The organism is Microvirga zambiensis WSM3693 (assembly GCF_016735695.1).
GTDB classification, from domain to species: domain Bacteria; phylum Pseudomonadota; class Alphaproteobacteria; order Rhizobiales; family Beijerinckiaceae; genus Microvirga; species Microvirga zambiensis.
In genome coordinates, this window is the sequence record NZ_JAERQD010000034.1 from 1 (window position 1) to 56200 (window position 56200).

Annotated in this window: 56 protein-coding genes and 1 other RNA gene (1 of these 57 cut by a window edge); 35 read left to right on the forward strand and 22 right to left on the reverse strand. The window is 63.5% G+C overall.

The window, feature by feature from the left end; genetic code table 11:
- Positions 1-8 precede the first annotated feature (8 nt).
- Positions 9-500, reverse strand: a complete 492-nt coding sequence (locus JKL46_RS22050) for a hypothetical protein (RefSeq protein WP_201837394.1) — start codon at positions 498-500, stop codon at positions 9-11.
- A 462-nt stretch (positions 501-962) separates the two neighbouring features.
- On the opposite strand from JKL46_RS22050, the gene JKL46_RS22055 reads away from it, so the two are divergent.
- Together JKL46_RS22055 and JKL46_RS22060 are read left to right on the forward strand one after the other, a co-directional pair.
- Positions 963-2483 carry an adenylate/guanylate cyclase domain-containing protein gene (locus tag JKL46_RS22055; RefSeq protein ID WP_201837396.1) on the forward strand — a complete coding sequence of 507 codons (1521 nt, stop codon included), beginning with the start codon at positions 963-965 and terminating at the stop codon, positions 2481-2483.
- A 132-nt stretch (positions 2484-2615) separates the two neighbouring features.
- A complete protein-coding gene (locus JKL46_RS22060; protein WP_425493290.1) occupies positions 2616-4097 on the forward strand; it encodes an alpha/beta hydrolase in 1482 nt (493 codons plus the stop codon).
- Between the two features lie 10 nt (positions 4098-4107).
- Here JKL46_RS22060 and JKL46_RS22065 read toward each other — a convergent pair whose 3' ends face one another.
- The gene (locus JKL46_RS22065) at positions 4108-4314 is read right to left on the reverse strand and encodes a helix-turn-helix domain-containing protein (protein ID WP_201837542.1); all 207 of its coding nucleotides are present in this window, start codon (positions 4312-4314) and stop codon (positions 4108-4110) included.
- Between the two features lie 350 nt (positions 4315-4664).
- Between JKL46_RS22065 and JKL46_RS22070 the strand changes: the two genes are divergently transcribed.
- Complete coding sequence (locus JKL46_RS22070) at positions 4665-5693, forward strand: AraC family transcriptional regulator (protein ID WP_201837398.1); 1029 nt, start codon at positions 4665-4667, stop codon at positions 5691-5693.
- A gap of 171 nt (positions 5694-5864) precedes the next feature.
- Here the strand turns inward: JKL46_RS22070 and JKL46_RS22075 are convergent, their stop codons facing one another.
- The 4 genes from JKL46_RS22075 to JKL46_RS22090 all read right to left on the reverse strand — a co-directional run bounded on the left by JKL46_RS22075 (position 5865) and on the right by JKL46_RS22090 (position 13060).
- Complete coding sequence (locus JKL46_RS22075) at positions 5865-7604, reverse strand: hypothetical protein (protein ID WP_246529455.1); 1740 nt, start codon at positions 7602-7604, stop codon at positions 5865-5867.
- Positions 7605-7722: 118 nt separating this feature from the next.
- Complete coding sequence (locus JKL46_RS22080; RefSeq protein ID WP_201837402.1) at positions 7723-8883, reverse strand: efflux RND transporter periplasmic adaptor subunit; 1161 nt, start codon at positions 8881-8883, stop codon at positions 7723-7725.
- Complete coding sequence (locus JKL46_RS22085; protein ID WP_210381431.1) at positions 8880-11966, reverse strand: efflux RND transporter permease subunit; 3087 nt, start codon at positions 11964-11966, stop codon at positions 8880-8882. Before JKL46_RS22085 ends, JKL46_RS22080 begins: the two co-directional genes overlap by 4 nt.
- The gene (locus tag JKL46_RS22090; RefSeq protein WP_246529456.1) at positions 11963-13060 is read right to left on the reverse strand and encodes an efflux RND transporter periplasmic adaptor subunit; all 1098 of its coding nucleotides are present in this window, start codon (positions 13058-13060) and stop codon (positions 11963-11965) included. The genes JKL46_RS22085 and JKL46_RS22090 overlap by 4 nt, the downstream gene beginning before the upstream one ends.
- A 471-nt stretch (positions 13061-13531) precedes the next feature.
- Between JKL46_RS22090 and JKL46_RS22095 the strand changes: the two genes are divergently transcribed.
- The 15 genes from JKL46_RS22095 to JKL46_RS22165 all read left to right on the forward strand — a co-directional run bounded on the left by JKL46_RS22095 (position 13532) and on the right by JKL46_RS22165 (position 28631).
- Positions 13532-15049, forward strand: a complete 1518-nt coding sequence (locus JKL46_RS22095) for an AbgT family transporter (RefSeq protein ID WP_425493291.1) — start codon at positions 13532-13534, stop codon at positions 15047-15049.
- Positions 15050-15113: 64 nt separating this feature from the next.
- Complete coding sequence (locus JKL46_RS22100) at positions 15114-16316, forward strand: M20/M25/M40 family metallo-hydrolase (protein WP_201837408.1); 1203 nt, start codon at positions 15114-15116, stop codon at positions 16314-16316.
- A gap of 110 nt (positions 16317-16426) precedes the next feature.
- Positions 16427-18256 (forward strand): SLC13 family permease, encoded by a 1830-nt coding sequence (locus tag JKL46_RS22105; protein ID WP_201837410.1) that lies wholly within the window; start codon positions 16427-16429, stop codon positions 18254-18256.
- Between the two features lie 21 nt (positions 18257-18277).
- Positions 18278-18814: a Na+/H+ antiporter subunit E gene (locus JKL46_RS22110; protein ID WP_201837412.1), complete on the forward strand. Its 537-nt coding sequence runs from the start codon at positions 18278-18280 to the stop codon at positions 18812-18814.
- On the forward strand, positions 18807-19067 hold the full coding sequence (locus JKL46_RS22115; RefSeq protein ID WP_201837414.1) for an MrpF/PhaF family protein: 261 nt from the start codon (positions 18807-18809) through the stop codon (positions 19065-19067). The genes JKL46_RS22110 and JKL46_RS22115 overlap by 8 nt, the downstream gene beginning before the upstream one ends.
- Before the next feature lie 3 nt (positions 19068-19070).
- A complete protein-coding gene (locus JKL46_RS22120; protein WP_201837416.1) occupies positions 19071-19319 on the forward strand; it encodes a hydrogenase subunit MbhD domain-containing protein in 249 nt (82 codons plus the stop codon).
- Positions 19316-19660: a monovalent cation/H(+) antiporter subunit G gene (gene mnhG / locus JKL46_RS22125; RefSeq protein ID WP_201837418.1), complete on the forward strand. Its 345-nt coding sequence runs from the start codon at positions 19316-19318 to the stop codon at positions 19658-19660. The genes JKL46_RS22120 and mnhG overlap by 4 nt, the downstream gene beginning before the upstream one ends.
- On the forward strand, positions 19657-20349 hold the full coding sequence (gene mbhE / locus JKL46_RS22130) for a hydrogen gas-evolving membrane-bound hydrogenase subunit E (protein ID WP_201837420.1): 693 nt from the start codon (positions 19657-19659) through the stop codon (positions 20347-20349). Before mnhG ends, mbhE begins: the two co-directional genes overlap by 4 nt.
- 12 nt (positions 20350-20361) lie before the next feature.
- Positions 20362-20733, forward strand: coding sequence for a sodium:proton antiporter (locus JKL46_RS22135; RefSeq protein WP_201837422.1), 372 nt, complete (start codon positions 20362-20364; stop codon positions 20731-20733).
- Positions 20727-23825, forward strand: a complete 3099-nt coding sequence (locus tag JKL46_RS22140) for a proton-conducting transporter transmembrane domain-containing protein (protein WP_201837424.1) — start codon at positions 20727-20729, stop codon at positions 23823-23825. The genes JKL46_RS22135 and JKL46_RS22140 overlap by 7 nt, the downstream gene beginning before the upstream one ends.
- A 228-nt stretch (positions 23826-24053) precedes the next feature.
- Entirely contained in the window at positions 24054-25874 is a 1821-nt protein-coding gene (locus JKL46_RS22145) for an SLC13 family permease (protein ID WP_201837426.1), read from the forward strand.
- A gap of 211 nt (positions 25875-26085) precedes the next feature.
- Positions 26086-26472 carry a CYTH domain-containing protein gene (locus tag JKL46_RS22150; RefSeq protein ID WP_246529457.1) on the forward strand — a complete coding sequence of 129 codons (387 nt, stop codon included), beginning with the start codon at positions 26086-26088 and terminating at the stop codon, positions 26470-26472.
- Positions 26473-26737: 265 nt separating this feature from the next.
- A complete protein-coding gene (locus JKL46_RS22155) occupies positions 26738-27715 on the forward strand; it encodes a dienelactone hydrolase family protein (RefSeq protein WP_201837428.1) in 978 nt (325 codons plus the stop codon).
- A 368-nt stretch (positions 27716-28083) separates the two neighbouring features.
- Positions 28084-28293 carry a cold-shock protein gene (locus JKL46_RS22160; RefSeq protein ID WP_201837430.1) on the forward strand — a complete coding sequence of 70 codons (210 nt, stop codon included), beginning with the start codon at positions 28084-28086 and terminating at the stop codon, positions 28291-28293.
- A gap of 110 nt (positions 28294-28403) precedes the next feature.
- Positions 28404-28631 carry a hypothetical protein gene (locus tag JKL46_RS22165; protein WP_201837432.1) on the forward strand — a complete coding sequence of 76 codons (228 nt, stop codon included), beginning with the start codon at positions 28404-28406 and terminating at the stop codon, positions 28629-28631.
- Positions 28632-28633: 2 nt separating this feature from the next.
- Here the strand turns inward: JKL46_RS22165 and JKL46_RS22170 are convergent, their stop codons facing one another.
- On the reverse strand, positions 28634-28876 hold the full coding sequence (locus JKL46_RS22170) for a hypothetical protein (RefSeq protein WP_201837434.1): 243 nt from the start codon (positions 28874-28876) through the stop codon (positions 28634-28636).
- 98 nt (positions 28877-28974) lie between these two features.
- Between JKL46_RS22170 and JKL46_RS22175 the strand changes: the two genes are divergently transcribed.
- The 8 genes from JKL46_RS22175 (at position 28975) to JKL46_RS22210 (ending at position 32551) form a co-directional block, all read left to right on the forward strand.
- Positions 28975-29121, forward strand: a complete 147-nt coding sequence (locus tag JKL46_RS22175) for a cold shock domain-containing protein (RefSeq protein ID WP_201837436.1) — start codon at positions 28975-28977, stop codon at positions 29119-29121.
- Positions 29122-29226: 105 nt separating this feature from the next.
- Complete coding sequence (locus tag JKL46_RS22180; RefSeq protein WP_201837438.1) at positions 29227-29427, forward strand: hypothetical protein; 201 nt, start codon at positions 29227-29229, stop codon at positions 29425-29427.
- Between the two features lie 46 nt (positions 29428-29473).
- Positions 29474-29842 carry a DUF6481 family protein gene (locus JKL46_RS22185; protein ID WP_343074093.1) on the forward strand — a complete coding sequence of 123 codons (369 nt, stop codon included), beginning with the start codon at positions 29474-29476 and terminating at the stop codon, positions 29840-29842.
- Positions 29843-29900: 58 nt separating this feature from the next.
- A complete protein-coding gene (rpsU, locus tag JKL46_RS22190) occupies positions 29901-30203 on the forward strand; it encodes a 30S ribosomal protein S21 (protein ID WP_201837442.1) in 303 nt (100 codons plus the stop codon).
- 786 nt (positions 30204-30989) lie between these two features.
- Positions 30990-31268 (forward strand): translation initiation factor IF-1, encoded by a 279-nt coding sequence (gene infA / locus JKL46_RS22195; RefSeq protein WP_201837444.1) that lies wholly within the window; start codon positions 30990-30992, stop codon positions 31266-31268.
- A 46-nt stretch (positions 31269-31314) separates the two neighbouring features.
- Positions 31315-31578: a hypothetical protein gene (locus JKL46_RS22200; protein WP_201837447.1), complete on the forward strand. Its 264-nt coding sequence runs from the start codon at positions 31315-31317 to the stop codon at positions 31576-31578.
- A gap of 13 nt (positions 31579-31591) precedes the next feature.
- A complete protein-coding gene (locus JKL46_RS22205) occupies positions 31592-31822 on the forward strand; it encodes a hypothetical protein (RefSeq protein ID WP_201837449.1) in 231 nt (76 codons plus the stop codon).
- A 9-nt stretch (positions 31823-31831) separates the two neighbouring features.
- On the forward strand, positions 31832-32551 hold the full coding sequence (locus JKL46_RS22210) for a lysophospholipid acyltransferase family protein (protein ID WP_201837451.1): 720 nt from the start codon (positions 31832-31834) through the stop codon (positions 32549-32551).
- A 63-nt stretch (positions 32552-32614) separates the two neighbouring features.
- Here the strand turns inward: JKL46_RS22210 and JKL46_RS22215 are convergent, their stop codons facing one another.
- From JKL46_RS22215 to JKL46_RS22225, 3 genes are all read right to left on the reverse strand, one after another.
- Positions 32615-33361: a hypothetical protein gene (locus JKL46_RS22215; protein ID WP_201837453.1), complete on the reverse strand. Its 747-nt coding sequence runs from the start codon at positions 33359-33361 to the stop codon at positions 32615-32617.
- Between the two features lie 90 nt (positions 33362-33451).
- Positions 33452-33836, reverse strand: a transfer-messenger RNA (tmRNA) gene (ssrA, locus tag JKL46_RS22220).
- A gap of 990 nt (positions 33837-34826) precedes the next feature.
- Positions 34827-35783, reverse strand: a complete 957-nt coding sequence (locus JKL46_RS22225) for an ABC transporter transmembrane domain-containing protein (RefSeq protein ID WP_201837455.1) — start codon at positions 35781-35783, stop codon at positions 34827-34829.
- A 119-nt stretch (positions 35784-35902) separates the two neighbouring features.
- On the opposite strand from JKL46_RS22225, the gene JKL46_RS22230 reads away from it, so the two are divergent.
- Positions 35903-36109, forward strand: coding sequence for a hypothetical protein (locus JKL46_RS22230; protein WP_201837457.1), 207 nt, complete (start codon positions 35903-35905; stop codon positions 36107-36109).
- Positions 36110-36237: 128 nt separating this feature from the next.
- Here JKL46_RS22230 and JKL46_RS22235 read toward each other — a convergent pair whose 3' ends face one another.
- The 5 genes from JKL46_RS22235 to JKL46_RS22255 are packed head-to-tail and all read right to left on the reverse strand — an operon-like array spanning position 36238 to position 41293.
- Positions 36238-37692, reverse strand: coding sequence for a metal-dependent hydrolase family protein (locus tag JKL46_RS22235; protein WP_201837459.1), 1455 nt, complete (start codon positions 37690-37692; stop codon positions 36238-36240).
- A gap of 12 nt (positions 37693-37704) precedes the next feature.
- A complete protein-coding gene (locus tag JKL46_RS22240; protein ID WP_246529458.1) occupies positions 37705-39324 on the reverse strand; it encodes an MFS transporter in 1620 nt (539 codons plus the stop codon).
- 31 nt (positions 39325-39355) lie between these two features.
- A complete protein-coding gene (glsA, locus tag JKL46_RS22245; protein WP_201837462.1) occupies positions 39356-40357 on the reverse strand; it encodes a glutaminase A in 1002 nt (333 codons plus the stop codon).
- Between the two features lie 51 nt (positions 40358-40408).
- Complete coding sequence (locus JKL46_RS22250) at positions 40409-40690, reverse strand: YXWGXW repeat-containing protein (protein WP_201837464.1); 282 nt, start codon at positions 40688-40690, stop codon at positions 40409-40411.
- A 33-nt stretch (positions 40691-40723) separates the two neighbouring features.
- Positions 40724-41293 carry a DUF1269 domain-containing protein gene (locus tag JKL46_RS22255; protein ID WP_201837466.1) on the reverse strand — a complete coding sequence of 190 codons (570 nt, stop codon included), beginning with the start codon at positions 41291-41293 and terminating at the stop codon, positions 40724-40726.
- 225 nt (positions 41294-41518) lie between these two features.
- On the opposite strand from JKL46_RS22255, the gene JKL46_RS22260 reads away from it, so the two are divergent.
- A complete protein-coding gene (locus tag JKL46_RS22260; protein ID WP_246529459.1) occupies positions 41519-43429 on the forward strand; it encodes a metallophosphoesterase family protein in 1911 nt (636 codons plus the stop codon).
- Here the strand turns inward: JKL46_RS22260 and JKL46_RS22265 are convergent.
- Positions 43329-44366 (reverse strand): AI-2E family transporter, encoded by a 1038-nt coding sequence (locus JKL46_RS22265; RefSeq protein ID WP_343074096.1) that lies wholly within the window; start codon positions 44364-44366, stop codon positions 43329-43331. The genes JKL46_RS22260 and JKL46_RS22265 overlap by 101 nt on opposite strands.
- 260 nt (positions 44367-44626) lie before the next feature.
- Positions 44627-45199 (reverse strand): HdeD family acid-resistance protein, encoded by a 573-nt coding sequence (locus JKL46_RS22270; RefSeq protein ID WP_201837470.1) that lies wholly within the window; start codon positions 45197-45199, stop codon positions 44627-44629.
- Positions 45200-45555: 356 nt separating this feature from the next.
- On the opposite strand from JKL46_RS22270, the gene JKL46_RS22275 reads away from it, so the two are divergent.
- Positions 45556-45831, forward strand: coding sequence for a glycine zipper domain-containing protein (locus JKL46_RS22275; protein ID WP_201837472.1), 276 nt, complete (start codon positions 45556-45558; stop codon positions 45829-45831).
- 96 nt (positions 45832-45927) lie between these two features.
- Positions 45928-46842, forward strand: coding sequence for a hypothetical protein (locus JKL46_RS22280; RefSeq protein WP_201837474.1), 915 nt, complete (start codon positions 45928-45930; stop codon positions 46840-46842).
- A 56-nt stretch (positions 46843-46898) separates the two neighbouring features.
- Here the strand turns inward: JKL46_RS22280 and JKL46_RS22285 are convergent, their stop codons facing one another.
- The 4 genes from JKL46_RS22285 to JKL46_RS22300 form a co-directional block, all read right to left on the reverse strand.
- On the reverse strand, positions 46899-47402 hold the full coding sequence (locus JKL46_RS22285) for a single-stranded DNA-binding protein (protein WP_201837476.1): 504 nt from the start codon (positions 47400-47402) through the stop codon (positions 46899-46901).
- Positions 47403-47638: 236 nt separating this feature from the next.
- Positions 47639-47914: a hypothetical protein gene (locus JKL46_RS22290; RefSeq protein ID WP_201837478.1), complete on the reverse strand. Its 276-nt coding sequence runs from the start codon at positions 47912-47914 to the stop codon at positions 47639-47641.
- A gap of 28 nt (positions 47915-47942) precedes the next feature.
- The gene (locus JKL46_RS22295) at positions 47943-48356 is read right to left on the reverse strand and encodes a hypothetical protein (protein ID WP_201837480.1); all 414 of its coding nucleotides are present in this window, start codon (positions 48354-48356) and stop codon (positions 47943-47945) included.
- Positions 48357-48361: 5 nt separating this feature from the next.
- Complete coding sequence (locus JKL46_RS22300; RefSeq protein WP_201837482.1) at positions 48362-48967, reverse strand: hypothetical protein; 606 nt, start codon at positions 48965-48967, stop codon at positions 48362-48364.
- Positions 48968-49259: 292 nt separating this feature from the next.
- On the opposite strand from JKL46_RS22300, the gene JKL46_RS22305 reads away from it, so the two are divergent.
- From JKL46_RS22305 to JKL46_RS22315, 3 genes are read left to right on the forward strand one after another with little or no spacing between them, the layout of a single operon-like run.
- A complete protein-coding gene (locus JKL46_RS22305; RefSeq protein WP_201837484.1) occupies positions 49260-49556 on the forward strand; it encodes a hypothetical protein in 297 nt (98 codons plus the stop codon).
- Between the two features lie 2 nt (positions 49557-49558).
- Positions 49559-51388, forward strand: a complete 1830-nt coding sequence (locus JKL46_RS22310; protein ID WP_343074095.1) for an AAA family ATPase — start codon at positions 49559-49561, stop codon at positions 51386-51388.
- Positions 51385-52386, forward strand: a complete 1002-nt coding sequence (locus JKL46_RS22315) for a metallophosphoesterase family protein (protein ID WP_201837488.1) — start codon at positions 51385-51387, stop codon at positions 52384-52386. Before JKL46_RS22310 ends, JKL46_RS22315 begins: the two co-directional genes overlap by 4 nt.
- On the opposite strand, the gene JKL46_RS22320 is transcribed toward JKL46_RS22315, so the two are convergent.
- Positions 52383-53033: a hypothetical protein gene (locus tag JKL46_RS22320; RefSeq protein ID WP_201837490.1), complete on the reverse strand. Its 651-nt coding sequence runs from the start codon at positions 53031-53033 to the stop codon at positions 52383-52385. The genes JKL46_RS22315 and JKL46_RS22320 overlap by 4 nt on opposite strands.
- A gap of 359 nt (positions 53034-53392) precedes the next feature.
- On the opposite strand from JKL46_RS22320, the gene JKL46_RS22325 reads away from it, so the two are divergent.
- A complete protein-coding gene (locus JKL46_RS22325) occupies positions 53393-54058 on the forward strand; it encodes a trna delta -isopentenylpyrophosphate transferase (RefSeq protein WP_201837502.1) in 666 nt (221 codons plus the stop codon).
- A gap of 92 nt (positions 54059-54150) precedes the next feature.
- Positions 54151-56200, forward strand: the 5' portion of a protein-coding gene (recD2, locus tag JKL46_RS22330; RefSeq protein ID WP_201837504.1) for an SF1B family DNA helicase RecD2. The gene runs 140 nt beyond the window's last position; the window shows 2050 of its 2190 coding nt (coding positions 1-2050); its start codon is at positions 54151-54153; its stop codon lies off the right edge, out of view.

The window sequence follows — 56200 nt, forward strand, 5'->3', positions numbered from 1 at the left end:
TCACAGGTTCAAATCCTGTCCCCGCAACCAACACAAAACACAAAAGCCCTCCGACGGTGAAAACCACGGAGGGCTTTTGGCGTTCTGGTGCCTGATACAGCGACTGCACGGAGAGGCTTCAACTCTCCAGCGCCCGCTGAGCAAAGAGCGAGGATGCCCGCCAAGTCGCCGTGCAGAACTGCATCGAGACCACCCTCATCCTTCGGCGTCAGCTCGATCTTCTCAATCAGCGTGCGGATGAACTCCATCGCCTCATCCCTGTGCTCTATCTCTTCCAGAAGCGTCTCAAGCTCTTCCACCTTACGGCGGTAAACCGCGGCAAGGTTCGGATGCACCGAAATCTTCGGGGCGATCGAACCTGACGTTTGCTGAGCTGCGAGGCTCGCCTTCTCGGCTTCGAGCTCGGTCAGATGCGCCTTCATCGACGGCTGGTACAGGCCGTCCTCGATTGCGCGCATGATGCGGTCGATCGTGCGCTGAACACCGAGCTTCGCCTCCACCTCCGCGGCCCTGCCACTCGCCTCCTTGGTCAGACGCTTGACCTCATCGACTTTCGAGAAGGGCGTTCATGGAACGGTCTGCTTTCAGCGGCTGAAAGCAGCCGGCCGCCCATACCGATCAGGATCATGCCCATAGTGGCTTCGATGCCTGTCTTTGCTTTGGCGAAGATGCGCTTGGCAGCGCCGTGAGAGAACAGGAGCGCCAAGCCGCAATACCAAGCTGTCGACATGAGGGCCGCGACCACAAGAACTGCGATTTAGAACCACGAGGGCGCGTGGGCGGGCACCATGACCGTGAAGAAACTACCGTAGAAGGCAACCGACTTAGGGTTGGTCATGCAGACCAGATAGGGGAGACATCCGAGCCGGCCGCTCCGGCTTGCGACCCGGACCCTCGGCTGCTTGCGTGCGCGACCGCGGCGAGGGTATAACTGGCCTTGTTGCCGCGGAGCACGGAACCAGATGGCCGCACCGCCGGTTGGACGCGTGACCTTTCCCGTGAACGAAAGTCTCCTGCGGCGGCGCCTGACCGAACTCGAGGACGTAGGGAGCTGGGCGCCTAGTGCTCTTCCAGGGCTTGAGCGCTTTATCCGCACGGCCGACGACTATGATCTCTTTCGCGTCAACCCCATTCAGTACGCGAGCGCCAACGGGCTCAGCGAAGCGGACGGCATCGAGCTGTTCGTGCACGCTGCCAAGGTGGGCCTGTTCGAGATGGACTGGCTCCTCATCTGCGCGTATTGCCCACAGGTCGCCGGCAGCTTTCGCGAGCTCGACCAAGTCCATCCCCGCTTCCAGTGCGAGTTCTGCAACGCGCTCAACGACGTGGCGCTCGATGACTACATCCACGTCGCCTTTACGGTCTCAAGCGGCATCCGCGACATCGCATTCCGCCACCCCGAGATGTTGTCCGTCGAGGACTTCTATCTCCGCTATCACTTCGCCAGGGGCTTCAGGCCTCCGCACGGCAACACGCGCGAGCAGATCGTGGCAGCGCTCTCCCGCGGATTTGCCGACATCGAGGCCCAGCATCAACAAAAGTTCGACTTCGAGGTGACACCCGGCCGCTTCGAGGTGCTGGACCTGAACCATAAGCTCCTTCTGGTTCTCTTCGCGGGCGGGGAGCCAATCGAGCCGCAACGGACGCTGGTCCAGCTCGAGTCAGGCCGCTTCGTGGTCCCGGAGAGGCCTACGGAGCCGAGGGACATGGTGCTCGGCGACGGGCGCTTCTCGTTCCGGCAGACGGCCGATATCGGACCAGGCAAGCACACCATCACAATCGAGAACCACACAGGCGATCCTGGCCGCTTCTGGTTCCTGCAATATCCCTTAGGGTTCGAGCCGCACCGTGTCGAGTACGAGCCGTTCCTCTCCGGCAAGCGATTGCTGCTCACCTCATGCTTCGGCGAGCTTTATAAGACGCAGCTCGTGGACGAGGCAGAGAGCCTGACGGTCTCCGACATGACCTACTTGTTCACCGATCTGAAGGACTCGACGCCGCTGTATGAAAGCGTTGGTGACGTGAACGCATATTTCCTCGTTCGCCAGCACTTCGACATCCTGAACCGGATCATCCGGAGCAGGAGCGGCACGATCGTCAAGACGATCGGTGACGCCGTCATGGCCGGCTTCGGGCATCCGCAGGACGCCGTACGCGCCGCGATCGAGATGATCGAGGAGCTGTCGCGGTTCAACCAGACCGCCTCGCGGCCCCTGGGGCTCAAGGTCGGCGTGCATAGAGGGCGGGCCATCGCCGTCAGGCTCAACGACCGGATCGACTATTTCGGCCAGGACGTGAACATTGCCGCCCGCGTGCAAGGTCTCGCCGACGTCAACGAGGTCTGCATCACCGAAACGGTGATGGAGTCGCCGGGTGTCCGTGAAATCACCGGGAGCCGCGTGGTGTCACGGGAATACGAGAACCTGAAGGGCATCGGCCAGAAGATGGAGATCCACCGGCTGGCAATCGCCCCCACGCAGTGATCAGGCTTGCGGGACCCCGCCAAGGAGGACGCCTGCATACGAGATGTGGACGGGATCCCCCAGGCACCGTTAACGTCGCGGATCGCGACAACACATGACCATGGTTCGGGCCGATACACCGTGGGAGGAATCTTGAAAGCGACCGTCGGCACCTGGCTGAAACGGCTTGCGGCCGGCATGGCCCTCCTGGTGGCGCTGGCGTTGGGTCTCGTCGTGGCCGGACTGGCATTCCGGGCCTGGGATGCCCTGCGGGCTCCGCCGCTCGAGGCCTGGCACACCGTCGTTCCCGACGAGCCTGAAGCCGAGGCCATCGACGCCATGGATTGGGTGGCCTACCTGCGGAGGGAGGGGCAACTCATCGCCGACGTGAGGCGAGAGGTCTTCCGCGCGCCGGAGGACGGCGCGGCGCTCCCGGTCGACCGGTATGTCACCGGCAGCCCTGTCGACCCAGCGACATTCGCGACCGACTGGAACCGCTCCTACGTCATGGAGCCCGAGGGCTCGCCGGTCGGAGCCGCCGTATTCCTGCACGGCCTCACCGATGCCCCCTACAGCCTCCGTCACCTCGCCGCCGTCTACCGCGACCGCGGCTTCGTCGCCATCGGCATCCGCCTGCCCGGCCACGGCACCGTTCCGGCCGGCTTGACCAAGGTGGAATGGGAGGACTGGATGGCCGCTACCCGGCTGGCCGTGCGGGAGGCCGTCCGGCGTGCCGGATCCGGCAAGCGCCTGCATGTCGTCGGGTTCTCGAACGGCGGTGCCCTGGCAGTGAAGTACGCCCTCGACGCCGTCGCGGATGGCAGTCTGCCAAAGCCTGACCGCCTCATCCTGCTCTCGCCGATGATCGGGCTTACGGCCTTCGCCCGCTACGCCGGCCTTGCCGGGCTGCCTGCCTTCTTCCCGGCCTTCGCGCGGGCGGCCTGGCTCGACGTGCTGCCGGAATTCAACCCGTTCAAGTACAATTCCTTCCCGGTGAACGCGGCGCGGCAGGCCTACCAGGTGACGCAGGAGGTCCAGGATCGGATCAACCAGGCTGCCGCCGACGGCAGCATAGCCGCCCTTCCGCCGATCCATACGTTCCAGTCGGTGGCCGACTTCACCGTCAGCACCCGGGCAATCGTCACGGGCCTGTATGCGCGGCTTCCCGCCAACGGCAGCGAGCTGACGCTGTTCGACCTCAACCGCGCCATCGGCCTCGGCCCCCTGCTCGACCGCTCCATGGACACGATCGTCGGGCGGCTGCTGCCGCCGGCCCCGCGGGCCTTCAGGACGACGCTCGTCACGAATGCCGACCCGTCCACGCTGGAGGCCGTCGAACGGGCCGTCGAGAGCGGCGCAACCGAGGAGGCGGTGACGCCCACGGGGCTGTCGTTCCCGCCCACGGCCTTCTCGCTCTCCCATGTCGCCCTGCCATTCCCGGTCACGGATCCGCTCTATGGCTCGCAGCCGGGCCCGGGGGAACGCTTCGGCATCAATCTCGGCGCGCTGACGCCCCGCGGCGAGCGCGGCGTCCTGATCGTCTCGCTCGATGCGCTGGTGCGCATCTCGTCGAACCCATTCTACCCCTACATCGAGCGCAGGGTGATCGAGGGCATCGACCGGCCTCTGCGATAGGCCCCGGGGTTCAGCCGTCCGAAAGGGACCGCACCATCTCCGGCAGGGAGCAGCTCCGGCCTCGCTGGGGCGGGCGATGGCTACTGCGCCGGTCCGACGGGGTCTGCCCTGACCAACGCCTGAAGGCACGGGTGAAGGCGCTGTGCTCGGTGTAGTTCAGGGCGTGGGCGATCTCGGTGAGCGACAGGTCGGTCGCGGCGAGCAGCTTGCAGGCAATCTCGCAGGCGTCAGGGTGGCATCAGTGCCGATTCAGGACAATTCCTCCCCCTCCCCAGGGTTAGACCTGATGGACCCGTGGGTTGCGACGGGTATGCTCAAGGTCACGGAGGCCGGGGTTGTCGCCCCTAACGAGCACATTCCATGCCGGAGCCGGTGAGCGAGCACCGGATTCGATCACCCAAAGGGTGCAGTCCGCACCCTGAAGGAGCCGATACGCCGGCAACAAGGATCGCTGACCGCTCCCGAGGACGCCGTCGTCGCCGGGGCACTGACCGGAGCGATGCGCGGATCAGGGGCACCAGGAGTGGCAGTCATCGAGTAGCCGAGCGCACTTCGGGGAGATGGCCGATGCTGACAGGTCGTTTGACTCCAAGGGGCAATGCCATTCACGCGCAAGCCGGATCCATGGCGCCCGAGCCCGGCGAAGGCCGGGACATCAAGGTCCGGCAGGCGTCGACATATTTCGACGGGGCCGATGCCGCGCTCGATCGCGAGGCGCAAGCGAAGGAACTCAATTACCAATCATGGGACCTGGGCATCCTGCAGCTGGAACGGATTTCGCTGTTCCGCAGACCGGGAAGGACGCACCACCGCGGCAACCTGCGGGCCGATGATTGGCCCCGGGGAAGGGACATCGGGTCCGCCGCGTCGGCCTACTTGCAGCAGGGATCACCACCCGACCTGAATTTCCGCATCCTGATCGCGACCCTCGACGAGGGGGCATCCGAGCAGCTCCTGACCGCCTTCCTTCCGTGCACCCTGCTCAGGAAATCGGTGCTGTCGCAAAGCGCGGAACACATGGTGGCCCTGGATTCGTGGCAGGGTGCCATCATAGCAGGCCATCTCCTCTCGTTGGCCCGTGAGCTGCCTTCGATCCCGAAGGAGCACTGGCCGATGCTGGGGGCAGCGGCCTCCGCCCTGGTGCAGGCCTGCCTCGTTCCCACGCGCGGCAATCCCGCACGGACCGGCGCGCCGAAAGACACCGCCGTTCGCGAGCGGCTCCGGTGCGTCGTGAGACAGAACATGAAATCTCCGGATTTCGGACCGGAGGCGCTCAGGCGGCTTGTCGGGATGTCACGTTCCAAGCTCTATCGCATTTTCGGAGGGACCGGCGGCGTCGCGCGATGCATCCAGGACGAACGCCTCGACGTAGCCAGGCAACGCCTCGCCGACATCGGGGACACGACCCCGATCAGGACTTTGGCAAGCGAGGTCGGATTCATCGAACACTCGTCCTTCAGCAGGGCCTTCAAGCTTCGATACGGAACCAGTCCCACCGAATTCAGAGAGACGGTTCTGGCCCAACCTCGTTTCGACGCGCGTGACGATCGACATGACGCCGACAGCATGCCTGGATCGTGCAACCGATCTGCATGACATGGACCGGGTTCCGATCGAGCCGATTCGCGATGGTGTCGGCCAGGGCAGGGATCATGACCGCCGACGGAAGAGGCCGTTCCCGAAGCGCAGACAGGGATCCTGGCCCATCAAGGAGCCATGCGCCCCTGCGCCGCCGGGCAATGCCGCGAAAATCCTGCCGACATCCTGTCATCGTGATCTGACAATGCCGGAGAATCCGGCGACGGCCAGGAGGCTCAGGACCCATCCCACGATGGACTGGAAATAGTAATAACTCAGAGCCGATCCTCCGGAGGGCTTGGACGGATCGGGCCGCCAGTATGTCTTCTGATCCATCTCGAGCACCGGCAGGAGGACATCCAGCGAGTACATCCACGGATTGATCTCCGGATAGCTCGATGCCTCCCACTGCTGGCGGAAGCATGAGAACTGGGTTTGTCCGCTTTCGGCGCGTCCGTCCACGGCCGTCTGGGTCGCGGACAGGAAGCGCTGTTCCGATCGGTCCACTCCGCACATCGTCCATTCAGGCGATCGCAAGACGACAGCGCTGTTCGGCTTGAAGGCTCCCTGCCGTTCCGCATAGCCGAAGACCGCCACGCCAAGGGCCCAGAAGAAGGCGAGCCAGACCAAGGCGAGCAGAGGTTGGCGGCCATAGGCGACGGTGATGGCGAGTAGACCGTCCTTGACGGCTAGCATTGCACGCCACAGGGCGTGCCGTGCGCGCCGGCGACGGGCTCGCCGCTGAAGCCGCTCCTTCTCGATGAGCACCGTCGTGGCGTCCTCATCATGGCCCATCTCCCGGAAGACCGATGCAAGTTGCTCATAGGGTTGCGGCCAGAATTCCTCTCCGCGTCCATCCGGCACCTGTCGTGACAGCCACTCGAGGCGTCCCTCTGCATCGACCGGACCATCGATGAAGGCGCCATAGCGACAGCGGTTCAAGAGAAGTTCACCCTTTTTCGGCCAGCATGGTGCTTCGTCATGCAGAGTACCTACCGAGGCTCCTGTCATGGCCAGTGTCCCATCGATCCTTGCCTCTTTGCGCAGAAAGAACGCGCCTTCCACCAAGACGCGGCTTAGTTGCAGAGCATCGCGGCCGGAGTTGGTGATGACCGTGGAGGTGCAGTCCAGGTCACCCGCGATCCGCGCACCTGTGAGCCGGACTTCGCCCGTGACATTGCCCGAGCGCAGCAGGAAACCGCCCTGCACTTGGATTGCGTCGGCAGCAATGGCGACTTCGTCGGGACGGAAGATGGTCGATCCGGCACAATCGAAACTGGCTTCGAGCCGCGCACCGCGCAGGTTGACGCCGCCACGGAAATCCGCGTCCCGACAGAAGACATTGCGCACTTCCAAACCCTCGGCATTGAGCGCAAATCCGCCGGGCGACTGGATCACCGCACCGTCGCAAACGAGATTGCCACCGAGCCGTGAATCGGTGAGGCGAACCTCGCCGTTGGCATGTGAGCCGCGCAGATAAAGCCCGCCCCGGACCTCGAGCCGCTCGGCCTGGAAGCCCGGCAGTGACGACCCGTCCAGGAACAGACGATCGATGATCGCCGACCTGAAGACCGGAACGGCATCGAAGCGGCAATCCTTCAGACGGATATCACGAGACACCCGGCAGCCTTCGAGGTCGAGAACACCCTGGATCCAGGCCCCGCTGATCCTGACGCCCTTTTCGTGCGGGCGATAGCCCTCCTCGCCACCCAGCAGGAGAAAGCGTAGGAAGGAGGCGCGGACGGCGCGCGCGGGATCATCCGCGCCCGGTCGCACGCCGTCACCCAGACGATCAAGCCCACCGCTCGGAAGGCGGGATAGAACCACCTCCTCAGCCGGCAGCAAAGGACGGAAGCCGTCAAGAGTGGCGCCCACGGTCGACCATGGCTGTCCATCCATGCTTCTTGGAACGATCTGATCGCCATTCATGGGATGGCCTGGAGGAATACTTCGTCAACTCTGACAACGAACGCCATCACCACATTCACACCATCGGTCCGAAGCATGGCCGGGTGCTGCCCATGTCTCCACGGCTGACCACGCCGCCTCATTCGATATGCGACATTGCGCCAGCCCTCTGGTCACGGGCAGTCGCGGGCTGCGCCCTGAGGGATTTCACCCGCTGGCCCGGGTGAAGGGCCAGGACGCCGCCGGTCACGACGACGTCGTCCGGGTCGAGCCCCTGCGAGACGATCACCCGGTCGGAATCAAAGCGCAGAATGTCGACATTTCGCAGGGAGACGGTCGACGTCGCAGGATCGACGATCCACATGGCCGACGATGGCCCGGACCATGTGAGGGCGCTCGCCGGAACCGCGACGACAGCCGGCGAGCGCAGTTCGATCGTCCCGATGACGGTCGATCCCAGCCGCATGGCCTCCGGAGGATCTTGCAGGCTGACCCGGACCTGGAAGGTGCGGGTCACGGGGTCGGCCTGCGCCGCGATCTCGCGCACGCGCCCGACGGCGACGACGGAACGATCGTCGGCGAGGGCCACGCGGATCACCGGATCCGTCGCCTGCTGATCGAGAAAACGCGCAGGGACGTTGAATAAGGCATCGCGCCCATCGTCGCGGGCTAGTTGCACGACGGTCTGGCCTGCCTGCACGACTTCGCCGGGCTCGGCGCTTCGGGCCGTCACCACACCGGCGGTGTCGGATCGAAGCTCCGTGAAGGCAAGGCGATCGCGTGCCAGCCCGACTCTCGCTTCGGCATCCTCGAGGCCGGCTTCGGCGGTGTTCTTTGCCTGCAAGGCCTGGTCGAAACGCGGCCGGGTCGTAAAACCCTGTGTCATGAGCTCGTCCTGGCGGTCGAAGGCATTGCGTGCTGTGCTCACCTCACCTCTCGCAGCCGCCAACGCGGCCTTCGCGGCGCTCAGGGCGTTCTGTTCGGTCTGCGGGTCCAGGCGGGCGACAAGCTGGCCCGCCGCGATCCTGTCGCCGACGTTCACGGGACGCTCGACAACGCGGCCGCCGATGCGGAACGCAAGTGCGACGTTGTTCTCCGCCTGGATCTCGCCCGATAGCTGGATATCGTTCACCAGCTTGCTCGCCTCCACCGAGATGACTTCGACCGGCCGGCCGACACCCGGCAATGGCGTTTCACTTCGACCGCATGCGGCCAGTCCTGAAAGCAATGCGGCAATCATAGCCGGCCCCAGCTGGACCGATGCGGCCAATCGTGAAGCGAGGACGGTGATAACGGTCATGATCGGGACGCTCCCGCAGCCGTCGAACTGGCCGCCAAAGCGCCGGCGGCGGACGAACGCCTGTCGAACAACGTGACATAAAGCGTGGGCAGCAGGATCAGGGTGAGGACCGTGGCGACCAAGAGCCCCCCCATGATCGCATAGGCCATCGGCCCCCAGAAAACCGTCGGTGCGATCGGGATCATGCCGAGGACGGTGGAGATGGCCGTCAGCATGATCGGGCGGAACCGCGTCGTGCTGGCATCGAGCGCAGCCTCCGCGACGCCCTTTCCGGCAGCTCTCTCCGCCTCGATCTGCCCGATGAGGATGACGGCATTCTTCGTGATGATGCCGATCAGGGCGAGAACGCCAAGCAGCGCCACGAAGCCAAGGGGCTTGCCCGAGATCAACAGTGCCCCGACGACGCCGATAAGGCCGAGCGGGGCGATGCAAAGGACCAGGGCGAGCAGCTTGAAGCTGCGCAACTGTGCCATGAGGACAGTCAGCATGATCAGGAGCATCAACGGGACCACCGCGATCACAGATGCCTGCGACTTCGCGCTCTCCTCGACCGTTCCGCCGACATCGATCCGGTATGAGGGCGGCAGGGTCCGCCTCAGTTCATCGATGTTCGGCATCAGGGCGGAGACGGCCGTTTCAGGAAGGATACCGGGCGCGACATCGGCGGCGACCGTGAGGGTCGGCACCCGGTCCCGACGCCAGACCAGGGGAGTATCGAGCCCATAGCTGAACGTGACGAACTGCGACAGCGGCACGGATCGGCCACCCGGCAAGGCGACTTGCATGGTCCTTAACGTCTCGATCGAAGCCCGCTCGTCCTCCCTCGCGCGCGCAACGACGTTGACGAGATAGATGCTGTCACGCACCTGGGTGACGACGGTTCCTGACACGACCGTGTTGAGAATGGTCGCGAGCGCCGCCGAGCTGAGGCCAAGGCGCCTCGCCTCATCCTGGTCGACCCGCAATTGAAGCTTGCGCGCGGGCTCGATCCAATCGAAATTGACCTGCTTGGCCTGCGGATTCGAAGCAACGACCTGGGCAAGCTTCATGGCAATGGTGCGGACCTCGCCGATGTCAGGGCCTGTCACGCGGTATTGCAGCGGCCAGCCGACAGGCGGTCCGAGCTCCAGGGGGTACACCCGCGCGACCAGATTCGGGAACTCGTTGGCCAACATCGCTTCCAGCTTCGCCTGAAGTCTTTCCCGGGCCGGCACGTCCTTTGCGACGATCACGGCCTGGCTGAAGAAATCGTTCGGGAGCTGGACATTCAGGGGAAGGTAGAAGCGGATCGCGCCGCGGCCGACGTAGGTGCTCCATCGCTCGACATCGGCATCGTCCTTCAAGGCGGCGTCGAAGCGACGGACGAGATCCTCGCTCGCGAAGATCGAGGCGTTCTGGGGCATCGTCAGGTCGACAAGAAGCTCAGGACGGTCCGAGGCCGGGAAGAACTGACGCGGCACGAGTGGAAGAGCCAAAAGCGAGGCGGCGAACAGGCCGACGCTGACGGCAATGGTGAGCCAGCGAGCGGCAATCGCGCCGGACAGGAGCCGTCGGAACAGCATGACCGCGCGGCCGGGCGACGGATCGGTCGAGGCGGTCTTCGGCCTGGACAGCATCGCGACGCCGAGCACCGGCGCGAACACCACCGCCACGAGCCAGGAGATGACCAGCGCAATGCTGACCACGGCAAAGAGGGAAAACGTATACTCGCCCGCCGAGCTCGCGGCGAAGCCGATCGGGACGAATCCGGCGATCGTCACCAGTGTGCCGGCCAGCATCGCCATGGCATACCGCTCGAAGGCATAGGTCGCGGCCTTCTCCTTCTCGTCGCCCGCCGCGAGGCGGGTCACCATGGCGTCGGTGGTCGTCATGGCATCGTCGACGAGCAGGGCCAGCGCGATGATCAACGCCCCCAGTGAGATGCGCTGCATGTCGATGTCGACGACATCCATGATGGCCAGCACGGCGGCGAGCGTCAGCGGAATGGACAGGGCGACGACCAGTCCGGGCCGGACCCCGAGGCTGACGAAGCTCGCGACGAGGATGATGGCAACCGACTGCCAAAGCGACGTCATGAAATCGGCGATCGCGTGATCGACGGTCACGGCCTGGTCTGCAACGAGATGCGGTTCGATGCCGTGCGGCAGGTTGGCGACAATCCCCGTCATCGCCTTCCTGACATTGTCGCCGAGCGCCAGGATATCGCCGCCGTCCCGCATGGCGATGCCGAGCCCGATCGCCTCCTGCCCATTGACGCGAAACATCGGCTGCGGCGGGTCGGCAGGACCGCGCTGAACGGTTGCGATATCGGCCAACCGAACCATCCGGTCCCCCACCGGGAAGTTCACGTCGAGAAGATCGGCTTCGGTCTCAAAGGCCCCGGACACGCGCAGGGCCATGGTCTCGTCCCGTGTTTGGAGCACACCCGCCGGACGCACGATGTTCTGGCTCTGCAAGGCCGTCAGCAGAGCCGTTCGATCGATGCCCAGATTGGCCAGTTCCCTCACCGAGAATTCGACGAAGATCCGTTCGTCCTGGGCGCCGATGATTTCGATCTTGGACACGTCGGGGACGAGCAGGAGCCTGGACCGGATGTCCTCGACGTAATCCCTTAACTCCCGACGGGTGAAGCCATCGGAGGTGAAGCCATAGATGATGCCGAACGTGTCGCCGAACCGATCGTTGAAGAATGGTCCAAGCGTGCCGGTCGGCAACGTGTGGCGGATATCGGTCACCAGGTTGCGAACTTGAAACCAGGTGTCCTGCACATCCGATCCCGGGACCGATTGCTTCAGGTTGACGAAGATCGTGGTCAACCCCGGCGTGGTCGAGCTTCGGAGGAAGTCGAGGCCCGGTGTTTCCTCGAGCTGGCGCTCGAGCCGTTCCGTGACCTGCGTCAGGGTATCTTCCATCGTCGCGCCCGGCCAGGCCGCGGAGACGACCATCGTCTTGATGACGAACGAGGGATCCTCGTTTCGGCCAAGGCGATAGAACGCCAGAAGGCCGGCGGCGACAGCCACGATCATGAGATAGATCACGACGGAGCGGTTCCTCAGGGCCAATCCCGACAGGTTGAAGGTCATTGCGATACCGTCCCGGGCAGCTTCACGGATTGACCCTCGCGCAGGAGATTGGCGCCTGCAGTCACGACGATGTCGCCTGCGGAGAGCCCCTTCGCGACGAGAGTGGTTGCGGGGCCGGCACCGATCACGTCGAGATTGCGCCAGGCGACTTTAGTCGTGCTTGGATCGACTACCCACACACCGCTGTCCGGCCCCCGCCGCACCAGTGCGGTGGAGGGGATCGTCAGCGCCGTTTGCCCGCGCCCCCGGAGAATGCCGGTGACAGCCGTGCCAAGCCTGAGCGATTGGGGCGGATCGGTGAGGCCGACGCGGACGGCGAAGGTTCGAGTCACAGGATCGGCCTGCGGGGCGATCTCCCGAATCCGTCCGTGAACCTTGACGTTCGGGTCGCTCGCCAGGCTGACGACGACCTCGACGTCCGGCGCTGCCGCCCGCGCCAGGTCGGCTGGTATCTCGAAAACGGCATCGCGACCATCCCGTCGTGCGAGCTGCACGATCATCCGGCCGGCGGAAACCACCTCGCCGGGCTCCGCACCGACTGCCGTGACCGTGCCAGGCGCATCGGCTCTCAGGGTGGTGAACCCGACGGTATCCTCGGCTGTGCTGACACGGGCCTGAGCCCCGTCCACCTGTGCCTGTGCCGCCGTGCGCGCCTGTTCGGCGGCCTCGAAATCGGATTGTGTCGTGATGCCGCGTTCGACGAGATGCCGCTGCCGTTGATACTGGTTGTCCGCTTGTCTCAACACGCCCTGGGCCGCCGTCAGCGCCGCCTGAGCGGAGCGGAGCTCGTTGAGCTCGTTCTCCGGGTCGAGACGGGCGACCTCCTCCCCTTCGCCCACCGTCACCCCGACGCGGGCAGGCCTTTCGATCAGCCGGCCGCCCAACCTGAACGACAGGGAAGCCCGATCCTGGGGTTCGACATGGCCCGCGAAATTGACATCTGCTGACTTGGCAGGAGGCTCGACCACCATGACACGGGCAGGCCGCACCGGAGCCGGCGCCTCGACCTCCGCCTGGCAAGCGGCGCACCAGAGCGCGAGGGCAACCGGAACGGCGACTTGCAAGGGAGGACGAGCGCCGGAATCCCGCAACATATCCCACATCCTGCTTGGGTCGCTCTGGACCTTGGGTCACTCCTGCAAGTCACGGGCGGACCCGATTCCGACGGCACTGGGCCGCAATCAGCGGGATGTCCGACCGATGTCCGCAATCCACTCCCAGGACCTGTCACGCTTACGCACTAGGTTAAGGGTATCAGAAACTCCCGATGGTGCAGATTAACTCATCATCCCAATCCTATGCGCTGCATCCCATTTTTGGATCACGGCCCTCTCCTGATGCGGTCCGTCCCAAAAAATTGGGACGGCTCGCCTAGGTCTGGGACGCTGCGCCGATGCATTTCCGGCCGCGCAAGCTAAGCTCACGTGGATCGCGGCCGGCACTCGTTGCGTCCATGCGGCTTTGGCAAGGCGATCCCTGGCGCGACGATCATTTCGCTTGAGGCTAGAGCGATGGCAAGCATTCACACGGCGCCCAAGTCTCTGGACCCTCAGCCTAAGACCTTCATGCAGCGGTTTCTCGACGGAGTTGAACGGGTAGGGAACATGGTTCCTCACCCGGTGGTCATTTTCCTGATCCTGATCGCCATCGTCATCGTGCTCTCGGCCGTGCTCAGCCTGTTCGGGGCGGCGGTCTCCTTCGAGCGCATCAACCCGGACACGCACAAGGTCGAGACCGCGACCACGGAGATCCGCAGCCTGCTGAACACGGACGGCATCCGCTTCATCTACGCGTCGCTGATCCCGAATTTCATGAGCTTCACCGCGGTCGGGCTGATGATCGTCGCGATGATCGGCGCCGGGGTGGCGGAAGAGTCCGGTCTGGTCACTGCGCTGATCCGCAAGCTCGTCATCGTCTCGCCGGCCTGGGCGCTGACCTATATTCTGTCCTTCGTCGGCATCATTTCCAGCATCGCGGCCGATGCCGGCTATCTGGTGCTGATCCCGCTCGCCGGCATCGCCTATCTCGCCGTCGGGCGGCATCCGCTCGCCGGCCTCGCGCTCGGCTTCGCTGCCGTGGCCGCGGCATTCACCGTCAACATGCTGATCAAGCCGCTCGACGCCGTCCTCGTCGAATTCACCAACGATGCGGCCCATCTCGTCGATCCCAACCGTTCCATCGGCCTTACCTCGAATATCTGGTTTTCCTTCGCCTCGGTGCTGTTCCTTACCGTTGTCATCGCTTTCATCACCGACCGCGTGATCGCGCCCCGTCTGGGCACATACGATCCGAAGCTCGCAGCCGACGGAACAACGACGGACCAGAGTGCGGTCCTTTCAGAGCAGGAATCGCGGGGCCTGCGTTTCGCCGGGATCGGATTGCTCGGGCTGATCGCGGTCTTCTGCCTCCTGACCATTCCTTCGGGCGCACCCTTGCGCAATCCCGACACGCGGGAACTCATCGGCAATTCGCCCTTCATGAACGGGCTGATCGCGCTGATCATGCTGATGTTCCTCGTCACCGGCTGGTCCTATGGCATCGGGGCCGGCACGTTGAGGACCTTGTCCGAGGTGATCGCGGCGATCGAGAAGTCGATCAAGAGCCTCGGCGGCACGATCTTCCTGTTCTTCGTCCTGAGCCAGTTCGTTGCCTATTTCACCTATACCAACATGGGCACGGTGATGGCGCTCAGCCTGTCGGGGGCTCTGCAGGCGGCCAATATCGGCGCGCTGCCGCTGCTCCTCGGCTTCATCGTCGTCGTCGCGATCATCGACCTGCTGCTGACCGGCGCCATCGCCAAATGGGCGATCTTCGCCCCGGTCTTCGTGCCGTTGCTCATGAAGCTCGGGGTCGAGCCGGAGGCGGTGCTCGCGGCCTATCGCGTCGGTGACTCGCCGATGAATGCGATTACGCCGCTGAACGCCTATTTCGCCCTCGTCGTCGGGTTTGCGCAGAAATACGACAGGTTCGCAGGCGTCGGCACCGTCGTATCGCTGATGCTGCCTTATGTCGTCTGGATCTTCGTGCTCTGGACGGCCCTCTTCGCCATCTGGAAGATGCTCGGGCTCCCATGGGGTCTGTGAGCTGACTCCGACGATCGCCCGACAAAGGCCGGAGCAATGCAACCGCAAGCAACGGAATGAGACGATGAGCAGCCCTGCGATTCCCCTCGATGTCGCCGCCGCGGAAGATCACCTCATGCGGTTCCTCTCTGTTGAAGGCGTGACCGGGCAGGAGGCCGCAATCGCTGCGGCCGTGTCCGACGAGCTCAGAAAGGTGGGCGTGCCGGCCTCCGCGATCCGCTTCGACGAAGCGCACAAGCGCATTCCTCTTCCCACCGAGACCGGCAATCTGATCGTCGATCTGCCGGGAACGCGGCCTGGACCGCGCCTGTTGTTCTCGACCCATCTCGACACCGTGCCGCTCTGCGCCGGCGCCAAGCCGAGGCGCGAGGGCGACCGGATCGTCGGAGACGGCACGACGGCGCTGGGCGGAGACAATCGCACGGGCTGCGCCATCCTCGTCGTCCTTGCGGAAACATTGCTGAAGCACAAGCTGCCGCATCCGCCGATCACCCTGCTCTTCACCGTTCGCGAAGAGAGCGGCCTGCACGGCGCGCGCGAGCTCGATCCCGCCGATCTCGGCGGCGCAGCGATGTGCATCAACGTCGACGGCCAGGACCCGTCGGATCTGATCGTGGGGGCTGTCGGCCAGGAGAACTGGCAGGTCGAGATCGTCGGCAAGGCCTCGCATGCGGGCGTCGCGCCGGAGAAGGGCATTTCGGCGACGCTGGTCGGCGCCATCGCCCTGACCGATGCAAAGCGCGAAGGATGGTTCGGCAAGGTGGTGAAGGCCGGGGACAGGGGCACGAGCAACGTCGGAATCTTCGGCGGCAAAAATGACAAGCCAGCAGGCGATGCGACCAATGTCGTGACCGATTACGTCTTCATCAAAGGGGAGGCGAGAAGCCCGACATCAGCGTTCGCGACAGCAATCGCCAAGGGCTACGAGCAGGCTTTCCGGAAGGGACGAGAAGAGGTGAAGGACGATGAAGGCGACATGGCCAAAGTCACCTTCACCCATACCCCATCCTATCCGCCCTTCAATCTCGACGAGACTTCGCCCGTGGTGCAACGCGCGACCAAGGCCATGACGATGCTCGGCCTCAAGCCGAACTACCTGTTCTCGAATGGCGGCCTCGACGCCAACTGGCTCGACAAGCACGGCGTTCCGACCGTCACTATCGGCGCCGGCCAGGCGGAGATTCATACGATCAAGGAGTATGTGAACCTGCCGGAATTCGCGACCGGCTGCCGCCTCGCGCTGCTGCTGGCCACGATCGAGGACTAGATGGGCAGCGGCAGCGACATGCTCGGCTCGAGGAGACATGGCACCCGCACGCTCCGATACTCCGCCCCTTCCGCATTCTCAGCCAACTGGGCTAGCCGGGAGATGAGCGATTGAGCCCGATCACGTCCATCGCCATCGTCATCGCCCTGGCTGTCTTCCTATTCATCTTGAACAAGCTGCCGGTGGTCATCGTCGCCATGGCAACGGCGCTGGCGTTGTGGGCGACGCAGGTTCTCACCCTGAACCAGGCCCTGGGTGGCTTTGGCGACCCGGCCGTCATCTTCATCGCCTGCCTCTTCATCGTCAGCGCCGGCCTCGAGACCACCGGCGTGACGGCCTGGGCTGGTCAGCTTCTGATCCGGGGTGCAGGACAGGAGAGCCGGACGCGCCTTCTTCTTCTCACCATGAGCCTGGTGGCCGTGCTGACCGCCATGATCAGTGTCAACGGCGCCGTTGCGGCCCTGCTGCCGGTCGTGGTCGTCATGGCGGTGCGTCTGAAGCGGAAATCGTCGCAGCTCCTGATGCCGCTGGTGTTCTCCGCCCATGCGGGCTCGATGCTCGCCCTCACCGGCACGCCGGTGAACGTCCTCGTCTCCGAGGCGGGATCGGATGCCGGAGTCGGCGGGTTCGGCTACTTCGAGTTCGCACTCGTCGGCCTTCCGCTGCTCGCCGGCACGATGGCGATCATCGTCCTCTTCGGCGAACGCCTTCTGCCACAGCGCAACGGCGCCAAGATGCCGGCCGATCTCAGCCGCCATGCCAGGACCCTGGTGGAGCAATACGGCCTCGCAGATGGCATCTTTCAGCTGCGTATGCGCGCCACCTCGCCTTATGTCGGCCTCTCCGCGACGGAAATCGATCTTTCTGCCTTTCCGGACGTGCATATCGTCGCCTTTCAGGAAGGCGAGAGCGGCGCTCCGTTCCGGCGACCGTTGAGGGACGGGGACCACATGCTGGTCCGCGGCACCGCCGACGCCGCAGCCCTGCTCGCTGCGAAGATGCATCTCTCCTTTCGCGAAGGCACCATCGCCGGTCACGGCGAGGAAACCCTGTTCAACCGCCGTTCCGGCCTGGCCGAAGTGGTGATTCCGCCGCGCTCGGGCCTGATCGGACAAACGGTGTTTCCAGGGATGGTCACCGACAGCGGCGACCTCATCGTCCTGGCCGTGCAGCGGGCTGGAGCGGAGATTGACGCAGACGGGCCTAAAGCCGGTGGCCGCGTCGCGTTGCGTGCCGGCGACACCTTGCTGCTCCAGGGAACCTGGAAGGCCCTCGATGTCCATCTCAGCGATCCGGACGTGCTGGTGGTCAACTCGCCCGAACTGGTGCGGCGCCAGGCTGTGCCTTTGGGGCCGGGAGCCTATCAGGCGATCGCCATCCTGGTTGCGATGGTCATTCTGCTCGCAACCGGGCTCGTGCCGCCCGCCGTCGCGGGCCTCCTCGCCGCCGGTGCGATGGTCCTGTCCCGGATCATGAGCGTCGAGCAATCTTACCGGGCGATCGACTGGACCACGGTGATCCTCGTCGGCGCGCTGATGCCGCTGTCGACGGCGATGGTGCAGACCGGGGCTGCGCAGCTCATGGCCGAGGGCCTCGTCCGCCTCATCGGGGGCGCGGGACCCCTTGCCCTCCTTGCCGGCCTCTTCGTGCTGACGGCCGTCATGGGCCAGTTGATCAGCAACACGGCGACGGCGCTCATCGTCATCCCGATCGGCATGGCGGCCGCATCGAGTATGGGCGTCTCGCCCCGTCCCGTTCTCATGAGCACGGCCGTTGCCGCGGCCGGTGCGTTCCTGACCCCCATTGCAACGCCGACCAACCTGATGGTCATGGGCCCGGGAGGATACGCCTTCGGCGATTACTGGAAGCTGGGATTGCCCCTGCTGATCTGGTTCTTCGTCGTCGCGGTCTTCCTCGTGCCGCTGATCTGGCGGTTCTGATCGGCCAGGCGGGGACCATCGATGAGCGACGCAGATCCGAACCGCGAAACGACCCTGGCACCGCTGAGATCACGCGGCCTGATCGGCCTCTGGGCCGTGCTCTTCGTCGTCTGGATGGTTGCCAATTCCACAGTGGCGATCGTCGTCGTGCTGCTCGGCGCGGCGATCACGCTGCCGATCGCCTGGACTTTCGCGTCCTCGGGCAATGCCTGGAGTGGGATCCGCCGGACGCCTGGCGGGCTGCTGCACTTCCTGCTCTACGGCGCGACATTCCTCGTCGAGCTCGTCAAGGCCAACATCGCCATGATGCGCTACGTCTATGCCCCACGCATCGCCATCAGGCCGGGCATCGTCAAGGTCCGCACCCGTCTCACATCGCCGATCGGCCGGCTGGCGCTTGCCAACACGATCGCGCTGACCCCGGGCTCGCTCGTGATGGACCTGAAGGGCGACACGCTCTTCATTCACCTGCTCGACATCGACGGTATCGGCGCCGACGCGATGACCGAAGCGATCGTCACCCCGTTCGAACGGCATCTGGAGCACGTGTTTGGCTGAAGGCATCGTTCAGGTCGCGGCTGTCCTTATCCTCGGCGCCATCCTGCTGGCCGTCACCCGGCTGGTGCTCGGGCCGACGCTGATCGACCGGGTCGTCGCGATCGATGTGCTGACGATCGTCTCGATCTCGCTCATCGTCCTCTATGCCCATGTATCGGGACGCTTCGTCTATCTCGATGTCGCCCTGGTCTATGGATTGCTGAGCTTCCTGGCGGTGCTGGCGATCGCACGCTTTCTCGAGAAGGGACTCTAGCCCATGCTTGAGCTTCTCCTCCTTGCCGTCTGTGCCGGAATCCTCGTCAGCGGGCTTCTCGCGGTGTGCCTGAACAACCTCGTCGCCGCGATGGTGAGCTCGGGCCTGGCCGGCCTGCTCGCATCCGTGACGTTCCTGCTGCTGGCGGCTCCGGACGTGGCGATGGCGGAGGCGGCCATCGGATCGGGCCTGACGACCTTCATCTTCATCTATGCCCTCCGTCATGCCGGCAACGGGGAGCGTGAACCATGATCGAGCTGACCGGAAGTCTGTTGATCCTGACCGGCGCCGTGTTCCTGTTCTCGGCCGGCCTCGGCCTCGTGCGCATGCCTGACGCCTTCACCCGCATCCAGGCCGGCACCAAGGCCACGACCCTGGGCAACATCTTGATCGTCGTCGGCCTCGCTTTCTACCATCCGGAGTGGGCCCCCAAGCTGGCTCTCGTCATCGTCTTCGTCCTGATGACGAATCCAGTCTCCTCCCACGCGCTGTCGCGCGCCGCGCATCGGATCCGCACGCCCATGACGCCGACGACCGTGACGGACGCCCTCGCGGACGATCAGAAGACCGGCGGAACGGGAGGAACGGCATGATCTATCGCGCCAGCGTGCTGTTCGCCGTCGCCCTGCTCGGGCTGATCTTCCTCCGATTGGCCGGCGGCTATGCGGAACGGTCGGCCCTCCGCCCGCTTGCGGAGCATTACGTGTCGCAAGCGCCGCTCGAACTCGGTGTCTCGAACATCGTCACCGGGATCCTCATCGCCTACCGCGGCTTCGATACGCTGGGTGAGGTTGCCGTGCTCTTCATGGTTGCCGCCAGCGTTGGCCTGCTCCTCAGGAAGGAGGAAGCCGGCCGGAAGTATACGGAAGAAGGCCGGCGCAAGCCTGCCGGCGAGATCGTGACGACAGGCACTCAGGTCCTGCTGCCGGTGATCCTCACGTTCGGCGCCTATGTCATCGTCAACGGTCATCTGTCCGCAGGTGGCGGTTTCCAGGGCGGGGCGATCGTCGCCTCCGGAGTCATGCTGCTGCTTTTGGCCGATCCGGGAACACGGGTGAACGCCGCGGCGCTCAGCGTGATCGAATCCCTGGCCGGCGTATCGTATGTCGCAATCGGCATTCTCGGGCTGGTCCTGGCCGGCGGCTTCCTCGACCCGCGGTTCCTGCCGCCCGGCGAAGCCGGCGCCTTCATCAGCGCCGGCGCCATTCCGGTGCTCTCGGCGCTGCTCGGCATCAAGGTCGGGGCAGAGCTCAGCGTCATCATCGACCGCTTCGGACGTTGAGGCGGACAGGGCATGACAACGATCCTCCCAGTGTCCTCCATCCTGCTGGTCACCGGTTTCGGGCTCGCCCTGATCGGCCTTTGCTGCATCCTACTCCACCGCCACCTGCTTCGCATCATCATCGGGTCCTCGCTGTTCGGCACCGGACTCCACATCGTCATCGTCGCGACGGGCTATGTGACCGGCGGCACGGCACCGATCATCGACCGTGCGCTCGGCCCGGCCGAGCCAGGGCGTGCGATCGACCCCGTCCCGTCCGCTTTGGTGGTGACGGCCATCGTCATCGGCTTCGCGGTAACGGCCGTCATGCTCGCTTATGCAATCCGTCTCCATTCGGCCAGGAAGACCTTCGATATCGGCGCCTTCACGGAGTCGAAATGGTAGCGAGCGTGTTCCATCCGCTGAACATCTTCCTTCTTGGACTGGCCGGCGGATTCGCCATTCCGCTGCTCGTCCGGATCAGCACTGCCTGGCTTTCAGCCGGCTTCTTCATCGCACTCGTCGGGATCTGGGTCGTCAGCGGCGTATCGCTGCTTCGCATTCTCGCCGGCGAGCCGCCCATCGACATACTCACGGCTGGATCGCAGCCGCCCATCGCGATCAGCCTGCGCTTCGGCCTGGCCGAGGGATTTGTCGCCGCAAGCGTCAATGTCGTGGCGATCCTGGGAGCGCTGCATTTGTGGGATCGGCTGCGCGGCAACTACGCGGCGCTGCTGCTCTACCTGGGCCTCACCATGGGCATCAACGGCATGGTGATGACCCGGGACCTGTTCAATCTCTTCGTCTTCCTGGAAATCGTCTCCATCGCGACCTATGGACTCCTCGCGCTTGAGCGGACACCGGCCGCGTTGGGGGCAGCGTTCAAGTTCATCATGGCGACGGTCATCGCGTCGTCGTTCTTCCTGCTCGGCACCGGATTGCTCTACTTGGCCGTCGGCACTCTCGGCATCGATGAGCTCATTGCCGCCAGATCCGGCATCACGGGGCCCATCGGTGAGGCCGCGATCCTTCTCGTCCTGGCCAGCCTGATCATCGAGCTGAAGCCTTTCCCCGCCAATGGCTGGGGGCTCGATGTCTATGAAACCGCGCCGAGCGGCATCGCCGCGATGGTTTCGGTCGGCGCGTCCGCAGGCGTGTTCTTCTCACTCGTGAAACTGCTTCCCCTCTTTGAGCACCAATTCACCATCCTGGCCGCGGCGGGCGGGCTGACATTCCTCCTCTCCAACCTGGTCGGGCTGAAACAGTCCAATATCCAGCGGCTTCTCGGCTATTCGTCGGTTGGCCAGATGGGCCTCCTTCTCCTTGCGCTGGCACTCCTGCACCAGACCGGCAGGACCGCATCGATTCCCCTCGTGGTCGGAGGCCTATTCCTGAATCATCTTCTCGCCAAGGCCGGCCTCTTCTGGATCGCCGCCGTGACCCGGCAGCGCAACGTCGACAATGCCGTCGGCCTCGCCGGGCATCCGCTCCTCACCGCGCTGCTGACCCTCTTCCTCGTGGCGATCGCCGGCCTGCCACCCTTTCCCGGGTTCTGGGCCAAGTGGGAGTTGGTCATGCAACTGACCAGCGCCGCCCGATCGCCCTGGGTCGTGCTGATCCTGGCCGGCTCGCTGCTGGAAGCTGCGTATATGTTCCGCTGGTTCGTGAGAGCCCTGAGCCCGCAGGAAGGGCGGCAGGTCGCGATGCCATCCGTGTCCGCGCTGTTCCCCGTCATGGCCGTCGCACTGCTCCTCTGCATCGCGGGCTATGTCGCCGCACGCGCCTCCGGAGCCGGCGCACCCTGGATCTTCGCGCCGCTGCTCGTCGGTGCGGCCCTCTTCCTGCTGGACTGGATGCCGGGTCGGGCCAAGGCCGTATTGATGCTTGCCGCGGTGCTTTCCATCGGCGGCTTCCTTGCACAAGCCGCTCAGGGCATTGCTTGGCTCTTCGCGGTCCTGCTCCTCGCCGGGAGTCTCACCATTGCCGCGGCAGACCTCTACAGGGACGATGTCCGCCCCGGGTACTATCCATTGCTTGCAGTGCTCCTGCTTTCGATCCAGGCGCTGCTTCGCTCCTCCACCAGCCTGGAGTTCTTCTTCGCCTGGGAGATCGTGACCCTGTCGACCGGTTTCCTGATCATGAAAGGCCGCAGGGCAGGACCGCATGTGCTATCCTTCGTGCTGTTCTCTCTGCTGTCCGCTTTCCTCCTGCTGGCGGGTTTCGCCGGCATTGCAGCGAGCAGCGGCACGACCGACCTCAGGGCTTTCATGACGAGGGGCCCGGAGGAGAACGTCGCCTTCCTGCTCTTGGCAGTAGGCTTTCTGATCAAGGCGGGTGCGATCGGCGTTCACGTGTGGCTGCCAGGAGCCTATTCCGAGGCCGACGATGACTTCACCGCAATGCTGTCCGGTGTAGTCAGCAAGCTTGCGGTCTTTGGCCTGTTGATGGGAACCTATCTCGCGATCCGGTCCGAGGTGGGGCTGGAACTCGCGCATGCGATGGCCTGGCTCGGCATGCTGACCACGATCGCCGGCGCGGTGATGGCGCTCCGGCAGACCGATTTCAAATGCCTTCTCGCGCTCTCCAGCATGAGCCAGCTCGGCTACATCGTCACCGCAATCGCGCTGATGAGCCATCTCGGTTGGGTCACCGCGCTCTATCTGGTAGCGAACCACATGATGGTGAAGGGAATCCTCTTCCTCGCGGTCGCCGGGATCATCCTGCGCACGGGGACGCGCAGCTTCGCGGAAACAGGCGGGCTTGCCCGCGCCATGCCGATCACGTTCGGAACCGTGCTCGTCGCCATCATCTCGATGTCCGGTCTGCCGCCCCTGATGGGCTTCGGCGGCAAGTGGCTGCTTTTGAGCGCCATGATGGACAAAGGTTGGTACTTCCTCGCGATTGCCGGGCTCCTCGCGACCTTCCTCGGCTTCCTCTACATGATCCGCCTCGTTGGCGGCCTCTTCCTCGTCCGGCCCGAGGGAGGCCGGGTTACAGCCGGCGAGGCGCCTGCGTCTTTGCTCGCACCGCAGATCGTGCTGATCGTCGGCATCGTCATTCTCTCGCTGTACCCGAAACTGCTGATGGATCCCGTCTCGGCCGCGATCGACCCGCAATTCGCCTCGACCCTTGTCTGGAACGGGATGTCGCTCGAGATGATCTATGGTTATTGGAACCCGGCGCCGACCATGATTACGGCCGTTGCGATCGCGCTGATCCTTGGTCTGATCGCCCGGCTCCTCCGCCCTGCCCCCCGGCCGGATGCCGTCGATTTCCGCCGGTTGGTCATGCTCGATCGGCTTGTTCCCGGTCTATCGGTCCCGCCTGTTGCCGTCGTTTTCTGGAGGAGCCTCGCGAACGGTTCCGTCGGCGCCGCAGATCTGGTGCGGCGGCTCTATACCGGCAACGGCCAGACCTACGCACTCTATGTCCTGTCCTACATCCTGGTCGTTTACGTGGCGGGTGCCGGGCTTGTAGGGTTGTGGATTGGCGACTGAGGGGCCTGCGCAGCCTCGCGAACGGCACCTCCTGCATGGGGCATGCGGCTGGTACCGGAAGCTACGATGGGAGGACCACAGGAGCGCTTGCTTGACCTGGTGTCCCACATCCGTACCGAACGTCCCATTGCGCCACGCGGCGTCGGAATTTGGTTGCAGCCACGACGGCGAGAACTCAGTTTGTGCACTCACCTGACCTGAAGATCCGTCGGATCAGGAAGTCTCGTCATGTCTGACCTTGTTGTCGTCATCGGCTTGCTTGCGACCGCGATCGTGATGTTCGCGATCAACAGGCCTCGTCTGGACGCCGTAGCGCTGATCATGCTCGTGGCGCTGCCCCTGACGGGAGTGCTCACCATGGGGGAAGCGCTTGCGGGCTTCAGCGACCCCAACATCGTTCTGATCGCGGCCCTGTTCGTGATCGGCGAGGGACTGGTACGGACCGGCGTGGCCCAGGGGCTTGGCGATTGGCTGGCTACCAAGGCTGGGGCTGATGAATTGCGCCTGACGACGCTTCTGATGACGGTCGTCTGCGCACTGGGAGCCACTATGAGCTCCACGGCCGTGACCGCGATCTTCATCCCCGTGGCGCTGCGTATCGCTCACGGCACCGGAGTACCGCCTGGCAGGCTGATGATGCCGATCAGCGTCGCGGCACTGATCAGCGGGATGATGACCCTGGTCGCGACGGCACCGAACCTCGTGGTCAACAGCGAACTCGAGCGCCATGGCGTCGCCGGCTTTTCGTTCTTCAGTTTCACCCCGTTCGGAGCGCCCATTCTGGTACTGGGAATCGCTTACATGGCCTTCGCAAGACGCTGGCTGCCGGCTCGGGACTGGAAGAAGACTGGTCACCGCCCGACATTCGCGACGTGGGTCGAAGAGTATCACCTGGAGAACCGGGAGTATCGCCTTCGCGTGACCGACCGCTCGCCGCTGGCCGGCAAGACTTTGGATGAACTGGACCTCCGTGGCTCGTCGGGGGCGAACATCGTCGCCGTCGAGCGAAGTCGCAATTTCTCACGCGAACTGCTCCGGCCGACGGCACGCACGGCGATCCTGCCCGGCGATATCCTGTTGATCGACTTGTTCTCGGATGATCGGAACGTCCACCTCATCGAGGACAGGTTCCTCCTGGAGGAATTGCCGCTGACAGGCCGCTATTTCAGCGATCGTTCGCAGGAAATCGGGTTGGCCGAAGTCATCGTCCCGCCCTCGTCGGACCTGGTCGGACGGTCGGTGCTCGAAGCACGCTTCCGAAGCCGCTTCGGGCTTTCGGTCATCGGCCTCAAGCGGGGCCTTGTCGTGCAGGATCGGAGTCCCTTGAGCGAAAAGCTGAGGGTTGGCGACACTCTCCTGCTCATCGGGCCCTGGAGCGACATCGAACAGCTCCCATTGGATGACGGTGACCTCGTGATCATCCGGTTGCCGGCGGAAATCGACGAAGTCCTTCCGGCGCCCGGCAAGGCTCCCCAAGCCGTCGGATGCCTGGCGCTTGTCGTCGGTCTGATGGTCAGCGGGATCATCCCGAACGTGCATGCTGCACTGATCGGGTGCCTCCTGATGGGACTGCTGGGCTGCATCGATCTTCCCAGCGCCTACCGTTCCATAGACTGGAAGACCATCGTGCTCATCGTCGGCATGCTGCCGTTCTCGATCGCCTTGCAGAGGACCGGAGGAGTGGACCTGGCTGCCGACTTCCTGATGACGCTTATCCGCGACGCTGGCCCGCGTGTTGTCCTCGGAACCCTCTTTCTCATAACCGCGCTGCTGGGCATGTTCATCTCCAACACCGCAACCGCCGTTCTGATGGCCCCGGTCGCCATTGCAGTGGCCAAGGAGTTGAACGCGTCGCCGTATCCATTTGCCATGATCGTTGCTCTGGCCGCGTCGACGGCTTTCATGACGCCGGTCTCGTCGCCGGTAAACACCCTGGTGGTCGGCCCGGGGAACTATTCATTCGGAGACTTCGTGAGGATCGGCGTGCCTTTCTCCATTCTGGTCCTCGTCGTTTGCGTGATCATGGTACCTTGGCTGTTGCCGATGTAAGGACGCGCTGCCTTTCGCAACGGCCCGGCATCACCCGGAGAACGCCGGGTTATCTGCGCTCGGACGCGGGTCATTCCGGGTTTCACATCGCCAAGCAGCGATTGCTATGCCTATCGAAATCGAACGCAAGTTTCTCGTATGCGGGGACGATTGGCGCCGAGATGCTCAGGGCCAGCGCTAATGCCAGGGCTATCTGGCGCGGTTGGATGGCGTGACGGTCCTTGTGCGACGCGTCGGGTCGGAGGCCTTCCTGACGGTCAAGAGGCCAGCCAACGGCATTGCTCGGTCGGAGTTCGAGTATCCAGTGCCTGTGGAGGCCGAGGCGATGTTCAAGCTGTATGTCCGTTCCTTGATCGAGAAGACGCGCTACGAAGGGCCCCACCAAGGACCCGTCTGGCACGTGGATGAGTTCGCGGGCGACAACGAGGGATTGATCCTCGCCGAGGTCGAGCTGGAGCATCCGGAGCAGGCGATCGAGCTACCATCCTGGGTGAGCGAGGAAGTCCCCCATAACGAGCGCTTCCGCAACTCTCGGCTTGTCGACAACCCCCAGGATGAAGAGGCGAACGAGCCTGAATGCTCGGAACGAGCGGGGTGAGCGTCCTGGTGCCCGGCCTGATGGCGGCACCATACCGGTCCGCCTTATGGTTGGCTCCCATTACGCCCTTCCTAAGGGATCGCGATACCAAGCCATTCCTTGGCCGCTCCGAGACAGTCGAAGGAATGCTCCAGATCGGTAAGGGTGCTGGCCGCCTCTCACGAGGGCAATCTTTACTGGAGATCGGATCGGTAGCATGCTGGCCGGAAGCATCGAAACGTCACGGGGCAATACATCTTCGAGATCCGCTGCGGGAGGCGGTGTCATGAAGCTGATACCCATCGTACCCGCAAGTCTGTGTGCGCTCATCCTGATCCCGGCCCTTGCCGCGGCTCAGTCGGTGTCGCCGACGGAGGACGCGATTGACATCCCCACCCTCACTTTGACGGACGAGCAGTTTCTGCAAAATGACGGAGTTGCCGGCACGCCGGTCACCCTGACCGCCAGGCTCCAGTTTCCGGCAGGACAGTCGTCCTTCCCCGTCGTCGTGCTCCTGCATGGCACCGACGGTCCGGCCAGTGGGGCCGTCTGGGGTTGGGGCAACTTCCTCAACGGCATGGGCATCGCGACCCTGCGCATCGACAGCTACACGGCCCGAGGCATCACCCAAGCCTCGACGGACCAGTCCCGGATCGCGCAGTTCCTGCCCATCTATGATACCTATCGTGCCGTGGAAGTGTTGGCAGCAGATCCACGCATCGATCCCTCGCGGATCGCCGTCATGGGGTTCTCGCGCGGCGGAACTGCAGCCCTGTATGCCAGCCTGAAGCGGTTCCAATCCATGCACGGACCCAAGGGCGTGAGGATTGCTGCCTTCGTGCCGTTCTACCCAGCCTGCAACTTCGAGCTGGTCGGCGAGCTCGACGTCGCGGATGCTCCCATCCGGCAGTTTCATGGCGCAGCGGACAACTGGACCCCATCCGCTCCCTGCCGAGACTACATCGACCGTGTTGCCGCGGCGGGGCACGACGCCGTGATGACCGAGTACCCCGGAGCTGCGCACGCCTTCGACAACCCGAGCAACCCTGCCTATCACGTCCTTGCAGACGCACAGACGTCCCGCAACTGCCGGCGGCGAGAGGTCGATGGACGAATCCTCAACGCCGAGACCGGACAACCCTTTGGTTACGGGGACGCCTGCGTGGAGCTGGGCCCAGCCGTCCAATACAATAGTCAGGCGGCGGACGCCGCTCAGGTCGCGATGAAGCGGTTTCTGAGCGGGATCTTTCGCTTGGCGAACTGAAGCGCTTCACGGCTCTCCTCCCAACCGTTGGCCTCGGTTCGCTTGGGGGTCAAAGAGTAACGAACAGCCGATCATTTGAAGGGCTGCTCATCGCCGCATAAACGACCAAATGCTTTCGTCCGAGGAGTGCCATTAGCCGACCTCCCGACATTCCGCACACTGGCGATACGCGAAGGGATATCGCGTCAGTGCCTTGTGCCGGAGCTGGAGCCATTCTACTGTCCCGTCGTCGAGACTGGCCGACGACTGAGCTGCTGCGCGTTACCGTGCATCCGCACGGACGCTCTCTCCAAGCATCGATATTCATCAAGCCAAGGCGCGCATGCATCTTGGCCTCACCTGATCATGAACAGGGAAAGGGACACGCCATGGCGACCGGCACAGTGAAATGGTACAATGAAACAAAGGGCTATGGCTTCATCCAGCCTGATGCCGGCGGCAAGGACGTCTTCGTTCATGCATCCGCGCTTGAGCGTGCTGGCCTGCGTGGTCTGGCTGAAGGTCAAAAGGTATCCTACGACGTCGAGGCTGACCGCCGCACCGGCAAGGAGTCAGCCACCAACCTGAAGACTGCCTGATCAATCCTCAGGTCACCTGTTTTTCGAGAGAGGCCGTCCCCCAAGGGCGGCCTCCGCGTTTTATTGCCGACGCACCTTCTGGCGCGTAGCGCAGGAAAAGGAACACGACGTTGGCCCGCAAGAAGTCGAAACCCATTGAGAGCGGCTATGCGCTCTTCGACGTGCTTTACGAGGATGGCTCCCGTAGCTCGAACAGACGTGTCCCACGCTCGCTCCTGGGCGGGCTCGATGGCGACGAGCCGGCTCAAAAGGTCATCGAAGAGCAGGACAACGCCATCGCGGAGAAAGCGGCACGCCCCCGCATTCCGATCAAGAAGATTTCGCGCTCGCCCGGTTAGCGTTAATTAGGATTCCCCGTAGGAAGTCCCAAATCGTAATCATAAGAATTTCTGCCGAGATCATCAGATTTCGAGGTCTCATCAGAAATTTTCTTGTCGGTCTGTGAAAGAAGTTTTGCCGGGAAGGCGGATTTTGCCGCGATATCCAGTCGGCCACTTGCAAAAATCAGATTGCCCCCTATATGTCCTTTATCGACTTTGGCCGGACAATCGGGCCGTTTCGCTGTTGGCATTGCCAGGCGCACGTTCAGACGCTCTCCAAACCATAGACGAGCCGGCTTGGGGCCACGCTTAGCGTGCCTGAACTCATGTGCATCCACATCGACCGCGAAAGGCTATCCCCATGATCGAGGGTCCCGTGAAAGTCTATAACGATATCCAGGGCTTCGGCTTCATCCAGCCGGACGACGGCAGCAAGGACGTGTTCGCTCACGCAACCACGCTCGAGCGCTCCGACATGATCGCGGTCAACAAGTTCCAGAAGGCCTGAGATGGCTGTCTGCCAACGATAATTCCCTCGATGAAGCCGCGCCCGTGTAGTGCGGCTTTTTCTTCACAACTTCCATCTTTCGATGGACAACTATATGAGGACGAGATGCACACGTTTCGAAAAGCCCCTCCTGCGAAGTCCGTCATGTTCATGGTGAACTATGGCGATGGTCGCACCGCCTATCTCTGGATCGAGGATCCTGTCGAGGCAGGTGACTCCTATTCCGTCAGTTTGATCGCCAGGGCCCGGCAAGAGCAAGGCACCCTGCCGGAAGGCACCATCACCAGCATCAGGCGCGTCCGGTAAGCGGCTCGGATCAGTTGAAGTGGACGAATAAGGATCAATGAGCGGAATGAAGCAGAAAGATTTTGGCGATCGGTTGAGCGCCGCCAGGGAAGCAAAGCAGGCCATGACGGCCAAGTTCCGTCAGCGACCGGGCCCTGACGATCCGGCTGTCGCGGAACGGCGGGCCGCCAGGGCAGCGGTGAGCGCGGCGCGGGAGGTTCGCATCGCCGAGCGGGAGACGCAGCGCCGTGCCGATAAGGCCCAGCGCGAAGCCGACGAGGCCCGCCTTGCCGCAGAACGGGAAGCACTTGCTGCCGAGCAAGCCGAGCAGGAAGCACGAGCCGCCGCCGAAAGGACAGCGAACGAGGCCCGGCTGGATGCCGAACGCAAGGCCGCCCGTGATGCCCGCTATGCGGCCCGCAAGGCACGCAAGTAGTGGCCCTGCCAAGTCACGTGCTATGACGGCTCTGACGCAAACGATTTAAGGACAGCCAATGCAAGTCTTGGTACGCGACAACAATGTCGAACAGGCACTCAGGGTGCTCAAGAAGAAGATGCAGCGCGAGGGAATCTTTCGCGAGATGAGAGCGCGGAAGGCCTACGAGAAGCCCTCCGAGCGCAAGACGCGAGAGAAGCAGGAGGCCGTGCGGCGCGTCCGCAAGGCAGCTCGTAAGCAGGCCATCCGCGAGGGGCTGATCGCTGCTCCCAAGCCCAAGCCGCGGTTTGCCGGACCACGACGGCCCGCGGCCGCCCCGAGCACCGGATCCGAGACGCCGACAACAGGACCAAGGGTCTAGTCGGGCAAAAGATAGAGTCTATCGCAATCAGGCTTCGCAGGTGACGCACGGAATCCCGTGCGCCACTTTGCGCCCCGGCAGGCAGAGGCTAGCCTGGCGCTCAGCCGATCATCTCGATGATATGACGGATTTCCTCGTGTGAGAGGTCCGACGGTTGTGTCTTGGCGGCGGCCTTGATCTGTCGGGTGTCTTTTGATGCTTGCGGCTTGGGCTTCGGAAGATGGGTTTGCGTAGAAGTAGACATAGATTTCCTGTCGCTGCATCGGACCATGCTCCGAGCAGCCTTTCGAGTTTGAGATTGTCGAGGGCAAAGCAACGACGTGTAGCCCGTCTGAACGGGCTGGAGAGTAGCAATCGATTGGAACGGAAAGCGGGCTCGGCGCTCGATCACGAGCAGGGGAGAGCAGGCCGAACACGTCGGTTGATGGAGTCAAGATGGATGACGACTTGGCCTTTTGCAAGGCCGAACTCGCCATGACGCCGAGAATCTCCTTTACGGCAGCGTGCCTTGCCTTCGCCGCAACTCGACACTAGATAGATCCCATCGACATTTGGCCGGACATTCAGGCCGTTTCGCCTTGGCACTGCAAGGCGCACGTTCAGGCACCCTTCCCAAACATCGACCAACGGAATGTGAGATCGTGCTTTCGCGCCCTCGGTTCACGTGTGCTTGCGCCTGCAAGATGCGGCGCAGTGACGTTGAAATGGCGGCTTGGCATTCTTATCCGCCGCCTTGCAAAGCCGAACTTCGGGAACGGCTTTTAATTCCCAGAAAAGGATCATCGAATGGCAAAAGAGGAACTGATCACCTTCGAGGGTGAAGTCGTGGAGATTTTGCCCGATGCCCGCTTTCGGGTGAGGCTTGAGAGCGGACATGAGATCGTCGCTTACACGGCCGGCAAGATGAAGAAGAACCGCATCAAGACGTTGGCCGGAGACCGCGTGACGGTCGAGATGTCGCCTTACGATCTCGACAAGGGACGATTGATCTTCCGCCACAAGGACGCCGGACCAGGCGTTCCCCGTCCGGGGGCTCAGCGCCGTCCGCAATTTCGACGCCGCTAAACGTCGTAGTACGGCTGAAACCTTACAGCCGGGCGAAAGGTTTTTAATGCCAGAGAAGACATGGACGTTCGAGGCCGGCGATCGTGTGCCGGAATGGCTCATGCGTCAGACCAACTGCGTGCTGCGCTTTGACCGAGATGCCGTCGTCGTCGAGAGCGACAGCGAGTACCTGATTTACCCGGTCACTTCGATGCGCGCGGACGACACGATGGTCATGGCCGAGATCATCGATGAGCGGCACGATGCCGAGGTCGAGCAGGTCCTGCCGATCGTCGCCCACACAAATCCCCGGTCGAGATCTCTCAATTGAGAAGGAGGCATTCATGAGCCACAAGTATTCCCTCGGCCAGTTGGTGAATGCCGCTGGCGCGTACTTCGCCGACCGCACGAGCGGGGTCTATGAGGTTACCCGCCTGATGCCGGAGAACGATGGCGAGCCATACTACAGGATGAAGAATACCGCGAGCGGGATCGAGCGCGCCGCAGGCGAGTCCCAGATCCGCCCGGCTGACGCCGGACATGGTGCGGGAACGTCGGCAACGACTGACCGCTGAGCCATGACCATGCAGCGTATCCGCTCGATCCTGTTCGATCTTCTGCTTGCCGTCTGGACAGGGTTGTTCGTGCCTGCCCTGGCGATCCTGTGGCTGTTTGGTTCCCCGGAAGGCGGCGTCCGGCTGGCTTCACGGCTGTGGGCTCGCGGCGTTCTCATGGGGTTGAAGTTGTCCGTCGGGCTGACCTACCGCGAGCGTGGTCGGCACAACATCCCTGACGGACCCTGCCTGATCATCGCCAATCACCAGTCTACTTGGGAGACACTCGCGTTCCTGGTCCTGTTTCCGGACGTGGCCATGGTCGCCAAGCAGGAACTGCTGACGGTGCCTGTCTTCTCTTGGTTCCTGCGCAATTCACCGATGATCCTGATCGATCGTGAGAGCGGTGCGAAGGCGATCCGGAAGATGGTGGAGGAAAGCGAGGCCGCGCTGGCTGAGGGACGCTCGGTGCTGATCTTCCCCGAGGGTACCCGAAAGCCGACCACAGCACCCATCGAGTTTAAGCGCGGGGTGGAACTGCTCTATGCGAAGCTAGGCCGACCGGTTCTTCCCGTCGCCCTGAACTCGGGCCATTTCTGGGGACCAGGCCGCTCGTGCAAGAGAGCGGGGACGATTTCGGTCTCATATCTCGATCCGATTCCGCCAGGTCTCGGCGCGCGGGAATTCACGCGCCGCGCAGTGCAGCTTCTTGAGGCCGAGAGAAAGTCCTTCTGGCCTCAGTCGGCCTGAATCCGGCGATGAATATCTCGCCGGATTTAATGTATCGCATGCCGTTACGATCGGCTTGTTTCGCTAGCGGTTGCCTTGCCGTTCGACCACTAACTCAACGAAGGGCTCGAGGCTGGAATAGGGCAAGGTGAACTTCTCACCCCGGAACAACATTGGCACGTCCACTCCGCCCGCGAAGCCGGAGGTCAGCTTGCCACGGATCGAAAAGGTCTCGCCTGCCGTCACCGGCCCCCAGGGCTCGTCGATGTGATCCATGATGCCCAGCTCGCTGAGCTTCGCGTCCAGCACTTGGTTCCGCGCATGGTGGGATAACTCGTGGAGACCTCTGTCGAGCTCATCACGCTTGGCAGCGTATGCGGGGTTGCGTACCTTGTAGCGAAGCTCTGCGTCCTGGACGAAGCGCCAGACCGACCCGATCGCCATCTGCTGTTGCTTGGTGAGCGGCTTCTTCCCCGGCTTTGCCGGCTTCTCCGCCTTTCGGGTCGTTTTGGCGTTGGCGGGAGCCTCCGCGGGCTGGATGTCGGCGATCAACGCCCATTTTCCTGACCACATCACCGCGCGATAATCGCCTCTCGTCAGGCGGTCGGTGAACTCCAGGATGTCCTGGTCGATGGGACGTTTTCCGCCGCTGGCCTCGAAGTAGCGCAACCGCATATCGTCCGGCAGCAGCAGGTAGAAGTTGTCGCTCTTCACGTCCACGTCGAAGATTTCGATGACCTTCACGACCTGATCGCGCGCGGCCGGAGCCTCGACGCCGTCGCCGGTCGGGTAGACCATGGCTCCTTTGGAAACGCGGATGTAGCCGCCCACCTGAATCTCAGACATCTTTTCTTTGTCTCGCTGTTTGGGGCTCGGCATGAGCAGGGAATGCCAAGGACATGAAATGGGAACGGCACCCGAAGGTGCCGTTTCTGTTGCTAGGCTTTCCCGAGCCCCGGATGGTTACGCTGCGAAGCGCACTTCACCCATGTCAACGTTGTCGTTGGCATTTATGAATTTGCACTGTTGAGGCCGTAGCTCAGCCTAACCGCAGCCTAGCCTTTATTGCGCCCAGTCGAACCCATGTCGCCCCCATCAAAAACACACCGGGACAGCGGCATGGCCCCAACGAAAGGCCATTCGCCCAAAACCCGTCTTGCGGTACCTGGACGGCCGGTGTGCTCGTGGTGGAGGCGGCGGGAATCGAACCCGCGTCCTAAACGCCTATTCCACTCTGCCTCTACGATCATAGTCAGGCGAACCTGACCCCTGCGATATACACATCGTCAGGGATTATATCCAGTCCCGAGACCGACGATCTTTTCAATGGGTGTTGCAACCGAGCCCGGTTCGAAACTCCAACCGCTGCATCTGGCAAGCTCAGTATGGCCGGACGATGGGGTGATGCCCCCCTTACCCGAAAGGAGCAGCGTGGGCTTCCGGCGGCACGATTAACCATTACCTGCGCTGGTTACGGCAAGATGACGCAGTCGTTATGGCCAAGCTTTCGAACGTCGATCATCGCGCCAACCTGCTCCTGGCCGCCTTGGACCCTTTGAGATCAATGCCCTTGAGGCCCAGCTCGCCCGTCAGCGAGGATAAGTAGCGTTGTCCTGACGCTCTCGAGCGCCCTGGCTCTCGTCGTGGTGCTCATCCAAGTATTGAATGTCATGTCGATTTAAGGCCGCTGCCGCTTCCCCAGACGAGTAATGGCAACCATGCCTCACGGCAACAAGCCGCGTCACGAACACGAGCGGGAACGCCGGATCAAGGTTGTTCGGGCCGAACTGGACCAGCAGGAGTGAACGACCCGCATCAGCTTATTCTGCCTGTCGATTGTGGCGGTTGCGGCGATGCTAGGTACGGGTATCTGCCTTGCGAAGCTGTAGGAGGGCCGAAGACCTCTGCGCTGTCTCAGGCTCTTCAAAAGCGGGCCTTAGCGGAATTACGGAGTGTAGTGTTCTGCTTGCGCGAGGCCCTCCCACAGAACTTGGATCGACGCGGAATGGGCCTTCTGAGCTTCCAGCATGACGAGATTGAAACCACCGACCGCCAAGGGACGGACCGGCCTTTCCTAATCGGCAATTCGCTGTCGCATGGCAGCCTGAAGCGGGCGACATCATCAGGCCGCGAGGTTGCGATCGATGCGAGCCATGCGCATGCCGATCCTGATGTTTGGCCTCCAACAGTCGGATATCAGGCACCGAAGGCCGAAGCTGCGAAGCAGGAGGGTTTCGCTGGAGTTGATTTTCGGGCTTTCCGCGCGGCAGACAGGGGTTTGCCCCGGCGCAGTCGGTTATTCGATCGCCTCTTTCAGAAGATCGTAACGCACCACGACCACGCTCAGGCTCCGGTAGAACTTGATCAGGTTGTTCCAGGGGCGGCCGATACGCGTCAGCCCGATCAGAGCAGCGACAACCGTACCGACATCGGTCTGTCCCTGCAGCACGAGCCAGCCACCGATCATCAGCGTCCCGGTGCTGCCAAGGGCTGTAAATGCATTCAACGCCGCCTTCGAGGAAAGTTTCAGGATGTGAGTTCGCCGCCTGTTCCGATAGATCTCGTCGAATGCTTCTCGAATGGCATTCTCCTGGCTCGTGGGATCCGCTGCGATCGTCTGATCGACGGCTCCCCGCAGAATTTCCACGCGCCGTCGCACGAGAAGGTTCACAGGCTTCTGAACGAGCCCCGCGATCAGGCCTTGCGGCAGAACGATCAAGGCGATGAACAGCCCCAGGACTGGCTCGTTCACCGTTATATAGACAAGAATGCTGAGCAGCATGCCGACCTCGACGAGGGGAGTGCTGATCGCTTCGCCGACGAAGAGCCCGACACTTTCGGCCTCGGCCGTCAGCATGCTGACGATCGTTCCATCCGCGTATCGAGCGGGCGATCCCATGCGACGGCTGTCGGTGTGATTGGCCAGGATCTTTCGCCGGACGTGACGGACGGCCGCCTCGCCGAGAACGGCAACGCGGTATTGAAGAAACAGTTTGAGGACAATGGTGAAGAGCGCCGCTGCCGCATATTGAGCGCCCAGCAACAGCATTTGGTTGAGCTGAATGCCATAGGTGAGTCCGTTGATGATCTTCTGCTGGAAGTACAACGGAGCCGCGGCGAGAAGGGCGATGGCAATCGACACAGCGATCAGTAGGATTTGCGTCCTGTAAGTGTTCTTCCAGATGGTCCCGTAGAATTTGTACAATCCCGTTGACGCGGACTCGGTGACAAAACTCGAATTGGGCACCGACATAGCTGTTCCCCATTCCCCGGTCCGGTCAACACCGGCATTTGCAATCCTTGATATTGCCGGATGCCGTTACACTTATCCACGGCAGGTCGATACGAATCTGGTTTCAGCAGAGGTGCGCCATGCCGGACGATGTGACTGACAAGCCCGTCCTTGCGATCAAGAAGCTCGGTGGGCTTCTCCTTCTCATCTTTGGCATCGTGGTGGCATTGCTGGCCTACAGCAACGGCTCGACCGGTCTCAGCATCGTCGGAATCCTCATGGCCGCGGTCGGCGTTGTCATGCTGGTGCTCAAGGTCGTTCGACGCAATCAAGACAGCCAGTTCTGAGCGCTCCCGCTCAGGGAGACGAGCCAAACGAGTCGTTCCGAGAGCTGATTCCACTTCCGTGGAATCGGCTCTCTTCTTTGCTTTGCCGCATTTTTCGGCGAAACGGATCCACTTCGCCGAAAAATGCTCTAGGCCGGCAATGCATTCTTGAACATCTTTCCGTCCTTCATGATGACCATGAGGGTCTTTCCCGGATTGGCGACAAGCGCGATGTCGTCGAGGGGATTGCCGTCGATCACCAGCAGATCGGCGAAAGCCCCTTCCTCGATGACCCCGAGCTTTCCCGGATACGGGTTGCGCGGTCCGGACATCGCCAACAGCTCGCCGTTGCCGGATGTCGCCATCGCCAGGATATCGGCATTGTCGTACCAGCGCGTCAGATGGGTCAGCATGATGCCTTGCCGCTCCGCGATCACACGGGAGAACAGCAGGTCCGATCCGAAGGCGGTCTTGATCTTGTGAGCCTTCGCGAGCGTGTAGACCGTGTCGGTGCCGGCGATCACCTGCAGCAGGTTCGTCCGGCTCTGCCCGGTCAGAGGAGATGTATCCTCATCACTGACAAAGGGCTGCGTGCTGAGCCATGCGCCGTTGTCCGCCATGAGTTTGGCGGTCGCCTCATCCATCAGATGCCCATGCTCGATGCATTGCGCGCCTGCGGCGAGAGCCCGCCGGATCGCGGCAGCCGAATAGGCATGCACCGCGGCATAGGTGCTTCTGTCCGCCGCCGCCTGGACGCCTGCGCGGAGCTCGGGCTCGCTGAAGGTCAGCATGTCCAGCGTGGTGCGCGGCGATGACACGCCTCCGCCGCCGACGAGCTTGATCTGCGAGGCACCCTGAAACAGCTGTTCGCGGACGCGCAGGCGAACCTCGTCGGCACTGTCGGCAATGTTCGCGCCGCCCGTCTTTTCCATGAAGCTCAGAGGGCCTCCGGGGCTCCTCGGCAGATCGGACAGGGAGCGCAGATCTCCGTGGCCGCCGGTGGTCGTGATCATGGCACCCGATGGATAGATGCGCGGGCCCGTGACCAATCCGTCGTCGATCGCCTGCTTCAACGCGAAGGATGGGCCGCCGAGATCCCGGATCGTCGTGAAGCCGCGCATCAGCGTCCGCTCTGCCTCCGCGCTCGCCGCGAGGAAGATGTATCCGATGTCAGCCGTCAACAGAGCGGCGACCGGAAGTGCCGCGAAGATCGCATGCCAATGCGCATCGATGAGGCCCGGCATCAGAACCCGTCCGCCGCAATCGACCACCTGTGCGCCGTCCGGTGGTGAAGGATCGCCGCTGACGATCTGCTTGATGCGATTGCCCTCGACGAGGAGGCGAAGCCCCCCACGCAGAGATTTCGATCTGCCGTCGAACAGCCGGAAATTTGCGAACACGATCGGGCGGGGCGACGTAGGTTGCGCGCGTGCCGGGCGAGCGAGCCCGAGCGATGCCAGAGACGCGCCTGCACCGGCGATGAACCCGCGCCGGGAAAGGTCCCTGTCGATACGATGCGCGGCGGCCCGGAGCTGCGGCTGACAACAATGACAGCTCAGGGAACCGGAAAGGCCAACTTGATCTGCAGGCTCACAGGCAAACATGGGCGCCTCGCATCATTCGGAGGGGATCTCTCCCGGACGGTAGTTCGGAAGCCGGCTCGCCGGCAGGATCGTGAGCAGGGCAAGACCCGCCATGACAAGAAGACCGATCTTGAGAGCCTGGAGCCGCGCCTCGGTGTTGACACGCAGCGCCTCTGCCTTCTGCTCCGGTGTCGCGCTGGTCCTGGCAATCACGCTCTCGAGCTGGTCGTTGCTGATGAAGGTGACATTGTCGAGATTCACCTGCGACTGGATCTCGGGCGGCAGCAGCGGGCTCTCGGCGACACGCCGCATGACGGCCGAACTGAGCAGACCGACAAGGAGTGCGCCGGCCACGGCAGTGCCGACCGCGGCGGCAAGATTGTTGGTGGTGCCGCGCAGGGAGCCGACGTCACCGGCGAGCTCCTTCGGCGAGGCCGTCACCAGCACGTTGAACAGCAGCGTGACGAGCGATCCTTGCCCGATGCCGAAGATCACGAGTCCCGCAAGCACCGGCACCGCGCTCCAATCGTTGCGCACGACGAAAGCGAGCCACAGCAGTGCCGCGGCGCAGAGCATGAAGCCGAAGCGGCCGATCTGTTGGGGCGTGAAGCGGTCGTAGAACCGGACGATGACCATCGCGGCGAAGAAAACCGTCAGGTTGAAGGGCAGCATCGCAACCGCCGTCGCGAGCGGCGAGCGTCCCTGCACGATCTGGATGTAGAGCGGCACCGAGAAATTGAGCGCCGCCTCGAGCGCGACGACCGAGAACATGGCATAGACGGCTGCGCGCTCCTGCGGGGATTCCAAGACCTGCAGCGCAAGCAACGGCGTCCGACCGCTGGCCTCGCGGCGGCGGGTCCACATCAGGAAGGCCTGTCCGAGCGACACGCCGATGACGATCATCACCGGTGCGGGCGACACGCCGAGCAGGTTGAACGGAGCATTGGGCCGCGCGAGCCCGAGGCCCCAGCCGTTCAGATTGTTGAAGCCGAAACTGATGAGGATGATGGCTCCGGCTGCAAGCACCACGCCGACGAGATCGATTCTCACCTCCGGGCGTCCATGGTCCGGCTTGAGGCGGTAGCTGAGTAGGAACACGAGGGCCGACAGCGCGATCAGGATGCCGAAGGCGGGCCGCCAGCCGATATTGGTGCCGAGAATGCCGCCGATCAGAAACGCCGCGACGCCTGCGCCTGCCCGCGCCGAGCCGAGGGCGCCCAAGGCGGTGGCCTGCTGGCTGCCGTGGTAATTCTCCGCGATCAGCGCAACCAGGGACGGCACGATCACGGCGCCGGCTGCACCGCACAGGGCCTGCGCCGTGATCATCACCGTCGCGTTCGGGCTGAACGTCATCAAGGTCTGCGCAAGGCCGAACACCACGACGGCGACGCGGAATACCCGCAACGCGCCGTAGCGCTGCACCAGCTTCGCGCCGAGCATGACGAAGCCGGCCACGAGCATGGAATAGGCCACGATTCCCGTGGCGACCGTGGTCGGCGGAACACCGAAGCTCTCGACCATTCCGCCCAGCGCAACCGGCAGGGATGCCACGTTGAAGGACATGATCACCTGGCCGAGCGCGATGGCGATCATGGGGACCCAGGACGCTCTCTCGTCCGTGTGCACGTGATTGACGCTCGTTGCGCCTGTCATGGGTGTCTCCGTGACGGATGGCGGGGCGCGTTCACGTCTGTGCCGCCGAGACGAGCAGATCGAGGCCGAGGCGCTGCGACAGGAATTGTGCCGCCAACTGCCCTTTGACACTGTTGCCGGCCTCGTCGAGCGGCGGTGCGAAGGTGCCGAGTCCGCCCTTGCCCGGGGAGACCGTGACGATGCCGCCGCCGATGCCGCTCTTGCCCGGCAGGCCGATCTCGTAGAGCCAGTCGCCGGAGGTTTCGTACATCCCTGCCGTGAGCATGACGGCAAGCGCGTAATGGCAGACGTCCGGACTGACCACCTGCTCGCGTGTGACCGGGTTGAAGCCGCCATCGGCGAGGGTCGCGCCCATGACCGCGAGATCTTTCGCGCTGACGTTCAACGAACATTGCCTGGTGTAGAGATCGACGGCCTCGGCGGGGTCGCAGTAGATGCGGCCGACGCTCTCGAGCATCCATGCGATGCTGCGGTTGCGGAAGTTCGTCTTTGAGGCCGAGGCATAGACCTCCTCGTTCAGCAGTAGCTCCCGCCCGGCGAAACGGGAGAGACCCTCATGGATGAAGCGCCACTTTGCATCGGTGTTCTCGCCGGGCGCGAGGCTCGTGGTCGCGATGGCGCCTGCATTCACCATCGGATTGGTGCGGCCGTCGGGATTGCGCTCGATGCCGGCGAGCGAGTTGAAAGCGTGCCCCGTCGCGTTCACGCCCAGCCTCTCTCTCGCGCCCGTCGCACCGATCAGGTCGCAGATCAGCGCGAAGATGAACGGCTTGGAGACGCTCATGATGGTGAATTCGTGCTCCGCATCGCCGACGGAGAAGACGCCGCCGTCGGCGCCTACGACACAGAGCCCGAAAAGGTCACGCGGCACGCGCGCGAGCGCCGGATAGACCTGGGAGACATGTCCCTGGTCGAGCGAACGGAAGCGCTCGTGCGCTTCGACCACGAGCCGCTTGATGTCGTCCGCCGGCGGCAGGCGCCCGGTGGAGACGAAGGAGGTTCCGGGTTTCACGATCGGGTTGAGCAAGTCCATGCCTCAGCTCCCTCTGGCAATCGCGGCACGGTCTCGGCGGCGTCGCAGCGCCTACCACCGGCCTCTGCGGCGAACCCAATGACCCGACGTCCAGACCCAACGTCCGCGGCGAGAACTCCAGACCCAGCGGCCAGGCACCCAGACGAAGCCGGGACGGTGTGGCGGGCGCCGCTCCCGCCGTCTCGGCGGGGGAGGGCCTCCTGGACGCGTGGGTCGCGGCGGACGGCTTTCGCGACGGGGTTGGGCATCCGCATTGGTTGATCCGACTGTGCCGAGCGGGATAGCCGCTGCCGCTCCGACCAGCCAGTTCAAGAGGATGCGTCGCGTGATCATGTCGATCTCCTTTTGCCGAGCGGCACGGCATCATCATGTCGGCTGGGCAGCCACCGCGCCTGCGGCTTCCATGCCGTCGCTTGGGCTAGGCGGATGAGCCTGCGCGAGAGCGGCCTGGAGCTTGGCTTCCTGCTCCGGCGACAGCGAGGAGCGGATAACGTGTCCCTTGAATCCTTTGAGCTCGGCGAGAACCTTTTCCGGCTGCGACTTGCGGATGAGCAGGAATAAGGCCGAGGTATCCGGCTTGAGGGTGTCGCCGATCGACTTGATGAAGTCGTCGTTGATACCATAGTCGATCATGCTTCCGGACAGAGCGCCAGAGCCGGCTCCGACCGCGCCGCCGATGGCGAGGCCGGCGATCGGATTGAGGAAGAGCAGGCCGATCAGGCTGCCCCACATCGCGCCGGACAGGCCGCCCGAGGTCGCACCGAGCTTCACCAGATTGACGCTCTGCTTGACGCGCACCGTGCCGTCCTGGGCACGGATGGCGACGACCGCGTCTTCGAGATCGATGAGATATTCCTTCTGCAGTCGCGTGAGCTCAGTCAGGACGCGATCCGCATCGGTCGGGTTGTCGAACCCGACGACCACCAATTCAGCCATGGGTTACACTCCTCAAGCATCGACATTGCTGCGCCTTGCGCGACGGTAAGGCTACCAATGGCCCTCATGCGGGACCATCAGGTGAAACCCTCATCCGGTGCGAAAAACTCCCCCATTGGCCTCAGGACTTCGCTCAGGCGGCCCGGGTCGGCAGCCAGCTCCTTGACAGGCGATGACATGAGGCGGAGCAATGATCGCTATGGATGCCAGCCTCGGAGCTAGGCCATGCCGATCGACTCACAGACGGTTAAGAGCGGCCTCCGAGGCGTGGACGACTCGGATGCTCAGGATCCGAACCGCCCGGCGTCGATGCATCGTTGCAAGTCTTTGCTGATCGACCCACGCCTCGGGGATGCGGAGGACGATGTCGCGAGCACCAAGAGCCGGTCGCTCGTCGCCATCGGCGGACGCCTTCTCGCAGAAATCAGTCTGCCGAAGCTTTTCGTCGCCTGGATCATGCTGATCGGCCTGCCCGCCATCCTGCTGGGGCTTGCGCCGCTGATCGTTCTGGGATGGGCGACCACGATGCCGGAAAGGGTCGCCGCGGCGCGCGCCGGATTCTGGTCGCTGCTGATCGCCGCCGGCCTCGTCGTCCTTGCCTGGTTCGGCGGCAGGCCCCTGCTGCGGATGGCCGAGCAAAGCTTCTGGTCTCTCAATGCTCTGGCCGTTCAGCCGATCTACGCGCTGTTTCGAGAGGGGTTGCGGCACATCGGCGTCAAGCTCGTCCCCGATCTCGGACCGCGTCGCCGCACGCAGCTTTACGCGGCAGCTGCTGTCGGCGGCGGCATATTGGCGAGCGCCCTGTCCGTCTGGTTCGTCACTATGGCCTGGCCCTTGTCGCGCTGGGTGGGCGATGCGACGGACCTGATGGCGCCGCTCCAGCTGATTGTCCCTGTCCTCGCAAATGCCGTCGTCATCGTTGGGTGCTACGTCACGATCGCCGCGCTCGTCTGGGCTTTTGCGGACGGTGCGATGGGGCGACCGGCGGATCTGATGGCATTCGACGAGATCCGCTCCGGAACCCGCACATGGCGCGTCGCGCATCTGTCCGATCTTCATATGGTCGGCGAACGTTACGGGTTCCGAATCGAAAGCGGGCGGACGGGGCCGCAAGGCAATGGGAGAGCGCATCGGGTCTTCGACAGGCTGGACACTATTCACGCCGAGCAGCCCCTGGATCTCATACTGATCACGGGCGACATGACGGATGCGGGACGCTCCGCGGAATGGGCCGAGTTCCTGGATGCCGTCGCAGCTCACCCAAGTCTCGCCGAGCGCGTTCTGATCCTGCCCGGAAATCATGATGTGAACGTCGTCGACCGTGCCAACCCGGCCCGGCTCGAACTGCCGACGAGCCCTGGAAAGCGGCTTCGCCAGTTGCGCACCCTGTCCGCCATCGAGGCTCTGCATGGCGACAAGGTTCTGTGCTTCGATTCTGAGACGGATCGCTTCGGCCCCTCCTTGACGGAGAGGCTGCGTCCTCATCGTGACGAGATCGAAGCCTTCGCGGATCGAGGAGGGATCCGGCTGTCGCATCGATTGGCTCAGGTCTGGGACGATGCCTTTCCAATGATCCTTCCGCCGTCGGCGGATGACGGACTCGGCATCGTGCTTCTCAACTCGAATGCGGAAGCGCATTTTTCCTTCACGAACGCCTTGGGCATGGTGTCCGTGCTTCAGGAGCAAGCTCTCAGGGCCGCCATGGAGCAATATCCGCGAGCCGGCTGGATCGTGGCGCTCCATCATCACCTGGTGGAGTATCCCACGCCGGCCAAAGCCTTCTCCGAGCGCATCGGGACGGCCCTCGTCAACGGTTCCTGGTTCGTGCGTCAGCTGCGTCCGAACGCCGGGCGATCGATCGTATTTCACGGCCACCGGCACACCGAATGGATCGGGCAATGCGGCGGCGTCCGCATCGTCTCGGCTTCCTCTCCGGTGATGGATAGAGCAGAGAACGGCCAGGTTTCGTTCTTCGTCCATCGTCTCGCGCTGGACGGCGGCCAGATGCAGCTCGCCGCACCGGAGCGGGTGATGGTCAGCCTTCGGAACGGGCAGGAGCGGGCAGATCAGCCTCATCAGGCGGACCGAACTGAACCGCCAGCCAGCGGGTCGCCGGATCCTGAGCACAGAAGGTGAGGATCGCGATCGTGATCGGCAGCCCGATGAAGGTGCCCGGAAGGCCCCAGAGGAATGTCCAGAGGAAGATAGAGAACAGGACGACGAAGGGAGACATCGCCAGAACGCTGCCGGAGAGGCGTGGTTCGATATAGCTCCCAACCACGAACTGAATCACGTTGAGGCAGGCGAAAAGTACGATGACGGCCTGCCAGGTTTCGAACTGGACCATCGCCAGCAATGTCGGAAACAGGGTCGCGATGAACGGGCCTATGAACGGAATATAGTTCAGAGTGAAGGCGATCACGCCCCATTCCTCAGCAAGCGGCAGCCCGAAGAGCATCGCAAAGGCCCAGACGAGCGCACCGGTCAGAACGCTCATCTGGGTCCGCACGATCATGTATCGCCTGATCTTGAAGGCCGTTTCCGCGCTGCCGGCAAGCAGAATGCGTGCAGCGCGCGGGCTGGGAAGGGATCGGATCTTCCTGGCCGTTCCTTCGACCTCGAGCAGGCCGAGAATGACGTAGACGAGAACCACCAGCCAGAAACTCAAGGTCGTGTTCACCTGCCCGGTGAGCGTTTGCAGGAAGCTCACGATCCACCGGGCATTGAAATGGTCGGCCCAGAGGCTCGCCATCACGATTCCATGGTTCTCGAGCCAAAGCGTCATTTGGTTATACAGCGCTTGAAACTGGTTCAGATTGAAGATGATCCAACGCCCGACCCGGCCGAAGGCCCAGACGACGAGCGAGGCGAAGGCGCTGAAGGCAACCACGAGCACCAGGATGCTGATGGCCAGCGCAATGAGGCGCGGAACACGGGCCTGGAGGCGCGACTGCAGCGGCCAGATCATCGCAATGAGGAACAGTGAGAAAGCAACCGGCGCGACAACGGCCTTTGCGACGAAAACCGCTCCCAGCAGGCTGAGAATTACGAGGACGATCCAAGCCCATTGCACGGAGAGAAAGTCAGATGCTGCACGATGCGTTTCGTTCAAGGGAGCTTCAGGTCGATCCACGTCGTATCTCCCGGTTTCTTGAGCGTCGAAGACGCGGAACGATCTGCTCCTGATCATGGCACCGGGAGGATACGCCTTCGGCGACTACTGGAAGCTCGGACTGCCCCTGCTGATCTGGTTCTTCGTCTTATCGGTCTTCCTCGTGCCGCTGATCGGGCGCTTTTGACCGATGTCTCGACGGCAGACCGGCTCGCCGCCGTTCAACTCGTCCGCACTCTCCAGGCAAGATAGGCGATCGCCGCTCCGACGCTGATCAGATTGAGGCCAAGCAGAAATCCCAGAAGCCATTCGGATGTCACCGGCAGATTGGCCCAGAGCAGGAGGGACAGCAGGATGCCGACCATGCCGCTGCCCAGCACCCAGCCCCAATTTGGGAACGGCCGGATGGTCAAGGCGAAGACGATTTTCGAAATGCCTTCCATCATGAAGAAGACGATGAGGAGGAGCGTGATCGTCTGCATCCCCTGGGCAGGGTCGCGCAGGAACAGGAAGCCGATCAGCACGGCGAGGCAGATGGAGATGAGCTGCAGCCAGAAATGCGGCACGTGCCGCGCGCTGATCAGGCTGAGCGCCTGGACGAAGCCGCTGATCACCAGAAGCCAGCCGAGCAGAACGACGACGGCCGTTGAGGAAAATACGGGATAGACGATTGCCAGGAAACCGGCAGCGATCAGCAGCAGTCCCTCGATAAGATACCACAGCGAGTAACGCTTGACCGTGTCCCGCATCGCTTCACGAAACACTTCCGCTGCAGCATCCAACGATATCGCCATGGAACCCTCCCTCCGTCGCCGCCATCCGCCTTCAATATAATCCTCATTCGATCAAACTCATCGCGAAATAACGAATTGCTGGCGCATCGTGCGGTCATCGTCTATCGGGTCTAACCCCGAGCCGGGGTGAGGATTGTCACGAGGCCGACGGGGGATTCAGCCTGAACCCGGATCGGGATTTTGGTGATGTAGGGTAAAACCCGGTCATGCTCTGCTTATCGCCAACCGTTGGTATCCGGCCTTTACCCGCCAGAACGCGGACTTCACCGGATAGTCAAACGAGCGCGAACGCGAGAGGCTACGTCTCATTCTCGTCCCATAGCGGGCCAAGAATACGGAGTACGGGAGGAAGTGCGATGAGGAAGATCATGTCAGCCGTCGCGGCGGGTGCGTTGGTGCTTTCCATGACCGCTTGCAACACCTCGGGCGAACGCGCTGCCGGCGGCGCCGTCGTCGGCGGCCTCGCGGGTGCCGCCATCGGCGGAGCGGCCACGGGCCGGGGAAGCGGAGCGCTGGCGGGCGCTGCAGTCGGCGCAGCAGGCGGGGCTATCGTCGGTGCGGCGACCGCTCCGCGCAGTCCATGCCCCCGAGGCACCTTTCGGGATGCCGCCGGCAATATCTATTGCCGGTAACGGCATAGGTCCCACAGCCTGATCCGCGGGGCTGGATCGGATCCATTCCTCTGACAGAATGTTGTTCTGCAAAGGGGATCTGGAGAGCCGGTCGCGATGGAGATTGCATTCGCCTTTCGGGTCGATCCTACCGACGATTCCGAGCGACCCGGCGCCTATGCCGCTTTCCCTTATGACCGCGACCTCGTGCGGCGCTTTCGCGAGAGCTTCCCGCGGGCCCGCTGGCGTGGGGCGGAGCAGCGCTGGTTCGTGCCTGGAACGACCGCCGTGCGGCGGCTCGATGCCTGGATGGCTCAAGAACTGGATACGCTGGACCGCCACGCGGATGCAAAGGGTCGGGACGCGTTCGCCTTCGATCCTCTGGAAAGCCCCTACCTGACGGTGGCCGATGATCTCGAGGTGCGCACGCCCTATTCGCGCACCATCGTCGACCTGCTGCGCCAGATCCCCTGGGCGCACTGGGATCCCGAGAAGAGGGTCTGGCGCGTGCCGTTCCGATCCTATGAGGAGCTGAAGGCACGCTGGCCCGAGATCGAGGAGGCGGCGCGGCGCAACGAGCCTGAGGCCCGTAAGAAGCGGCGCGAGGAAGGAAAAGCCGTTGCGTCGGAGGAGGCGGGCCGCATCCAGGCCGAGCGCCGCCGCAGGCGCTATCCGGTGCCGGGAGACGATCTTCCGCCGCTCGGCTTTCCCCTGGCGACCTGGCAGTGGGGCGTCGTGGTGTTCGAGGAGATCGAGAGCGACGTCATCGACGATCCGTCGATGGTGGAAATCTATCCGCAGATCAAAGGGGACATGTCCCGCTACGTCTGGGCGCGATGGAGGATGCCGACGCTCTCCGAGATCTACCGCACCCGGCCCATTCGCAGCGACGCCGACCCCGCTCTTAGAGCTGCCAGGGGCTGGTGGTGGGCGAGCCGGGAAATCCTGCAGGAGAGGGCGCGCAAGCTGCGGGAGATCGAGCGGGCGCAGCGTTCGCGGCATGCGACCGGCAAGGCCTCCGCCGAAGCCTGAGCGGGCACAAAAATCCGGGCGCGCGGCCCGGATTTCGAAAGCTTTTGCGAGATTCTCTAGAACGGGATGTCGTCGTCGAAATCGCTGTGCCGGGAGGATCCAGCCGGCTCCGGCCTGCGCTCCATCGGGGAGGAGCGTCCGAAATCGCCGCCGCGGGCGATCTGGCCCGGCTCTTCGTCGCCGCCATACTCCGAGGCGCCGCCACCGCCGCGGCTGTCCAGGATCGTCAGCTCGCCGCGGAAGCGCTGCAGCACCACCTCGGTCGAGTACTTCTCGACCCCGCTCTGGTCCTGCCACTTGCGCGTCTGCAGCTGGCCCTCGATGTACACCTTCGAGCCCTTCTTCAGATACTGCTCCGCCACCCGGCCGAGATTCTCGTTGAAGATCACCACCGAGTGCCACTCGGTCTTCTCCTTGCGCTCGCCCGTGCCCTTGTCCTTCCAGGTCTCGGACGTCGCAATGCGCAGGTTCACCACAGGCTCCCCGTTCGACAGCCGTCGAACCTCCGGGTCGCGCCCGAGATTGCCCACCAGGATCACCTTGTTCACAGATCCAGCCATACGGCCTCTCCACTTCATCTCTCCTGAACGGCTGAGGCGTAATGGACGCCCACCATTTCCAGGTCGGTTGCACACTCCTGCCCATGGCGGGCATCACTTATTGTTCTATCTTTGTTCCATGTGAAACACAAGAGGCCAGGGGTCTTACGGAGGAGTGGCGGAGGCCTGGGCGATAGCCATGAAAAAGGGGAGCGGTTTCCCACTCCCCTTCGATCGATCCTCTCAAGGCCGGAAGGCTATTCAGCGGCCTGCAGATAGACCACCTTGGACTGCTCCCTCTGAACCTCGCGCAGGGTGCGCGCCATATAGGTGAGCTGCTCGATGGCCCTGTCGAGGTCGAGCTTGGCGCCGTCCTCGAGATCGTAGGCATCCCGTCCCCGGTAGAGCCGGTTGACCTGACTTTCCATCTCCGCGGTCGCCTCGCGGATGCGGCGGACGAGGTTGTCCGCAATCACATTGGCGTTGTCGTCGACAACGCAGAAACCGACATCGCTTGCGCGGACCTTAGCCATGGGTTGAAACCTCTTGTTGTTCTTCGTCTCAGGCAATCGCCCGCTCGGCCTGCAGCACATGTACGCCGAGCCGGCGGGCCAGAGAATGCTTCGTTACCGGCCCGATGCCCGGCAGCGTCGCGAGAAAGCGCAGCCGGTCGGCACTGGTCTTGTACGCGACGAACAGATCCTCGCGCTTATGCCAGATCGCATCGATGGCCGCGGCCTTGGCTGGATGGCGAAAGCCGACCCGGGCCGTCGAGCCGAAATCGAGGGCGCGCATGCAGCGCTCGAAGGTGCGCCGACCGATGGCCGGCGTCACGCTGGCATGGCAGATCGTCTCGATCACCTGCTGCGCAAACTCGTCCGCCGTTTCGGGAGCTATGCCCTCCACGTCGGGGAGAGCGTTCCGAAAGGTCTGCGCGCCGTGGCGCATCGTCTCCTCAAGGCCGAAATCCGGCATGATCCTCACCGTGTGGTCCAGGCCGCCTGAAGCAGCCGGGCAAGCGCGGTTCCGGTTTCACGAATCCGCTGCGGCGCCCGCCAGGGGAGGGCGGTTTCGCGCAGGAAACTCATGCGGTCGGAACGGTTACGCGGGTTCGTCGAAACTGGGCGCGCGCCGGATGCCGGGCGCATGCGCCGCACGTCATCCGAGCCTGGAAAACCTTGACCGTTCAAGGGTTTCGGCGCGGAGCGCGGTTCCATGGAGATGGGGTTTCCACGCATTGGATGCAAGGCACCCGGGATCACTGGGACCGTGCGATAAGCAGGCTCTGCGACACCCGGCCACGGCGAGATCTCCAAGCGGGCGACCTTCAGCGTCTGCGCAAGCTCTACACCGGTCGCCACTCCATAGAGCGACGCCGCGCGGGAAAAGGCCTCCGTGAAGGATTTCATCGCACACCAGCTCTTCTCGGCCATATGCAGCGGCCAAGCCCAAAGTCCGTCCTCGCGGCGCTGGCCAAGGCTGTCGCGCTCGATGAAATAGCCTGTACGCTTGTGCTCGAGCCCACTCTCGGTGACGAGCCAGTCTTCGTTCTCGAAAATCGGTCGCTCGTCGATCATGACGCTCATCGCGGATATCCTTTGCGGCTGTTCGGGCGCGGCTGCCCTAATGGCGTCACATCCAAGACGCATACAAAGGATGCGAACAAATCAAGAACATATCCTCAAAGCCCTCTGTGTCAAGCAAAGACGGCGTTTGAAGACTGTAATCTTGGAGTAACCGACACTATGTGGAGGGTCCGATGCCGGCATTGAAGAGATTGCCCTCGATCCGGTCCAAAAAGAGGCGAAGTCGTTGCGACGAAATACCGCTCGCGATAACTGAAGCTCGACCATTGCAACCCAGCGGATTCGCCACGCCATGACCAGCCCGACACGCCTCGAAACGGACCAGCTCCGCCGCCTCGAGGAGATGCGCAAAACCTTCGACAGGCTGCGCGCCGAGCGGATCCGCGCGGAAGGCGAAGTCGAACGTCTGGCGCGCGACCTCGAGGAGGCCCGTGCGCTGGCGCTGTCCGAATTGGGCACCGACGACGAAGGCCAGATCCAGGCGTTGATCGAGGACGCTCAGGCGAAGAACGCCAAGCGCGCCGAGGAATTCAGCCTGGCCCTGCGCGAGGTCGAAGCGCGTCTCAAGCAGCTCGGGGACGAGCGTTGATCGTGCAGACCATCGATCACGATGTGGCGCGGGCGGAAGCCTCGCTCGCCCGTCTCGAAGGACGGCGCGATGCCGTTGCAACCCGCGTCGCTGAGCTGACGCGCGACGTCGAGCTGGCGAAGGGGCGCCTTGCCGTCAAGGACGAGGTCGAGACCTTCATCGAGGCGGTGCATGGCAGCGCCAGCCGCCGCAGCCTGTCCGCCTTCGAAACGCTGCTGACGGCGCTCGTGCAGGAGGTTCTGCCGGGAGAGAAGCCTGTCGCGCTGGACCTGTCGACGGAGCGCGGTCTCGCTTCCCTCGATGTCTGCGTACGGCGCCCGGACGGCACCCTGGAAGACGTGCTGGAAGACAATGGCGGCGCGCTGACGAATGTGGTCGGCATGGCGCTGCGCCTGATCGCCGTCGTCAAGGCGGATGTCGCGCGCTTCCTCGCCCTCGACGAGGCGGATTGCTGGATCGCGCCGGACCGCGTTTCGTCCTTCTATCGGGTGCTGGAAGATGGCGCAGCGCGCCTCGGCGTGCAGTGTCTTGCGGTCTCTCACCACGACCTGTCGCAGTTCTCGGGCTCGTTTCACATCGCGCGCATCGTCGGCGAGCCGGCTTCGGGCGTCGATGTGCAATCCTCCGACACCAGCGCCGCGTGGGACGCTGCACAGCCGGGCCTGCGCTTCATCCGGCTCGTCAATGTGCAGGCCTATCAGGATGCGACGCTGCACCTGTCCCCTGGTGTGAATGCGCTGATCGGCCCGAACAACCGCGGCAAGTCCACCTTTATTCGCGCGCTGCGCGCCGTGTTCTACGGCGAAGCGCGAGACAGCCTCGTGCGCGCCGGCGCGAAGGCCGCCCTCGTCGAGATCGGCGTCGCCGGCAACAGAACCTTGCGCTTCACGCGCCAGCCGCGCCGCTCGCCGGTCAATATCTGGTCACTGCATGAAGCGGACGGCGCTGTCGTCGAGGAAGCCGGCATGCGCTACGAGACCGGCGGGCGCACAGTGCCCGATTGGGTCGCCGATCTCATTCGCATCCGCAAGGTCGAGGATCTCGACGTTCACATCGCGCATCAGAAGTTTCCGGTGTTCCTGCTTGGCGAAACGCCAGCCCGCCGGTCCGCCGTTCTGTCCATCGGGCAGGAAGCCGGCTATATCCGCGACATGCTCGTGATCCATCGGGAACGCTGCCGCCGGGACAGCGATCTTGTGCGCAACGGCGAGCGCGAGCTGATCGCTCTTAGCGAGACACTCGAAGGATTGCAGGCGCTCGACGGTCTCAAGGAGAAACTCTCCGCCCTCCGCTCCCGGTCGACGGATCTTAAGGGTGCGGCTGCGCATCTCGACAGGCTGCAGCGCAGTGCATCGCGCCTCGCCGATCTCGGCGGCCGGCTGCAGACCGCGAACGCGCGGGCTGCGATTACGGCCGCCTTGCCCGAGGCGGAGCAACTGGCGAACTTGACGCGGAATGTCGAGCGCTCACGGGAGCGCGAGCGCATCGGGCGGAGGGTAGTCGATCTCGGCCGCCACTTGGCGGGCAGCAAGGCGCGGCTTGCGGCATTGCAAAGCCTGCCGCAGGCCGTCCCGGTTCTTGAAAGCATGGCGCCCGCACAAAACATGTTGAAGCGCATCGAAGATCTTGGCAACGCGGCCGGGATCGCCCGAGGCCGCATCGCTGCGATCGATGAAGGCCTGACGGCGATCAAGGCTGAGATGGAGCGCTTCATCGCCGAGACGGGCGGGCTCTGCCCCACATGCGGTTCGCCGGTGAAGCCCGAGAACCTGCTCGATCACCATTCTCATTCTTCCCAATCCTTTGCGCCCGCGGAGCGGCTGACCGCATGATCCTGTCCGGAGACCGACTTCCCTCCATGGCGTGCAGCGGCATCCTCGTAATCGGGGATCCGCACGTGGGCTCCAGGCGTCCGGGCCGGCGCAAGGATGAGGTCTGGCCGCAGGCCGTGCTCGGCAAGCTGGAGGCTTGCGTTGCCATCGCCAACGAGCGGCAGCTCGCGGTCGTGATCCTGGGCGATCTCTTCGACCGACCGGTCGAGACCGATGTGGCGCTCAAGAACCAACTGATCCGCGTTTTGAAAGGCTTCCGCCATCGCCCCATCGTCAATGTCGGCAATCACGACATTCAGCACACGATGCTGACCGACGGTGACTCTCTGGCGCTCTTGGGGTTGTGCGATGTGGTGGATGTGGTTGCGACCTCCTCGCCCGTGACGGAGTTCGATATCGGCGGGCGACGCATCGGCGTCGGCATGACGCCTTACGGTCAGGCGATTCCGACCGATGCGCGCGGCTCATTCTCCGGCGCGGACCTCCAGGCCTGGTTCACCCATCACAACATCGCTTTCGACGGCGGCTATCCCGGCGCCGTGCCGCCCTTTGCCGTCGAGGGTTGCGACGTTCTCGTCAACGGGCACATCCACAAGACGCAGAAGTCGGTTCTGGCGGGGCGCACGCGCTGGATGAATCCCGGCACCATCACCCGGCAGTCCGTCGATCTCGTGGATCATGTGCCACGGGCCTGGATTCTTGACGGGAGCGGCGCATTGGAGCCGCAGGCCCTGCCGTTCGAGAGCAACGTTTTCGATCTGACTGGGCGAATAGTCGACGCCGCAGACGAGGCCGTCGTGGCGCGCGAGATCGAGAGCGCCTTCGTCACGCTGCTGCAGGCCGAATCCGCGACTGAGCTGAAGCGCAGCGGCGACGGATCGATCATCCGCGACGAGATCGAGGCGAAATTCGCGGAAGACGAGACCTCGGACGCCGTTCGCGCCATCGTGCGCTCGCTCCTCGGCGAAGCGGTGGAACGTCACGCGGCAGGATCTTAAAAGGCGAATGGATCGGAATAGGGCAGGCGGCGCCTTCGCACTTGCGTCTCCGGCAGGATCGGGCGGCTGATATCGACCGCGATCAGGCCTTCGCAGGCAAGCGCCAGAACGGCGGCCACGCCGTCCTGCGTGTTCATCACGGCGCCGGCGCAATCCACCAGTCGCATGGCGCCGACCTCGTCGAGCTGATGCAGGATGCGCACCCGGTCGCCGGCGCTCACCGGCGTGCGCCGGCAGGCCATGATCAGGCGCGTGGTGGTGAAGCGCGGCTCGGCCCGGATGCTTGCGGCCGTCTCGATCAGGAACGGGCGTCCGTCGACAGCCGCGATGCCGTGGATCGCCGCGGCGCGAAGCGGATGAGTCAGGAGATCGTCGTCGCTCATCACGTCGATCAGGCAGGAGGCACCGTCGCGCACGATCTCGAAATCGGCGACGTGCTCGATCGTCTCGTCGCCGATCGCGAAACGGGCCGGATCGGCGGGCGCGCGAAGGGACTCGATCTCCGCATCGAGCTCGCAGAGAGCGAGGAAATCGGCGATGAGCGCATTGCGCGTGAGCGGCGTCGAGGGGCGCTTCGCCGTCCGGCGGGAGCCCGTGCGGCGGGCAGGGCGCCGATCCGACAGGTCGAGGAGCGCTTGCGCGGACATCAGGTCCTCCGGCTTGGCTTTACAGATATCGGGTAAAAGGCCGGAGTTCCGGCAAGAGGATAGCCCGACGGCGAATGAGAACATATATAGAACATATAGCCGTCGGTCAAATTTCGGTCCCGGTACGTGGAGAGAAGCGTGGCCGTTTGCTTATGGCCCTGCTTCGGAAGCGTTGAGACAAAACAACGCATCGATTAAGTCATTGAAGAACATGCGTTTATGTCCCTCACACTGAGGCCGGAAAATGGACGGGACTCGTTGAATTTGCTATAGAACAAAGAACGAACATGCCAGCCCGAATCGGGCCTGAGAAGAGCGTGAAACCGAAACGCGGGCTCCTGTGAAAGTTAGGATCGAGGATGAATACGACGGACAAGAAAATTTCCGAGGTGCTTGCCAAGTTCGGCGAGCCGATGGCCGGGAACGTCTGGCGCGTCCAGGGCACGGCGGTCATCTATCACAAGACACTCGAGCGCATCGCAGCCCAGGCGAATGTCGCCTTCGATGAGCCGAAGATCATCCGTGCCGAGCGCGACGAGGCCGTCATTCAGGTCACGGGCCGCATGGGCGAGCGCGTGGAATGGTCGATCGGCGAGGCGCTGATCGGCGTGAACTACCGCGTCTCCGGCAAGCAGGCGGCTTATGTCTATGCCATGGCCGAGAAGCGCGCCAAGGACCGGGTGATCCTCAAGCTCATCGAGCTGCACGGCTATGTCTATTCCGAGGAAGAGGCCGACGAGTTCAAACAGGGCCGGCCCGGCTTCACCGACCCGCAGGTCGAGATCGAGAAGACCGAGCCGCAGAAAGGCAAGGTTGAAGCAACAGCCGGCGACGGCAAGGTCGAGGACGATCTGAAGACGAAGATCAAGAAGGCGAAGAACATCAACGCCGTCACGGACCTCATGCTGCATGCCGACACGCAGAAGCTGCTGGCCGATCTGCCCGAGGGCATCCGCGACGAGATCCGCGACTTTGCCAAAGCGCGCCTCGTCGAGCTCGGCTGGCCGACCAAGAAGGCGGCCTGAATTTCGCTTCGATTGTGGGCGAGACGGTATCAACTGTCTCGCCCTTTTCTATTCCTCATAGTGCCTTGGCGCTCATGGTCTTGCTCTGATCGATGCCGACATCATCCGCCTTGGCCGCTTCCGATCAGGAGGCGCTGTCCCTTGCCGAGCATCTCGTCGGCTCGATCGAGCGGGTGACGTTCCACAATGATGAAACCGGCTTCTGCGTGCTGCGCGTCAAGGCGCGCGGGCATCGCAAGCCCGTGACCGTCGTCGGCCATGCACCGTCTGTCGCCATCGGCGAAGTCGTCGAGGCAAGTGGCGAATGGCTGCATGACCGCAATCACGGCATCCAATTTCGCGCAGGACGGCTGAAGACTTCGACGCCGACGACGGCGGAAGACCTGCAGCGCTTCCTCGGCTCCGGCCTCCTGAAAGGCGTCGGCCCCTCCGTCGCACGGCGGCTGATCGAGGCCTTCGGACCGCGCGTTCTCGATGTCATTGAAACAAAACCGCATGAGCTCACGCAGGTGCACGGCATCGGCATGGCGAAGGCGCTCGGGATCGGCGAGGCCTGGGCAGAGCACCGCGCCCTGAAGGACATCGCCACCTTCCTGAATGCGCATGGGATCGGCGGTTTCCTGCTCACGCGCATCTACCGGGCTTATGGCGTCGGCGCCATCGACATCGTCTCGGCCAATCCCTATCGGCTCGCCCTCGATATTCCGGGATTCGAATTCTCCCTCGCCGATCAGGTGGCGATGCAGCTCACGATCGATCCGACGGCGGAAATGCGGCTGCAGGCTGGGCTGATCGATGTGCTGTCGGAAGCGGTGAAGGAGGGCCATTCCGGCATGCAGGCCGAGGATCTCCTGCGCCAGGCAAGCGTCCTGCTCGACGTTCCCAGGGTGCAGCTCGCGCCGGTGCTCGACGCGCAATGCGCCTCTGGCCAGCTCATGTCCGATGAGCACGACGGACGCCGCTGCATCTTCCTGAAGAGCCTCTACGGCGCAGAGATTTTCATTGCGCAGCGCCTGAAGGAGATCGCTCAGGGCTTCCACCCGTGGCGCGGTCTCGACACGGCGCAGGTCATCGCCGAGGCCGAGGCAGCCATCGGCGTGACTTATTCGGCAAGCCAGCGTGAGGCGCTTTCTGTCTCGTGCCGCGCGAAGGTGCTCGTCGTCACCGGCGGTCCCGGTGTCGGCAAGACGACATTGATCAGAAGCCTGACGCATCTCTGCGCGAAGCACGAGCTGCGCGTCGCCTTATGCGCACCGACTGGGCGGGCGGCGAAGCGTCTCAGCGAGAGCACCGGCTTTCCTGCCAGGACCGTGCATCGGCTTCTGGAAGCGTCGGAGGGCGGTTTTCGGCGCAACGCCAAGACACCGCTCGATTGCAACCTCCTGGTCGTGGACGAAGCCTCGATGCTCGACATCCGCCTCACGGCGGCGCTGCTGCGCGCCCTGCCGGATGAGGCATGCCTGCTTCTCGTCGGCGATGTCGATCAGCTCCCCTCCATCGGCCCTGGGCAGATCCTGTCCGACGTCATCGCGTCCAATGCTGTTCCCGTCGTGCATCTGAAGGAGGTTTTCCGACAGGAGCGGGAAAGCAGCATCCTCACCGTCGCGCATGCCGTCAATCGCGGTCTCGTGCCCGATCTGGCGCACAAGCCGGATTCCGATTTCTACTTCGTCGAAGCCGACACGCCGGCCGATGCGATGGCCAAGATCACGATCCTGATCCGCGACCGCATTCCGCGAAAATTCGGCTTCGATCCCGTGCGCGACGTGCAGGTGCTGTGCCCCATGAATCGCGGGCGTCTCGGCACGCATCTCCTGAACGGCGAATTGCAGCAGATCTTCAATCCGCCGGGAGCCGACAGCCTGCATCGTGCCGGATGGATCTATGGTCCCGGCGACAAGGTCATGCAGGTGCGCAACGATTACGAACGGGACGTCTACAACGGCGAGGTCGGGATCGTGCGCGAGGTGAGGCGCGACCATGGCGAGCTCACCGTGGCCTTCGACGAGAGGCGGGTGGTCTACACGCTGAGGGAACTCGACGAACTGGCGCTTGCCTATGCCGTGACGATCCACAAGGCGCAAGGGTCGGAATATCCCGCCGTGATCGTCCCGATCGCCGCCCAGCAGGCCTCCATGCTGC

Coding starts and splice junctions, on each gene's coding strand:
- JKL46_RS22145 (WP_201837426.1), top strand. CDS start 24,054: ATGTCTGACCTTGTTGTCGTCATCGGCTTGCTTGCGACCGCGATCGTG.
- JKL46_RS22085 (WP_210381431.1), bottom strand. CDS start 11,966: ATGACCTTCAACCTGTCGGGATTGGCCCTGAGGAACCGCTCCGTCGTG.
- glsA (WP_201837462.1), bottom strand. CDS start 40,357: ATGGACTTGCTCAACCCGATCGTGAAACCCGGAACCTCCTTCGTCTCC.
- JKL46_RS22285 (WP_201837476.1), bottom strand. CDS start 47,402: ATGGCTGGATCTGTGAACAAGGTGATCCTGGTGGGCAATCTCGGGCGC.
- JKL46_RS22255 (WP_201837466.1), bottom strand. CDS start 41,293: ATGGCTGAATTGGTGGTCGTCGGGTTCGACAACCCGACCGATGCGGAT.
- JKL46_RS22180 (WP_201837438.1), top strand. CDS start 29,227: ATGCACACGTTTCGAAAAGCCCCTCCTGCGAAGTCCGTCATGTTCATG.
- JKL46_RS22270 (WP_201837470.1), bottom strand. CDS start 45,199: ATGGCGATATCGTTGGATGCTGCAGCGGAAGTGTTTCGTGAAGCGATG.
- JKL46_RS22160 (WP_201837430.1), top strand. CDS start 28,084: ATGGCGACCGGCACAGTGAAATGGTACAATGAAACAAAGGGCTATGGC.
- JKL46_RS22290 (WP_201837478.1), bottom strand. CDS start 47,914: ATGGCTAAGGTCCGCGCAAGCGATGTCGGTTTCTGCGTTGTCGACGAC.
- JKL46_RS22055 (WP_201837396.1), top strand. CDS start 963: ATGGCCGCACCGCCGGTTGGACGCGTGACCTTTCCCGTGAACGAAAGT.
- JKL46_RS22250 (WP_201837464.1), bottom strand. CDS start 40,690: ATGATCACGCGACGCATCCTCTTGAACTGGCTGGTCGGAGCGGCAGCG.
- JKL46_RS22325 (WP_201837502.1), top strand. CDS start 53,393: ATGAATACGACGGACAAGAAAATTTCCGAGGTGCTTGCCAAGTTCGGC.
- infA (WP_201837444.1), top strand. CDS start 30,990: ATGGCAAAAGAGGAACTGATCACCTTCGAGGGTGAAGTCGTGGAGATT.
- JKL46_RS22120 (WP_201837416.1), top strand. CDS start 19,071: ATGCTTGAGCTTCTCCTCCTTGCCGTCTGTGCCGGAATCCTCGTCAGC.
- JKL46_RS22155 (WP_201837428.1), top strand. CDS start 26,738: ATGAAGCTGATACCCATCGTACCCGCAAGTCTGTGTGCGCTCATCCTG.
- JKL46_RS22210 (WP_201837451.1), top strand. CDS start 31,832: ATGCAGCGTATCCGCTCGATCCTGTTCGATCTTCTGCTTGCCGTCTGG.
- JKL46_RS22240 (WP_246529458.1), bottom strand. CDS start 39,324: ATGACAGGCGCAACGAGCGTCAATCACGTGCACACGGACGAGAGAGCG.
- JKL46_RS22230 (WP_201837457.1), top strand. CDS start 35,903: ATGCCGGACGATGTGACTGACAAGCCCGTCCTTGCGATCAAGAAGCTC.
- JKL46_RS22080 (WP_201837402.1), bottom strand. CDS start 8,883: ATGACCGTTATCACCGTCCTCGCTTCACGATTGGCCGCATCGGTCCAG.
- JKL46_RS22185 (WP_343074093.1), top strand. CDS start 29,474: ATGAAGCAGAAAGATTTTGGCGATCGGTTGAGCGCCGCCAGGGAAGCA.
- JKL46_RS22235 (WP_201837459.1), bottom strand. CDS start 37,692: ATGTTTGCCTGTGAGCCTGCAGATCAAGTTGGCCTTTCCGGTTCCCTG.
- JKL46_RS22275 (WP_201837472.1), top strand. CDS start 45,556: ATGAGGAAGATCATGTCAGCCGTCGCGGCGGGTGCGTTGGTGCTTTCC.
- JKL46_RS22280 (WP_201837474.1), top strand. CDS start 45,928: ATGGAGATTGCATTCGCCTTTCGGGTCGATCCTACCGACGATTCCGAG.
- JKL46_RS22070 (WP_201837398.1), top strand. CDS start 4,665: ATGCTGACAGGTCGTTTGACTCCAAGGGGCAATGCCATTCACGCGCAA.
- rpsU (WP_201837442.1), top strand. CDS start 29,901: ATGCAAGTCTTGGTACGCGACAACAATGTCGAACAGGCACTCAGGGTG.
- JKL46_RS22135 (WP_201837422.1), top strand. CDS start 20,362: ATGACAACGATCCTCCCAGTGTCCTCCATCCTGCTGGTCACCGGTTTC.
- JKL46_RS22200 (WP_201837447.1), top strand. CDS start 31,315: ATGCCAGAGAAGACATGGACGTTCGAGGCCGGCGATCGTGTGCCGGAA.
- JKL46_RS22175 (WP_201837436.1), top strand. CDS start 28,975: ATGATCGAGGGTCCCGTGAAAGTCTATAACGATATCCAGGGCTTCGGC.
- JKL46_RS22300 (WP_201837482.1), bottom strand. CDS start 48,967: ATGAGCGTCATGATCGACGAGCGACCGATTTTCGAGAACGAAGACTGG.
- JKL46_RS22305 (WP_201837484.1), top strand. CDS start 49,260: ATGACCAGCCCGACACGCCTCGAAACGGACCAGCTCCGCCGCCTCGAG.
- JKL46_RS22225 (WP_201837455.1), bottom strand. CDS start 35,783: ATGTCGGTGCCCAATTCGAGTTTTGTCACCGAGTCCGCGTCAACGGGA.
- JKL46_RS22320 (WP_201837490.1), bottom strand. CDS start 53,033: ATGTCCGCGCAAGCGCTCCTCGACCTGTCGGATCGGCGCCCTGCCCGC.
- JKL46_RS22075 (WP_246529455.1), bottom strand. CDS start 7,604: ATGAATGGCGATCAGATCGTTCCAAGAAGCATGGATGGACAGCCATGG.
- JKL46_RS22100 (WP_201837408.1), top strand. CDS start 15,114: ATGAGCAGCCCTGCGATTCCCCTCGATGTCGCCGCCGCGGAAGATCAC.
- JKL46_RS22095 (WP_425493291.1), top strand. CDS start 13,532: ATGCAGCGGTTTCTCGACGGAGTTGAACGGGTAGGGAACATGGTTCCT.
- JKL46_RS22090 (WP_246529456.1), bottom strand. CDS start 13,060: ATGTTGCGGGATTCCGGCGCTCGTCCTCCCTTGCAAGTCGCCGTTCCG.
- JKL46_RS22260 (WP_246529459.1), top strand. CDS start 41,519: ATGCCGATCGACTCACAGACGGTTAAGAGCGGCCTCCGAGGCGTGGAC.
- mnhG (WP_201837418.1), top strand. CDS start 19,316: ATGATCGAGCTGACCGGAAGTCTGTTGATCCTGACCGGCGCCGTGTTC.
- JKL46_RS22295 (WP_201837480.1), bottom strand. CDS start 48,356: ATGCCGGATTTCGGCCTTGAGGAGACGATGCGCCACGGCGCGCAGACC.
- JKL46_RS22140 (WP_201837424.1), top strand. CDS start 20,727: ATGGTAGCGAGCGTGTTCCATCCGCTGAACATCTTCCTTCTTGGACTG.
- JKL46_RS22110 (WP_201837412.1), top strand. CDS start 18,278: ATGAGCGACGCAGATCCGAACCGCGAAACGACCCTGGCACCGCTGAGA.
- JKL46_RS22315 (WP_201837488.1), top strand. CDS start 51,385: ATGATCCTGTCCGGAGACCGACTTCCCTCCATGGCGTGCAGCGGCATC.
- mbhE (WP_201837420.1), top strand. CDS start 19,657: ATGATCTATCGCGCCAGCGTGCTGTTCGCCGTCGCCCTGCTCGGGCTG.
- JKL46_RS22205 (WP_201837449.1), top strand. CDS start 31,592: ATGAGCCACAAGTATTCCCTCGGCCAGTTGGTGAATGCCGCTGGCGCG.